Consider the following 46406-nt stretch of genomic DNA (forward strand, 5'->3'; position numbering starts at 1 on the left):
TCGTGGCCGCTTGCACTATGGCGGTTCATGCCCGAGCGATTTTCGTCCACAGGCTCATCGCCTCTGAACGCAGTTCGTGATGATGGCTGGAGGAGACGGCGTGGCGGGGGATTTGAAACAGATTGGCAATCGGATCGTGGATGGAAACGAAGCGTTGCAAATGGCGCTGTGACTTGAAGCGCTTCATGATCCGTTCCCGTCGCCGGACTGGCTGGTGGGAATTCTCCGCCCGATTATTCAAGCCTTTATAAAGCGATGGCGGCGGTAGAGCGGGTCTCGGTCTGTCATGGCCTGTCATCTCACATCGACGTCGATGCTTCGTTAAGTTGACGATGCGCTTTGGAGGGGTTGGCGCCGCCGACGCGATCGCCTTGGCGAAGGCCTCGAGTTCGCGGGCGGGCTGGTCGTCCGTCGAAACGCGGACATGTCCGATCAGCCTTTGCTGCAGGGGAGGGGACTGGAGTTCGCCACTTTCTCCATTGATTTTTCGACCCGTTTTAGTGGCGTTTGTACAGATAGGAATGCGTGAGAAAAGGGTCCTTTGTGAACATCTCTGGACGGGGCGGCCCCGCGAAACGCACACCTCATGTAACATCGTTGCGTGCTGAGGCTCTGATGACCTCCTCTCGCTGGTGGTTATTCCGTTCCATTAATCGCCAGCAGGTTCAGGGCATAGCGCGTGTGCCGCCGCTCGCCGCTGCGCGTGAGCGCACCTTTCTCCACTAAATCATGAAGATCGCGTGTGGCAGTCGCTCGCGAGGTCCGGCTGATCGAAATGTAATTCTCAGCGCTCAACCCGCCCTTAAAACTTGCTGGGCCTTCGCGGAACATGCGAGAAATGGCCTTCTCCTGGCGCTCGTTGAATTGCCCGCGGAACCGGTCATAAAATCGCGCCTTGCCGATATAGAAGGCCACACGTTTCAGGGTGGTCTGTTGTGCCTCAAGGATGGTTTCGGCAAAATAAACCAGCCAATCGGTGATATCGAGCGTGCGTTGATTCCGTTCGAGCTGGTCGTAGTAGACTTTGCGACCATGCTCGATTGTGTAGGCAAGCGCAATCAGGCTCGGTTGCCCAATATTCTGTGCAAGCGATTTTTCCGCAAGCGCTCTGCCAAGCCTGCCGTTCCCGTCTTCAAATGGATGGATGCTTTCGAAATACAAATGGCCTATGCCGGCCCGCGTCAGAGCTGGCAGGGGGATTGCACCCTTGGGCGCGGATCTGTTGAACCACTCCAGATAGACCGCCATCTCCGCCGGCACTTCTCTTGATGGTGGGGCTTCAAAATGGACGGTTGGATTATCGAGACGGCCGGACACGATTTGCATGGCATCGTCATGCGTCCGGTATCCGCCGATCGTTCCAATATGGTGGTTTCCCGTCATCAACATGCCGTGCCAGCGAAACAGGGTTGCGTGATCGAGGGGGCCCGACCAGGAATCGTACACATCGACCATCATTTCCGCGATTCCGCGCTCTTGCGGCTTTATCGGCCGATTGTCCGTATCGAGGCCGAACTGCCGGCGTAACGAAGATTGCACGCTCAATCTATCGAGCATTTCGCCTTCGATCTCGGAGGTTTTCACTGCCTCCTCGCTTAAGAGCTCGATACGCAGCAGATTACGTTCCTCATCACTGATATGATGGACGGCGCCGATCACTTCCCCCGACGAAAGAAGAAATCGGGTTTCGAGTGGTTTGAGCTGAGCATCGTCATATATGAATTGCGGCCAGCCTGTCTGTGTCCAATTCCATCTCATGAGTTATAGGCGTCCTCTCTATAACTCATTATAGCGGATTTTTGTGAGTGATAGCAATATATTCTATTGCTCGCGGGCAGCCAAAACCTGTCTTGTGGCTGTCACAGAAAATCTGTCCTCCGATTCGCGTGATCGGGCAGCAGCGACGGTGTGTTGACCATCAAGCTGCTCAAATAATTGATGATGAGCCACCGCCTCCTGCACAAGCAGCAATTGCGCGTGGTCTATTCCTGAATAGAAGCCGATGGCAATTTCTATCGCGGACCTTTAACCTGCGACGTTGGTGCGCGGATCGTTAATGGCGTTGGCTTAGGTGATCGGCGAACGCAATAACCGGTCTCTTGCACCTATGCCTTTCAAACACAATGCTTCCCGCCGTCATCATATCGGCAAGATGAAATTCAAGATTACGAACTGGTCGGAATATGAGGCAGGCCTTCGCCGGCGCGGGAGCCTGACGCTGTCGATGACAGAGGAAGCGCTGTCGTCGTGGCAGGCGCCGAAGCGGAAGACGCGTGGTGGCCAGCCGCGCTATTCCGACCTGGCGATCGAGACCGCCCTCACACTGGGCCTGGTGTTCGGCCTACGGCTGCGCCAAACGGAGGGCTTGCTGACATCGGCGCTGAGGTTGATGCGACTGGATCTCGCCGTGCCCGATCACACGACATTGAGCCGACGTGCACGGACATGGCAATCGGCTGGCAGGCGGGATAGCCGCAGCGCTTCGATAAAGGGACCTGTTCACGTCCTCATCGACAGCACCGGGCTCGAAGTCTACGGCGCCGGCCAGTGGATCGAGGAGAAGCACGGTGCCAAATCCCGTCGGGGCTGGCGCAAATTGCATCTGGCATTGGATGCTGATAGCGGCGACATCATCGCTCACGTCATGACCGGCCAAGACATGGGCGACAGTTCACAAGTGGGACCACTACTTGACCAAATCGACGGTCCGATTGGCAAGTTTACAGCCGACGGTGCCTATGACGGTGACCCGACCTATGACGCCGTCAGCCGGCACAGCACCGATGTCGCCGTCATCATTCCACCTCGGGCCAACGCGATCGACCGCTCGGATACAGGGATCGCCGGTTAGCGAGACCGGCACGTAGAGGCGATCAACACGGACGGGCGGATAAAGTGGCAAGCTGCAACCGGCTACGGCAAGCGGTCCTTGGTCGAGGCCGCGATCGGCCGCTACAAGTCGATGATCGGACACCGACTGCGAGCACGCTCATTCCGCGCGCAACAGACCGAAGTCGCCATCGGTTGCACCGTCCTCAATCGCATGCTGGCATGTGCACGCCCGAAGTCCGTCCGGTCCAAGACAACAACGGCATAGTCACAGCATCAAAGAGCAGAATCCATTCGTGCCGGGAGCGATGCACCAAAGCCCAGCAGGAGCGAAAGTCTTCCAGGAGCAGCTCCGCTATTAAATCGGGCCTTGTCATCAGTGTAGCTTTCCGGCTACACTGATACGATGGAAAGATATGAGATCAGGGTATTCGAGACAGAAAGCGGCGATGCGCCGTTTCAGGAGTGGATCGAAAATCTCAAGGATGCCAAAGCCAAAACCATTCTCTTCGCTCGAATTGCTAGGGCAGCTGGCGGCAACTTCGGAGACTGGAAAGCTATCGTCGGAGCCAGGGGCTTGTGCGAGATGCGCATTCAATACGCCCAAGGCTTTCGCATTTTCTACACAGTTGTTGGCTAGGAAATCGTCGTTTTGCTGGCCGGTTCAACAAAACAGGAGCAGGATAAAACCATAGCGAAAGCAAAGGAATATCTTGCTGACTACAACCGGAGGGTAAAAGCATGACCGCAGCAAGCCGACCATTTGATTTCAGCTTCCGGGATGAACTCCTACGCGATCCAGAAAACGCGGCCCTCTATCTGGCCGAGTTTCTTGAAACGGGCGATATGGAGCTGTTCCAGGAAGGCCTGCGCCATGTTGCAAAGGCGCAGGAGGGGGGTGTTCGCGCCGTGGCTGAGCAAGCTAACCTCAACCGAGAAAGCCTCTATCGATCGCTCTCGAAGAAGGGAAAGCCGCAAATGGAGACCGTTACCAAGATGCTGTCCGTTTTAGGACTCCGCCTTACTGTGACGGCTGTACACTAATCTCCGGTTAGGAAGCAAAATTGAAGCTCCGATCGGCCTCTTTCCGATTGGCGTCTCCACTACCTCTGCAACCCCAGCCCTTTGTTACGCGCCAACTCTTGCTTGATCGCATGATCACGAGAGAGCTCCGCCATACGCACCCGCTCGACGGTCCGTGCAACCTGTTTGATCAGTTCCGCCTGCGATCCAAGTGACGCATCGCGCTCAAGCTCAACGCTGAACTTGCGCGGATCCGAATGCCCAAACCGCTGACGGAGCGCATCACCGACCACCTTGGCCTCCGTAAGCGCCTGCGTACCCTCTGGCGTCGATCGCAACGTCTCGATCCAGCCATTTCGCTCGGCCACCGGAACCCGATCGACCTCCGCCAGGGTCTCGGCACTGCGCGATGTCAGCCCCGGAACCTCGATTACATCACGCTTCTCACGCTTCTCACGCTGCCACTGCTCGGCGCTGATCTCCTCGCCAAGGCGACGCCGCCATGTCACGACCGCTGAACCGACATGCGAGGCGACGAACTTCGAATTGCTACGAGCCTCCTTGCGTTCCTTGCTATCCCCAAACAAACCAGCTTTACCGAGCAAATCCCCAAACCGCTCCGGCTGATCAGCAATCGCCTTCTCCAACACCTTGTCATCAGCATTCTGATCAAGGATGGCGCTGCGCAACCTGAGTGTGAACGCATCGGCGTCCGCAAATGTCAGCTTGATGAGGGAACCCACCACCTCCCAGGCACGATCGAATGTTGGCATGGCTTTCTCACGGGCAACCGCCTCGACACTCCGATCATACCGGGTGATCGCCGGCACCAGCGGCGCCGGCCTGTCGATATCGACACCAGGCCGCAGCACCCCTTTTTCGGCACCAACCTCGATCTCACTGCGAACCCCGAACTGCTCGGCAATCCCCCGCCGCTCGACAAAATCGCTGACATAGTCGAGCGTCGTCTCCTTGAGACCGGCCCGACTGAGCCTCTCCTCCAACTGCCGGAAAGCGAGATCGTCTGCACGATGAAACCTTCCAGGCATTCCGCTCGACGACTTGCCCGTCAGGCAATCGCACCGTCTCCGATCCAACATGCTCAAGCCCGACCCTGTCACCGATCTCTGGCGCTGCCTCTGCCAAGGCTCGTTCGAGATCCACGCCCCAGACGGTGTGCTGCTTTCCGCCATCCGTCTCCACCGTCACATAATAACTGGCGAGGTGCTTCGGATCGTTCTCATATGCCCAGTCGGCCCGAAGCTGCGATTTTGGCCAACTCAAAGAACAGATTGCGAACCCGTGATCACATAGAATCTGACGGCGCGCCTTGACCTTCCAAGGCGCGGTACACAGTCATCCTGGAAATGTTCAAGTCGCGGGCAGCGGCGGCTTTGGTCGCGCCAGCAGCGATCCGCTGGCGGATTTCGGCGTCATAGACATTCCTTTTCCGCCCCTTGTAGATGCCTTCAGCTTTTGCCGCGTCAATGCCCGCTCGTTGCATGTCTTTGATGAACTTGAGTTCCATGTCAGCGACCATGCCGAGAACCCTTCGCAAAATTCCTGAGTTTTCACTTGAAACATCGCGAACTGAAATCGCGCTCAAAGTCGTGCCGCAAATGTCGCTAGCAAAAGTCCTCCTGAAGCGGGTGCGCCCCTGCACTCTTTGGCGCAAATGGAAAGGAGAGGGAGCAGCCTCGCCAAGGCGGGCGGACAACGTGTTCCAGTCGCGCGCACAGTTCTGCCGGGCGATGAGCACCAGCGCTTGGGCATGACCTACAATCGTACACTCGGCGGCAAGTACGTTTCTCAGAGATTTTGCGAGCGCCTTAGCTTCTGCAATGTGTCTGACTGTCATGACGGGTTCCCCACGGCCTTCAGCCCGATACCGGCGTCTCCCCGCGCCTTCAGGGCGTCGGCAAGCACAAGAGTTGCGACTATTGCGGCCACGCCATCGGCCAGCGGAAAGGCGAACCAGATTGCATCCGCGCCCAACGTTGCCGCAGCGGCCGCGACCAATACAGGCAAGAGTACAAAAGGCTTGACCATGGTCAGAAGAGCCGCGCGGGCAGGTTGGCCGATGGCTTGAAAATAAAGCCCAAGCACGAGAACTGGTCCGGAAAAAAGATAGATCGCAGCCATGGGCCGAAGCATTCGACCGACCTCGCCGATGACAGCTGGATCAGCGACAAAGGCTGCTCCGACGACTGCGCCCTCGCTCAGCAGCAAAACCTCAACAGCAAGACAGTAGAACAATGCTGTTGCTGCGGCGATCCGCAGGACCGCATCCGAGCGGATGTAAAGACGCGCACCAACATTGTTGCCGACGATGCTCTGCATAGCCATCGCGATAGCCATGATTGGCAGGAAGGCAAAGCCGAAAATGCGTGTCATGATCCCGTAGGCGGCAATGGTCTTGGCGTAATCGGTGCTGCCTACAAGCCGTAACGCGAGAACCACGCTGGCGGCTGAAAGCGCCATTCCGATAAAGCCCAGACTGACGGGTGCGCCTAGCGCAACAATGCGCCTCCAACTGCCGGTCCAGCGGTTCCGCCAGAGGCTGTTGAGCGGCATCATGCCCCCGATGAAACGGCGCGGCCCGGCCAGAAGCACCAGTCCCAGGAGCAGTTCGACCATTGCATCCGTGATCGCCGTTTCCCTTGCCATCAGATACACCGCATAAAGCGCAAGCTGGCAAGCCTCTGTGTGGCGGCGCATCTCCGATGCCTTTTCGCCGGAAACGCGGCGGACGACATGTTCAATCCACGCCGGGTTAATGTTCGAGAGAAAACTCCAGGGAAGAGCGAGCTTTCGGATAAACGCCAGCCGCTCGGTGACTTCCAGAATGTTGTCTAGCGTTGCCCGACCTGCATCGCCTTTCATCGCATTGAAGCCCGTCGGTCCTTCCGCGTCAGCCAGGGAGCTTTCCATCGCTGCAACAGTCTCAGGCGGAAGCGCGGCGCGCACCTCATGAAGCCAACCGTCCACATATTGCTGGCGTTGCGAGCGAACCAGCCGTTCCAGTTCCTTGGCCGAGGGACCATAGATATTGCGATCCCGACGCGAGAGGAACACCCCCTCAAGCATACCGCTGACGGGCTGTCCGGACGGACAAAGTTCGTCGATAATCCAGAAAGACAGCGTTTCCCGGTCCACCCGCGTCATGCGGCGAAATCCGAGATATTGTAAAATCTCGGCGCAATGCCGACGGGCAGTTCTCCCGCCGAAATCATAGCCGGACAGTTCATCGGCTTGGACGAAAAACCGCGAGCGCTGAAAAACTTCAACTGCGCGGCCAGACCAAGCTTTGTTACCGCCGGTTTGGAATTGATGAAATCTATGTCGGCGAAGCTCAGGCTCCATTGGCCGACAAAATCCGAACTCGAAATACCCGTACTCATTGCAACGCTCCTCAAATCGGAGCGCAATGTCACGAGCGGGCGCTTCTCAGGTCAATCCCGCAGACTATATTCCCACAACGTTCTTCGAGTTGGCCAAAATCACAGCTTCGGGCCGACTGGGGCTACAAGGCGGGACGCTCGATCTTCACGCCTAACGGCCCGAAATGCTTCATGTTCTCAGTGACGACGGTAAGCCCATAGGCTTCCGCGGTGGCCGCAATGATGACGTCCGCTTGCCCCGGACGACGGCCCTTGCCAATGGCCGCGTCCTCGATCGCGCCGGCGATCCGCGCAACGGTCGTATCGAACGACAGGATACGGTCATCGAACATCGTCACGATGCTCTCAAGCCACTGGTGGAGCCGTATGCTTCTGGCCGTGGCCCCCTTGCGGTGGAGCTGCCGCAAGCCCTTCTCCACCTCTGAAATCGTCATCGCGGACAGATAGAGTGCATCGCTTGCGCCTTGCTCGACCATCCATGTTTGGAGGGCCGCGCTCGGCATCGGCTTGTCGGGAGCGAATTTAGAAATCACATTCGTATCGAGAAGGAAGCCGCTCAAAGATCGACCTCACGCGAGGGCGACGGATTCCGCTCAAGCTCGACGCCGCCCGGAAAGGTCATGAGGAATTCGCCGAAGTTCGGGCGGGCCTTCTTCAAGACCTTCTTCGCGGCTTCGGCAGCCTCGACAGACACCAGCACGGCGGCGGGCTTGCCGTGGCGGGTGACGGTGACGAATTCGCCGTTAGCGGCTTCCTCGACATAGGCGGAGAAGCCCGCCTTGGCATCTTTCAGGCTCACAACTGACATTGCATGATCCTCCTGTTTGTGACTATATATGACTACTTTCATAGTTTGACGGATGCAGAAATCAAGGAAAAAGAAGCTATTCGCCTTGACTTTGTTGCATCGATCCCGGGATTGCCGATATCAGGCGGCTGTTTTTGTTCCCGGGACGTATTTGATGCCGCACAAGTTCAATGCCGACCGGCGTCACAAGATAGCCAAGCAGAAATTTAAGATCGTGAATTAGTCGGCCTATAATGAAAGCCTTCGTCAACGTTGTCATGCCCCACAGATGACCTGATTTTGCTATTAATTTCAAATCGTTGTCTGGATTTTCAACGGGGGCAGCGTTCCGAGCCAGTTTACAGTCACTCATTGACGTGGACATGCTTCACTACAATAAGTTCAAACCGAAAAATGTGGTAAGCGCCACCGAAACAACAACAGGAGTGTAATAGTGAGCGAGCCGACCGTAGCAGATGCAATCAACCGCATTTATGAATCGCTCCAGGCGGACAATGCCGACATCGACTTGCATATCGGGAATCTCAAGGCAGCCTTGACGCGGGCCGGTTTGAGGGAAGCCGTATTCGACCCGGCTAGGCTCGTGCATAACAATCGTTCTGGCAGAAAACTTATGCAGGCCTACTTTCGGCAGCGTGGAGTGACGGTGAAATTCAACGCCCCGTGACGCCTCTTCGACCGTGGTGCGCGAAGTCTATCCGCCACGGCACGAGTATCCACTCATTGTTGAACGAAATCCGTTCAATCGGGTTTGGACATTAACAGAGCAGTTTGAAAAATCTAATGCTCACCAAGTGAAACGAGGGCCGAAAGAGCCATAGGAACCCGGTGCCGACCCGCTTGGATCTAGCTGATTATCTCGTTCGACTCTCTCAGACCATCGCCGACGCTCGGCTGCTTTGTCTTTGGCGGGATCCGTCGATTTGCTCGCGGTTACCGGACGAGATTGACCGCCAGTTCCGCCGGCTGTCGAGCAGGAAACAAAGAAAACAGCGGGAAAAATTATCAGAATGGCTAAGGCAACTGCCCTCGTGAGCCCAGAATAGATCGGCTGCATAGACATCCCTAATGCTCTCTTTGGCCATCTGTAATAGAGAGAGATATGTTATTCGATTTCGCATCGAGGGGATATGCGAAAGATCGATTTGACCGAGTAACCGCCATGAGGGACATCGTTTGGAGACATGAACGTGCTTGATATCCGTCCAGCGAGATCGCCGGCGGCACGATGAGTGAAAACGGCCGCCGCGCTCGCGACGTTCTGCTTGGTCTGATGAAGACGCGCATGAAACTGGGCGTCTCGTTCTTCACTTATCTTGGAGATCGGCTTGGCCGATCCATGTCATGGCCTCGTATTCCGCCGCTCCCCCAGCTCGTGGTACGCCGGGGTTAAACGGCCCCTCAGATCGCTTTTGACAGATCCAGCGATGCGGGTGATCAAAACAGAAACGCATTTAGGAGACGAATTTTGGAAGGAAAACGGTGGGACCAATATGGCCTAAGGGAAGCGCGCCTGTCGGCGACGATGTTGAAAGACCCTGCGCGAACGGTGGGAGCCTGCATACTAAGGTCCGATGGGACGGTTGCCTCCAAAGGCTAGAATGGTTTCCCTCGTGGATGCAATGAGATCCAACGCTATATGAGGATCGGCGCCGGAAGCTTCTTCGAATTGTAATCTTGGACTGAGATCAAGCGCCTCGCTACACCAGCTTCGAAGGCCACGATCGGGTCCCGGATCGGTATTGCATCAGCATTGTGCCCGGAAATTTGCCCCGGTTACAATCGATTCAGGATCGGTAAGTGCGCGGAATTCCGGATCATGGATGTTACGGGGCTCTGTCGCAAATTTTTGCAAAATCTACAAAATGGGCTATCGCTCGACACACTTATGCGGCGAGCGCAGCGAATTGCTGAAATGCAAATTGGCCACTGGTTGAAAATTGCCGCTTGCGGATCATGTGAGCCACCTCGATGCCATCCAGTGTCGCTGACGCAGACTAAAAGGATTTGAAGCCTTTCAGGGGGTGAGTCAGCTTCTTGATAAACCGGTGATCTTGCTCGATCATGTTGTTGAGGTACTTGACCTGCAGGATCTCGACCAGCCAAAACCATCCATGCTGTAGCAGCAGCCAGTTGACGTTTTGCAATCCTGCCAGGTTCGCGCCGCTCTTGTCGATGACGACCTTTTCGGGCCAACCATTGTTCTCGATCGTGCGGGCGAAGAAGGCGCTGGCTGCAGCCTCATCGCGATGCTCAGACAGCATGAAATCAAGGGTTCTGCCGAATTTATCGACAGCGCGATAGAAATAGGTCCACTTGCCCTGGATATAGGTCTCGTCCATTCGCCAGGAACGGCTGGTCGTCGACTTGCGGCGCTGGGCTCGGCAGGCAATAAGCGGCGAATATTTTACGACCCATCTGTTCAGCGTCGCGTGGTCAACGGCGACGCCGCGCTCGGCCATAATCTCTTCCAGATCACGATAGGACACTGCATATCGGACGTAGAAAAACACCGCGTATAAAACCACGTCTTTGGGGTAGTGACTGCCTTTGAAATCGACCTTCATTTGGAACTAATCTTCAATCCAGATCTATGGCGAGATCAACCCGCTGGCAAACCCACGGAAAGTTTGCGACAGAACCTCGGGAAGAGCGAAGCCTCCGGAAGTAATGCCGCCAGCTGCTGGAAGGTGTCGGCGCTCATCGAATACGACCGCGTGTCGAGTCTGATGCGCGCCCTGGAATAACCGCGCGCTGCAACGCTCTCTGCAACACTGGCGATTGCGTCGTCGGCATCCTTGAAGCCGCAGATGTCGGAGATCCAGCTTTTCTCCCGTCAGGACGCTTCGTCGAGCGCCCGCAAGGTGAACCAGGCGTCGCCATCCCGGCGCGGGAAAGCCGCGCGATACATGGTCTCGGAGAGGGTGTAACCCGTCAGCCAGGCCAGAAGCTCGCCGCTGTCGACGAGCAGGAGATCGGCGGATGCGGCATCTATCGCCGTGCGCGCCAGGCCGATGCGCCGCGCGAATTCAGCCTTGGAAAACATCATCAGGCCTGCTCGCAGATGTCGAGGATGGTCAGCATGTAGACGCGGATCATGTCGAGATAGTCGACGATGTCAACCCGCTCGTCGGGCATGGTGTTGTAGCGGCCGCCCGGGCCGCAGATGATGCCTTCCATGCCGAGCTCGTGATAGAGATGGCCGGCATCCGTGCCGTAGAAGCGGGTCGGGGTAATGGCGCCGGTCGGCTGCTTCTCGCCGCGCACTGCTTCGTAAGCCGCATTGATCGACTTGACGATGCGCGAGTCCGGCGAGACCTCGAAGGGCGGCATCAGCGGGCGACCTTCGATCATCGCCGGCACCAGCTTCGCCTTCAGGCCGGGGAAGCGTTCCTCCAGCCCGCGCATCTCGCGGTCGAGATCGGCGAGCACGCCTTCCTGTGTCTGGCCCGGCGCATAGCGGCAGGAGCCGCGCAACCGCACGAAGTCGGCCACCTGCGGCGGCCGCCATTCTTCGAGATCGCGGCCGAGCGCGCCGTGCACGACGCCGACATGCCCGCGGTTGATCGAGCGATGGACCTCGCTTCGGGCGCCGCTGAAGGTCATGGCATTGATGCGTGGGATGATGTCGCAGGCGGCGGCGATGGCATCGACTGCTTCCTCGCGCTTCGACAGATGCCGGGTATCGCCGGTGAGCTCGATGACATAGCTCAGAGCCGCCGCATGCATCGTCACCGCGACAAGGTCGCTGGGCTCGCTGTTGATAAAATAGTCGGCGGTGACGCCGCTGCGGATGGCGGCGATCGTGCCTACGCCGCCCTGCAGTTCGCCGACGACGAAGGTCAGCACGACATCGCCTTTCAGCCGGACGCCGGCGTCGAGCAACGTCTTCACGGCGCAGAAATAGGCGGCGTCGCCGGCCTTCATGTTGGAGACGCCGATGCCGTAGATGAAATTCTCGTCGACGAGGCCGGCATAGGGATCGACGGTCCAGCCCTCGGTGACCGGATTGGTGTCGAGATGGCCGTTGAACAACAGGCTCTTGCCGCCGCCCACACCCTTCAGCCGGCCGATGGCGTTGTAGCGCCGGTCTTCGTCAAACGGCTGCAGCTCGGCCTCGACGCCGATCTTCCGCAATTGCTCGACCATGTAGCGCGCCAGCTGGCGCTCGCCTTCCGTCTCGGAGTGGCTTTTGTGCTGCACCATCTTCGAGAGAAAATCGAGGCAGGCTTTTTCGTCGATCCGGTCCAGCAGGGACTTCGGGTCCATTATCATGCTCCTTCAAACTGAAATTCTGGAGGCGCCGGCCGGCAGCGGCACGGCTGCGATCAGACGGCGCGTGTAGTCGGCGCGATTGGGGCTATCGATCTGCTCGGCCGGGGCGATCTCGACCAGATCGCCCCGGTACATCACGGCGATCCGGTGGGCGATCTGGCGGACAAGATTGAGATCGTGGGTGATGAACAGGTAGGCGGTGCCGTTGTCTTTCTGCAGATCGAGAAGCAGTTCGACGATCGACGCCTGAACGGAGACATCGAGCGCCGAGGTGATCTCGTCGCAGATGACGACGCGCGGCCTGGAAGCGAAGGCACGGGCGATGGCGACGCGCTGCTTTTCGCCGCCGGACAGCTGGTGCGGGTAGCGATCGGCATGGCTGCGCGGCAGCCGCACCTTCACCAGCAGGTCTTCGACCTGCCGCGCGATATCGCCACCATCGCCATACAGCTTCAGGGGTCGCGACAGGATTTCCGAAATCTTGTGGCGCGGATTGAGCGAGGCATCGGGATGCTGGAAGATGATCTGCACGTCCTTGCGATAGGCCGCCGACATGTCCTTGACGCTACGGATTTCGCGGCCGGCAAACCAGATCTTGCCTTCAAACGGATTGAGCCCGGTCATGGCCTTGGCAAGCGTCGACTTGCCAGAGCCGGATTCTCCGACAATACCGAGGATTTCGCCCGGATCGATCGTCAGCGATATGCTGTTGTTGCTCTTGACCTGCTGGAAGGCCTTGCCGGTTAGCGACGACAGGAAGGGTTTTCGCCCGTAATGCACGCTGACGTTTTCGACGCGCACCAGCGGTTCGGTGCTGACGTTGGCCGCCGCTCGCACCAGGCGCCGGGACGGATTCGGAACGGCGGCGATCAGGGCGCGTGTATATTCTTCGCGTGGGGCCAAAAAGATCGAGGCGACCGGGCCGTGCTCGACGATCTCGCCCTGCCTGATGACGGCAACGCGGCCGGCCGTTCGCGAGACGAGTGCCAGGTCGTGCGAGATATAGAGCGAGGCGACACCGGTCTCTGCCTGAAGCTCGACGAAGAGATCGAGGATCTGTTTCGACGTGATGACGTCGAGCGCCGTCGTCGGCTCGTCGAAGATGATGCATTCGGGGCTGCAGGCAAAGGCCGAGGCGATCACCACGCGTTGCTTCTCGCCGCCCGACGCTTCATGCGGCATGCGACGCATCATTTCGGCGGGCGCCTTCAGCCCGACGCGGGCAAGCAAGGCCTCGCCTTCCTTCCAGGCCTGCTGCTTCGTCAGCCGGCGATGGCGCACGAGCACTTCCGAAAGCTGCGTGCCGAGCGACAGCGTCGGGTTGAGCGATGTGCTGGGGTCCTGGAACACCATGCTGATGCGCTGTCCCCGCATCCTTTCGATGACCGCTTCCGATGTCTTCAACAGGCTTTCGCCGCCAAGAAGAATATCGCCGGAGACCTCACGGGCGTTCTTCGACAGGTAGCGCATGATCGACCAGGCAAGCGAGGTCTTGCCGGAGCCGGATTCACCGACCAAGCCGAGAATCTCGCCGCGGCCGATCTCGAGATTGACCGATTTCAGCGCGTGAAATGTGCCCTTGGGCGTCTGGTAGTCCAGGGAATAGTCCCGGACGGCAAGAACCGGTGTGTTGGTCATGGTCATCTCACGTACGGGGGTTGAGCGCATCACGCAGCCCGTCGCCGAGCAGGTTGAAGCCGATGGTGGTGATGGCGATCGCGACACTCGGCCAGATCAGGATGTAGGCGCTGAGGTGCATGTACTGCCGCGCCTCGGCGATCATCAGCCCCCATTCGGCCGCCGGCGGCTGGGCCCCGAGCCCGAGGAAGCTCAGTGTCGCGAACAGCATGACGGCGAAGGAGATGCGGATGGTCGTCTCGACTACGATCGGCGCGATGACGTTCGGCAGCATCTCACGCCGGATGATGAAGGCAGAGCTCTCGCCGCGGGCGATCGCGGCGCTGACGTAATCCTGCTTGCGAACCAGCAATGCGACGCTTCTGGTGATGCGGGCCATGCCGGGCGCAAAGGCGATCGCCACCGCGACCAGCGCATTGATCGTGCTCGAGCCGAGCAGCGTGACGACCAGGAGCGCGAACAGCAGGCTCGGGATCGACATGACAGCATCGACGGTGCGCATGATGAACTCGTCGACGCGGCCGCCGACAAAGGCCGATGCCGTGCCGACCAGTGCCCCGACCAGGGTGCCGGCGAGCGTTGCCAGGACGGCCATGACGACGGTAGCGCGCGAGCCTATCAGCAGCCGGCTGAAGATGTCGCGGCCATATTGGTCGGTGCCGAGCCAGTAGCTGGCGCTCGGTGGCTTATAGCGGGCAAGGATCGACATCTGTTCCGGATCGTGCGGCGCGACCATCGGACCGATGACCACGGCCAGGAAGACCAGCAGTACGATGACGAGGCCAAGGCCGCCCTGCGGCGTGCCGAGAAGGCGTTTCAAAAAATCAATCATACTGGATTCTCTTGTCGAGCCAGGCGTAGAGGATGTCGGCAACGAAATTGACGACGGAGTAGGTGGCGGCCATGATCAGCACGCCGGCCTGGATGGCGGGCAGATCACGAGCCTGGATCGCGACGATCAATTCCCGGCCGATGCCTGGGATGGCGAAGATCTCCTCGACGACGATCACGCCGCCGAGCAGGTAGCCGACATCGAGGGCGACGATGGTGATGGTCGGCAGCAAGGCGTTGCGCAGCGCGTGCCGCCAGAGCACGGTGCCGCGCGACAGGCCCTTCAGGCGGGCGGCGCGAATGTAGTCGGTGTGTAGCACGTCGACCAGTTCCGAGCGCACCATGCGCGAGACATGGGCGATGAGAATGACGGAGATGACGCAGACCGGCAGCACCAGATGCGCGACGGCGCCAAGAAAATCGTCGGTCGGCGGCACATAGCCGGTCGGCGGCAGCCATTTCAGCCAATCCGCCAGCACGAGCACGGCCACTGTCGCCGTGACGAATTCCGGCAAGGACACGCCAAGATAGGAAACGAGGCTCACCAGCATATCGGCGATGCGGCCGCGCCGGACGGCAGCGATGATGCCGAGCGGAATGGCAATGATCAGCATCAGCCCGATCGACAGGAAGGCGAGCAGCAGCGAACGCCCGAGCGCCGAGAACATCGTTGGGCCGACGGGCTGGCCGGTGCGCAGCGATGTGCCGAAATCACCGTGCAGCAGATGGCCGAGCCAGCTGGCATATTGCACATATACCGGCGCATCGAGGCCCATCGATCGGTGCAGGGCGCTCAGCGCCTCGGGCGTGGCATTCTCGCCCAGCATCATGACCGCCGCATCGGCGGGCAGGATCTGGGTGATGGCAAAGACGAGCAGCGAGACGACGATCAGCGTGTAGCCGATCATCAGCAGACGCTTGAGCAGGTAATTCGGGGACACTGGCCCAGTTCCTTGGGAATGAGGGGTCGGACGCGGCCCTGGTCGCATCCGACGGGGTTGATATCAGCCGCGTTTCGGCGCCGCGGCTGTCAGCGAGGCGTAGTCGAGGCGGAAGACCGAGGCGCGCGGATGCGCTTGGAAGCCTTCGACCCAGCTGCGCTTTGCGGCCAGGACGTCGAAGAAGGCGGGAATGATCGACGGCACTTCTTCGTTCATCAGCGCCTGCGCCTTGGTGTAGAGGTCGGTGCGTTTTTCCTTGTCGTCGGTTATGCGGGCCGCGGCGATCAGCGCATCGAAATCCTTGTTGTTCCAGCGCGTCTCGTTCCAGGCGGCGTCGGAGGTGTAGAGCAGCTTGAAGATGCCGTCAGGCGTCGGCTGCATGTTGTAAAAGCCAACGTAGAAGCTGCCCTTCTTCCAGACCTGGTCGAGATAGGTGGCATGCGGCATGGTCTGGACGTTGATGGTGATGCCCGCCTCCTTGGCCATTTCGCGCAGTGCGACGGCGAGCTGGGTGCGCACGGACGGCTTGTCGGAGGCAATCAGCGTTGCTTCCAGGCCGTTCGGATGACCCGCTTCGGCCAGCAGCTTTTTTGCCTCTCCGATGTTCTTCCTGCGGTCCGGGATCGCCTTGAAGAACTGGTAGGAGGCGTTGAGCGGCGTGTCGTTGCCCGGCGTGCCGAAGCCTTCGGTTACGAAATCGACCATCGCCTGGCGATCGACGGTCAAGGCAATCGCCCGGCGGACGCGGGCGTCGTTGAAGGGGGCGGTGTCGCAGCCGAAGTTGATGTTGCAGAACTGGCCGGACGGGACCCGCAGGACATTGACGCCGTCACTGTCCTTCATGCGCAGGAATTCGGTCGGCTGGACGCTCGACATGATGTCGATATCGCCGGAGATGAGAGCTGAGCCTTCGGCCGAAAGATCCGGATAAACCTGGATTTCGATACGATCGACATGGGGCCGGGCCGGATCGTAATAGGCCTCGTTGCGCTCGACGACGATCAGCCGGTCGGGCTCGTAGGAGACGAGCTTAAACGGGCCGGTTCCGACCGCCTTCGAGGCAAGGCTCTTGAAGTCGCCGGTCGCGATCGCCGCCGGGATGATGCGGGCGTTGGTGTAGGCAAGCGCTACCGGGAAGTCGGCATAGGCGCTGGTGAGCTTGAAACTGACCGTCTGCGGATCGACGGCCGTCACGGAGGCGATCGGGCCGACATTGTTGCGGCCGGGCGAGGCGTTGTTCGGATCGAGGATGGCCTTGAACGTCGCGACGACGTCGGCTGCGGTGAAGGCCGAACCGTCATGGAACTTGATGCCGGACCGAAGCTTGAAGGTCCATTCGGTCAGGTCGGGGTTGGAGATCCAGCTTTCAGCGAGATCCGGTTCGAGCGACATGTCGACCTTAAGGCGCGTCAGGTTGCTGTAGAGCAATTCGCTGACCAGGTATTCCGGGTTGACGCGCGTCAGCAGCGGATGGAGGACGCTGACGGCCTGGTCGATCGAGACCTTCAGCGTGCCGCCCTTGACCGGCGCGGCAGCAAAAGCTGGTCGCATCGCCGGCGCGGCAAGCAGCGCGGCGGTGCCGGCGAGGAAATGGCGTCGTTTCATCTTAAGCATGGATAGTCCCCTTCGTGGTATCGGTCTTCTGGAATGAGATCGGCGGCGAAATCGGCGGCAAGATAGGCGAGGATGCTTTTCGCCAGCGCGACGATGTCCTGCCGGGTCGTGTGCTCCTCCGGGCTGTGGATGCAGCTTTCCGGGCGGCCGAGGCCGCCAAGCAGCACTTCGGGGCCGAAGCCAGCCTTCTGGACGTAGCCGAAGTCGGAACAGGACGCGGCGCCCCATTTGTGAAATTCGTCAGGCCGGTAGCCGAAGCCGTCCGACAGCGCCTTCTCCCAGCGCGGCCAGTGCGGACCGTCTGGGTCGGCGGTGGGTATCAGGTGTCCGACAAGGTCGATGGAAAGGCCAAGATCCGATGTCTGGGCCACGGCTTGGCGAACGGCAGCTTCGATTTCGGCGCGAGCGTCCTCGTAGCGTTCCTCCGGCGCATAGCGGCGGCTGACCAGGATCTTGATTTCGGCGGGCACCTGGCCGCCGGCGGTGCCGCCCTGAACGGCAGACAGCGTCAGCTGCGGCCGCAGCGGACCGGTCGCATGCGGCGGCGGCGCCAGCGTCGATGCCCGTGCCGAAACGATCGGCTTCAGCGCCATCAGCGCGTTCATGACGGGCAGCGCGCCTTCGATGGCGTTGATGCCGACACCGGTGCGGTTGCCTTCGCCGGCATGCACGGCATGGCCGCGGATCGTCAGCTGCAGATTGAAGATGCCGAAACAGCCGGCCCAGATGCGCGGCGCCGCCGATCCGTTGAAGTTCAGGATATGGCCCTTCAGCATCTTCTGTTCGGCCAGATAGCGGATGCCGGGATAAAGGCCGCCTTCCTCGTCGGTGCAGAGCAGCAGCATCGGATCGTAGCGGAAATCGACGCCTTCCGCCGAAGCCGCCCGCAAGGCCAGCAGCGTGGCGGCGATGGTGCCCTTCATGTCGGCTGCGCCAAGGCCGTAGAGCTTGTCGCCCTCGACGGTGAGGCAAAGCGGATCCCGTTGCCAGCCGGGTGCGACCGGCACCGTATCGACGTGATAGTAGAGGCCGCAGACCGGCTTGCCGCTCTCGCGTTCGGCGACGAGATTTGTCCGGGCGCCGCTCGCCGGGCCGCCTTCCACCCGCCAGAGCTCTTCGGGAACCGTCTCGCGCCGGCAGGCGAAGTCCATGGGCGACAGCAGGTCTTCCATCAGATCGGCAAAGGCGTCGTAGCCAAGCCCCGGCGGGAACGACGTATCGACGGCGATCATCCGCGCGAGATCGCCGACGGCGGCATCGACGCCATGCTCGATCGCCTTCATCGCAGACCCCAGCCGATCCTGCGGCCTATCCGATCCGTTTTTCATTGCCGCTCCAGCTCGCGGGCAAGGACGCCGCCTTGCGCATTCCTATAAACTATATAGTAATAGTGAAAAGAATGCGCGAATGAGTCAACTCCAAAGAAAAGGCAATTAAGCGGTGGGTTTGCCTAATTCTTCATCAGAACAGAAGCGCGGCGCCGATCTTGCGCTGCCGTTGTACGAGGTTGTGAAGCGCCAAATCAGCGAGGGGATCATGCTGGGCCATTGGGAGCCCGGCACCGTCCTGCCGAGCGAAATCGCCTTGTCGCAGACCTATGGCGTGGCCGTTGGAACCATCCGCCGCGCCCTTCTGGATCTGACCAACGAAGGGCTTCTCAGCCGAAGACGCAAGACCGGCACGGTCGTGACCGGGCGCACCCCGCAGCATAGCCTTCGTTTCTTTTTCCAATATTTTCGTCTCCATGGCAAAGACGGCACCTTTCAGAGGTCGACGACGAAAATCACCTCGCTGGAGCGCGGCAAGGCGACGACCGCCGAGGCCGAGAAGCTGCAGATCGCGGACGAATCCGGAGTGATCCGTTTCCATCGCGTCCGCCGCGTCGCCGATCGGCCCGTCATGCACGAGACGCTCGTGCTGCCCCTGGGTCGCGTGCCGGATTTTCCGGAACGCGGCGAGGACATACCGCCACTGTTCTATCTGCATCTGCTGGATCGCTATGGCATCCGCATATCTGCCGTCCGCGAGCAGATATGGGCAGATATTTCCGGCGAGGAGGATGCTCGCTGGCTTGATCTCTCGACGCCGACGGCATTGCTCGTCATTGACGAAGTTTCCTACGATCAGTCGGCCGTTCCAGTTCTGATAGCTACTCACAGGGCGCTGACGAACGATCATCGCTACGTTAACGAAGTACAATGACGCCGCGACATTGCGAGCGAACAAGCTCAAGTTGACCATCAAGGTAACCCTTGGAACAGCAAATTCACGACCACTGATCTGTCCACCGGGTACCGCAAGCGCCTCGCGTTGATACAAGTCTATCTTGAAGACCCGGCGATTGTGCTGCTGGATGAATGGTCTGCGGAGCAGGATCCGACATTCCGCTGCTATTTCTACGCCGAGCTTTCGCCTGATATGAAATCACGAGACGAAACCGTAATCGTCATCTCGCCCGATGATCGCTATTTAGACGCGGCCGACCGTATCCTGCGCCTTGAACGTGGTCGCATCACGGAATTAGAACCTGACGATGGGGAAACCTGAGGCCGTTTTGGAAGAAAGTTCCATAATTTTAGCTTACCACTCGAGTTGATAATTCAGAGCAGATTCAGTGCAATACACCGATTTCACTTCTGGTATCTTGCTTCTTATCAATGGCTTACGATGGGGGCGTTTTCGCGAGCCGACCATTCGTATCTCATCAAGGCGACCAGTCTTCGAGAAGGGGTCCTAGCTAGGTGGGATTGAATAAGGTCTGCCACGATCATGCCCCCGCGGCGATTCAAATCGATGCCGTCGCTGTGAAATTTCCAGCTGTTTAGCCGTCCTACTTCGTCAGGAGACATGCGTAGAACCAGGGTTCGAAACGAGTCCCGATACATTGGGAGCAAGCGAAATTCTGTGAGGGCGCGGCCCGGATCGGCATTGATCGCGGCCTGAAACACTTCGAAGTTCGGCACGTAGGCGATGCCTTGCGCGTGCGCCAGCTGCTGGACGATGGCGCTGAGTTCTTGAATTGCGGCGTTGAGGGCGGCCTGGAAGGACCGCTCGGAAGCTGGCCTCTCCAATCGGGGCGAGAAAGCACAGGGCCACGCGTGCGCCAGCGGACCTCGTCCTGTGAACAATTGCGCTCAAGCTCTCCTGAAATTGCCTCTGCGACGAAATGCGGGGGCGAGTTTCATTATTCGAAACAGCCGCCGCGCTTGCGGCGACACCATCGCAAGCGCATCGTTTCCCCCAACCCAAACGATGATGCGGTGAGGGCGAATGGCGAGGACGGTTTCGACGCGGTTGAGAGCATCATAGGCCAAATCACCGCCGACGCCGAAGTTGCGGAAGCAGCGTCAGCCTTGCTGCTCTTCTAGAGGCCTCGGCACCACTATTTCTTACGATCAAGTATCTGGGGGCCGCTTATCTTGTCTATCTGGGCAGCTTAGCGTTACGCGAAGCTCTTTGGCCGGCGGAACAAGGTTCGGGGATCGCGGTGGAAAGCCACCCGCATAGCCGCGTAAGCCCTTGGATGGCCTTCAGGCAGGGGCTCATCAGCGATCTTGGCAATCCTAAGATGGCTGTTTTCTTCACCAGCCTGCTTCCCCAGTTCGCACCGATAGGTGGTTCGACATTTGCGACACTGCTCGCTCTTGGAATTGTTAGCTGCGGCATAAAATGTGAGCCAGAGGAAGGTCATACCTGCGCAAGCATTGATCATCATCCCCAGCGTCTACATAGTATTGGCGAGCTGAACCGATAGTTTGCTGTAACCTTAGGAGAACAAAATGGCCCGACTTTGGGATACCGTAGCGGTCGTTACGGGTGGCGGTAGAGGAATTGGACGGGAGATCGCCCTCCAACAAGCGCGGGAGGGCGCCAAGGTCGCTGTGCTTGCGCGAACAGCTACCGAGATCGAGGAAACAGTCTCGCTGATTCAAGGTGAGGGCGGACGAGCGATCGCTTTGCCGACCGACGTTACCGACCATAGCGCCGTGGAAAGGGCGTTTGCCCGTATCGCAACTGAGTTGGGTCCAATTGATACGTTGGTCAATAATCACGGCTCTTTCCAGGCTTACGGTCCCGTATGGGATTGTGATCCTCTTGTCTGGTGGCAGGATGTGGAGATCAATCTGCGAGGAACATTCCACACCTGCCGCGCGGCAACGCCGGCAATGTTAGCGCGCGGCAAGGGCCGGATTGTCAACCTCGTCGGAGGGGGAACAGGTAACAGCTTCCCACATGGCTCGGGCTATGCATCTAGTAAAGCAGCTATCATGCGTCTGACGGAGTGCCTAAACGACACAACAGTCGGACATGGAGTGCTCTCCTTTGCCGTCGATCCCGGGCTCGTACGGAGCGCGATGACCGAAACGCAGCTGTTCTCGGAGGCTGGGAAAATCTATTTGCCTGGCATCCAGCAGCTTTTCGAAGATGGTGCCGATATCGCTCCGTCATGCGCCGCGCTGGTTATCGCGGATATCGCTGCAGGCCGTTTCGATGTGCTTGCTGGCCGTCTTCTGCGTGGTGTCGATGATCGCGATGCCCTTGAGAAGGCAATGCATACCTTGGCTGCGGCCGATGGAAGGGCACTGCGCTTCAGCGCGATCGAGCAACAGAAGCTCTGAGATTGATTTTCTCATTCTCTCTGGAGGGGCTTGCCGCAAAGATTTTCGCGGGTCGCGATTATCCCCTAAACGGTGTGGATTTTATACTTTGTTAACCTTTTGCAGCCCGAAGGGGACGCAAGCAGATCGCTCTGGTCCTTGACAGTCCAGCCACCGGAAAATCCAAAGCCTTTCCTCAACCACAGCATCGCCTCGAAACCCGCGATCGTTCGCCGTGTGGTGTGGAAGGATTGGAAGCCGCCGTTCTTCGGTATGTTCTTCTTCACTCGGAAATGGTCGCTCTCAATGCCTTGGCGTAGATGCTTGGTGGCACAATGCACGGGATCGGGATGTAGAAGCCCGTCGTCAACCGACGTTTTGATTGCCGGTGGGAAGGTGTTGCTTAGTCGATTAATGCCGATTTAACATTTTGACCCCCGGAGCGTATGGGACATCGACGCGAGAACCCATGAGGGCTGGCAACAGGACTGCCGATGGCCGGCATCCTGTTCGACTGTGTCGGCGTCGCGCTCACCATCCTGCCGTTGATGCTCAATCATCTAATCCGGCTGACGGCGTTGGCGGTGCTGTCCCAGCACAGCGCGGCGATGGACGCGGTGGAATGAGCGTTTCGCTCGGGTTTCGGTAGGCGTGTCAGCGCTGTTGCTCGGCGGCCGTGGTCGCAACGTCTCGCAGACGCTGACGGCCGATGTGTCCGGATCCGTCCTGTATATCGGCGGTGATAGCTTCTTTCAGCGCCACGGCATCCTTTCGTCTGATCGCCTCGATGGCTTCGACGTGCCGGTCTACCTGGTAGCTCTCTTGGAGATGGGCGACCGCCTCGCGCATGAACGGCCCCATCCTGAGCCAGACGGATTCGATCAGTGGCAGCAGGACGAAAGACGGCCTGACCTCGTACATGCAGCGATGAAACGCGAAGTTGCGTTCGATGCCAAGTTCGATGTCGCCGGCCTGATAGGCCTGGTCGATCATATTGTCGAGTGCCACCAAACGGTCGATCCTGAGGAAGTCGATAAAATGCATTGCCCTTTCGGCGGCGACTGTCTCGAGCGCCACGCGGGCGGCGATCAGCTCGTCGAAGCGATCCGGCCCGATATCGGGAACGCGAACGCGCCTGTTGTCGAGATATTCCAAAGCTCCGTCTGCTATCAACTGGTCGAGTGCGCCGCGCACCGGCATGGTGCTGACGCCAAGGCTGTCCGACAGGCCGGAGATCGTCACTGGCAGGCCCGGCGGGAAGCGGCCGCTCATGATAGCGCGGCTGAGCGAGCGATAGACCCACTTCTTGGTGGACTCGCCCTTCAGCTTGGGGTCGCTAATGATCAAAATCTGCTTGGTGTCCGTCAACTGCACCTAATCCCCATACCCATCCCCACTGCCATCCGTCGCCTCGGAGACAATTTCGGAATAGCACAGCGAAAAGGCCTTTGCAGGCACTTTATGTGGTTTACAATGCTGATCATATAGGACATTAATATGATCATATTTGTGAGCAGGCCGATTAGGGTTTGCAGACAGGGGCTTTGATGCGCTGGTCCATGAAAGTCGATGAAGGACCGATTGTCGTCTCTTGAAGCATGCCCGCGCGACACGCGGCACGACACTCCGAGATACAGACAGCAATTTGAGGCTAGCCGGCCGGTGCGCCAAGCCGCCGCCGGTCAAAGCCCGATGGTGAATCATGATAGATGAACAGGACGCACGCGATTTCCTGGAGGCCAACCCCGATATCGAGGTGCTAGAAGCCTTCGTCATCGATGTGAACGGCGTGCCGCGCGGCAAATGGATTCCCCGCGAACGCGCAGTCGAGGTGCTGGTCAAGGGTATGGCGATGCCGCGCTCTGTCTATGCGCTCGACATCTGGGGCAGGGACGTCAATGCGGCTGGCCTTGCCGAAGGTACCGGCGATCCGGACGGGATCTGCAGCGCCGTTCCCGGGACGCTCGCGCGTGTCGGCTGGCTTAAGCGGCCAACGGCCCAGGTGATACTGAGCATGCTGGATGCCGCCGGCGAGCCCTTTTATGCCGATCCCCGCCAAGTGCTCAAAACGGTACTTGCCCGCTTCGAGCGCAAGAAGCTGAGGCCTGTGGTGGCGACCGAACTCGAATTCTACCTTATCGATCCGGTCCGTTCGGCACTGGATCCGGTGCGGCCGCCCAACACCCGCGAAGGCCGCTGGCACACTGGCCAGACCCAGGTGCTGTCGATTGCTGAATTGCAAGACTTCGAAGATGTGTTCAGCGAAATCGCCGCCGTCTGCCGCCAGCAGTTCGTGCCGGCCGACACCACTCTGCGTGAAAATGGTCCGGGACAATATGAGATCAACTTGAACCATGTACCCGACGCGCTACGTGCCGCCGATAATGCGGTGCTGCTCAAGCGCATTGTCAAAGGGGTTGCCCGCAAGAACCACTTCGACGCTACCTTCATGGCAAAACCTTATGGCACGCAAGCTGGGAGCGGAATGCATGTGCATTTCTCGATGATCGACGACAAAGGCGACAATATCTATGCGGACGAGAACGGCCCGTCGGCAGCACTGATGCACTCCGTCGGTGGGCTGCTGAGTTATATGCAGGACAGCACCGCAATCTTTGCGCCGCATGCCAATTCATTCCGCCGGCTCACGCCCAGCGAACACGCGCCGACCTATGCCTCGTGGGGCATAGACAATCGCTCGGCTGCTGTGCGTGTCATCACCGCCGGCCGGTCGGCGACCCGCATCGAACACCGTGTGGCCGGGGCTGATACCAACCCCTACCTCGTGCTCGCTATGATCTTGCAGGCCGCCTACATGGGCATGATTGAACGGAGTGATCCCGGCGGTGCCGTGACCGGTGACGATCATGCCCCTGATATCGAGCCGCTTCAGCGTAGCTGGCACTCGGCAGTCGAGGCCTTCTCGAGTTCCGGCTTTGCCTTCGCCGCCATTGGTCCTGAATTCCGAAAGCTCTACTCTGCCACCAAACGGCAGGAACTGCAGGAGTTCGCCGTTAGAGTGACAGACGTCGAATATGACGCCTATATCAGGACGACTTGAAAATGAACGCTCTAGCAACTCAGGAAAATCCCGGCCACATCGCGTCATGGTATGCCGCTACCGCCAATGACAAGACGGTCCGTCCGAGTCTAGACGAGGCCATCGAGGCCGACGTGTGCATCATCGGCGCCGGTTTCACCGGTATCTCGGCTGCACTCGAACTTGCCGAGAAGGGCATGAGCGTCGTTGTGCTGGAAAGCGAGCGCATCGGTTTCGGCGCCTCCGGGCGCAATGGCGGCCAGATCGTCAATGGCTACAGCCGCGATTTCGACACGCTCGAGCGCCGCTTCGGCCCCGACACCGCCCGCAAGCTTGCGCTGATGTCCCGTGAGGGTGGCGATATTATCCGTTCGCGAGTGGCAAAATATAGCATCGAATGCGACCTTCGTTACGGCGGCTTTTTTGCAGCCTTCACGACCAGGCAACTGCGCGAGCTCGATACCATCAAGAAAAGCTGCGAGAGTTATGATATCGACGGCTTGGAAATGGTCGGCAAGGCAGATATTGGCCGCTATGTCAGCAGCCACCGCTATGTCGGGGGCATGATCGACACGCGCGGCGGTCATATCCATCCGCTCAATCTCGTGCTCGGCGAGGCCCGCGCGGCGGAGGCGTTCGGCGTGCGCATCTTTGAAAATTCCCGCGCGCTGAGCATTGATCTCAGCGGCAAGCTGCCCGTGGTCAGCACAGCTGGTGGCCGTGTAGAATCGCGCTACTTGCTGGTTTGCGGCAACGCCTATCTCGGCAAACTACTGCCCAAGATCACAGAGCGCATGATGCCGGTGTCCAGCCAGGTGATGGTGACCGAAGTGCTAGACCCGGCACTGCTCGACCGGATGCTGCCGGCGAATTATTGCGTCGAAGACGCCAATTACGTGCTGGATTATTACAGGCGCACCAGCGACAACCGCCTACTCTATGGCGGCGGCATCGGCTACGGCGGCCAAGACCCCGCAAACCTCACCTGTATCATCCGCCCCAACATGATCAAGACGTTTCCCGAGTTGGCCAAGACCCGCATCGAGTACGCCTGGAGCGGTAATTTCGCGCTGACGCTGACTCGAATTCCACATGTCGGCAAGCTGTCAGATACGGTCTATTTCTCGCATGGCGACAGCGGGCATGGCGTGACCACGACCCATCTTCTCGGCAAAATCCTGGGTGAGGCGGTGGCTGGCCAGGCAGATCGCTTCGATATCTGGGCGTCACTGCCGAGCCTGCCTTTCCCCGGTGGCCGCGCGTTTCGCGTTCCGCTCACCGCGCTAGGCGCCTGGTGGTACGGACTTCGCGACCGGTTGGGGGTTTGAAGAATGCGTTTGGGCATACTCCAGACAGGCCATGCGCCTGACGACCTTCGCCGGGATTTCGGCGATTACGACTACTTGTTCCGGCGGTTACTGGGAGAGGAAGCATTCGACTACGTCACCTATCCGGTGGTCGACGATATCTTCCCGGGCAGCGTCGAAGACACCGATGGCTGGCTGATCACCGGCTCCCGCTATTCAGTCAATGACGCCGATCCATGGATGGGCAAGCTGATCGCGTTCATCAGCCAGATCAAGGCATCGGGCAGACCAATGGTCGGCATCTGCTTCGGCCATCAGGCCATCGCCAAGGCGCTTGGTGGGGAGGTGGGAGAGAACCCCGGCGGCTGGATTGCCGGCGAGTCCGACTACATGACACCAGAGGGGGCACACGATCGCACGCTGCATGCCTGGCACCAAGAGCAGATCCTGACGCTCCCGAGCACAGCACAGGTCGTGTCGGGGTCGTCGGCTTGCCCCTATGCTGTGCTGCGTTACGGCGTTGGGGCGCTGAGCTACCAGGCCCATCCCGAATTCACCGCGGACTTCATTCGCGGGCTCGTTGCCACGCGCGGACAGAGCTTGCCGGATGGGATCAAGAGCGGAGCGAATAATGCCGATGAGGCCGAAATCGCGCGCGCGCGGACAAGTGTGGAAATAGTTACATTTTTGAATCCGCGCTGATTTTAGCGGCGTTCTTTGAACAGCATCCGGCGTAGCTGGCCATCCATGAATCCTATCATTGACAAGGAGCCCGCGCACGATCACCCCCACGTCAAGCTTTTCATTGATGGCGAATGGCGGGATGCGCCGGCGGGCGAAATCCGCAACGCAAGAGGCAATTGGCAGGAGCCCATGCCACCCAGTTCAACATCGTCATTCTGAGGGAAGGCCACAATCTGGCTACCTCTTAGAGGGGCCGGCCCATCCTGGTGCTTGCTGCAGGCCGGGAGGTTCGCATCCTAGGTCGCGGCTGCCCGCCAATGCTATAACGTGTCGTTTCCAAGGGTCTGTTTCAACAGGTGAATGGCGTCAAGGATATCCGCTTTGATCGCCACGCCCAAAGCCTCGGCATCCCCTCGGCGAATGGCTTCCAACGTCATCTGGTGCTTATCGACAATGCTTGTCGTTTCGCTCATCTCATAAACGCTGCGCATGAACGGACCAAACTGCATCCAAACGCTTTCCAGCAATGCGACCAGGACTTCAGACCCTCCGGCTCGGTACAATTCGAAGTGAAATTGATAATTTTCCCGCATGTAGGCGTCTGCGTCCATGGCTCCGTAGCTTTGGTTCATGCGCAAGTCGCAGGCCTCCATCACCCCGATAGTCTCGGACGTCACATAGGGTAGCGCCCGGCATGCGCAAAGAGGCTCGAGCTGCAGCCGCGCTTGCATAAGCTCCTCGAAACGTCGGCGTGTGAGCTCAGGAATGCAGACCCGGCCGTTACGGCGGACTTCAAGCGCGCGCTCGCCGCCGAGCCGAGTAATCGCTTCACGCACAGGCATGAGTCCGACGCCCATACTCTTGCTTAGTCCCCGTAGGCTGACGCTCGTCCCCGGAGAAAAGCGGCCGGAAATAAGCTGCTCGCGAAGCACCTGATAAACTTGTTGCTGTTGCGTCGATAGTTCTCGCATTATTTCATACGCCTTGGTACCCCGTCGCCAGCCGGCCCGCCGCAATAACGTCAAGCCTTGCCTCTAGTCTTGGACGCAAGTCGGTTGGCTGCTGATTTAATTGCCACGCCATAACACAAACCAGTGCTCGACAGCCAGTGTCGCCGATGCTGCAGACATTGCGAAATGGCCAGTTCAGACGCTTCTGGTGTCAATCGCCTGTTCGCAAGATTTGGACTTAGGACCTTCAGCCCGGAACGCCGCTGACGGCCCTCACCTCCATGAAGTCCTGAATGCCGAATTGGCCGCCCTCTCGTGCTGGTCCAGCAAGCAATGGAGCCATAATGGGCGCGTTCGGCGGTCAGCCCCATTCCACACGCCGACAGCACAGCTTTGTTGACGTTCTCAGCCGATCCAAGTGAAATTATGGGGAAACCTTCCGTCGGTAACATTGATCACATGTAGTCATTGACTCGGTCTGGCGCGACCCAATAGCCGTTGATATATAAGTCGGTCTTGCGAAACATGTTGTCTCGCGACGTGGTTGGAGTTCAGCCTAGCTGGGCCTTGCGCTCCTGCAGCACATTGCCACCGTCCACGACCAGCATAGCGCCGTTGACATAGCTCGCTTCGGCAGAAGCCAGAAAGGCGGCTGCGGCAGCGACTTCATTGGGAGTCCCAGCGCGGCCCGGAGGCGTGTGCCGCGCAGCGATCCGCTCCTCCTCGGTGGAGGACCCAGTCTCGATCCAGCCGGGAGCGACTGCATTCACAGTCACCCCGCAAGACGCAACTTCGAGCGCCAGAGCATGGGTGAGCCCCACCATCCCCGCCTTTGCCGCCGAATAGGCAGCCTCTCCCGGATTGGAAACCAGCGGGCCGGTAACAGAGGCGATGTTCACTATGCGTCCACGCCGCCTTTCAACCATGGCTTCCAGAAAAGCGCGAGTGACCAGAAATGCAGTCTTAAGGGTAACGTCAATTCCGATGTCCCAATCGGCTTCGCTCAGTGCCAGGAATTCGCGTTGCACGGCTGGCACCGCCGCCGATCCCATGCCTGCATTGTTAATGAGGACATCAACCGGCCCCACCAGTTTCCGCAACCGCACCACCTCCTCTGCCTTCGTGAGATCTGCGACATGCGATGTTACGTCGTAGCCCTGTGCCCGCAGTTCTTTAGCGCGCAGATGGACCCGATCACTGGCGCCGGTAATGAAAACGGCAAGACCTTTCTGCGCAAGCTTCCGGGCGATCGCAAAGCCTATTCCATCGGCGCCTCCCGCTCCAGTAACCAGAGCAGTGCGAAAGTCGCCTTCGCGCGCCCGAGGCTCGCCATGGCCTTGGGAAGTGACAAGGTCGTTGTCGATATCAGATACGGTCATTGTCGGGTATCCTGGTAATCCGCTGTGACGCTAAACTGATCGGAACCGCGATAATCGGTCCGCCTCGAATTAATAGAGATCGTGTACAAGCCTGCAGCCTCCTAAGCCCGGATGGAGTGACCCTGATTAACGGGCGGACAATGTAAAAAGGAGTCTTGCAAGACAACCGCGGTGATCATTGCCGCTCCAACCGCGGCCTGTTTCCTCGATCATTTGTGCTGCCAGGGACGCGGAAACCCGTCGGTGACACGCCGCCGCCGATATTAGCGACATGCCGCGTCGTCTGAGCCGTCATATGACATCGCCATAATAGGCAAACTCTTCGTCCGTTACCTCGGTGGAAAAGAAACGGAGTTCCGCACGCTTCAGCGCAACAAAGACCGATGCCATGCGGGCACCGAGGGCGTCCTTCAAGAAATCTGATCCGGCAGCCTGGTCGATCGCCGCTCGCCAGTCACATGGGAGCGTCTTTTCGGTGTCATTGCTGTAGGTGGAAGACTCTGCGTCCGGCTCGATATGGTTTTCGATCCCCTCGTGCATTCCGGCAAGGACCGTCGCAGCAACCAGATATGGGTTTGCGTCGACACCGGGCGAACGATGTTCAAGGTGGCGGTTGGCTGGGTTGCCTGCTGGCACCCTGATGGCTACGCTTCGGTTGTTGCGCCCCCAAGTCGGAGCCGTCGGTGCATAGCTGTTGCGAGAAAAACGACGCCAGGAATTCAGATTGGGTGCAAACATCAGCATCGAATCCGCCATAGTCCGCTGCAAGCCACCGATGGCGTAGCGCAGCATCGGCGCGAGATCATTTTGCACGTCGGCGAAGAGATTGCTACCCAACTGGTCCGCAAGACTGGCGTGAAGATGCATGCCGGAGCCGGACTGATGGGCGAAGGGCTTGGCCATGAAGTTGGCTCGCATGCCGTGTCGGAGCGCGAGCCCTCGAACGAGACGCTTAAGCATCACCAGGTCGTCTGCCGCCCGCAGACCTTGGGCTTGGTGACGCAGAGTGAGTTCATACTGGCCAGGAGCGTATTCGGAGATGATTGTTTCAACAGGCAGGTTCTGGACTGCAGCGGCGCGGTAAAGCGCATTGATAAACGGCTCGAACTGATCCAGCACGGCAACGCTGTAGACGTGGTTCCCCTTTGACGCTGTTCCCGAGAGAGGCAGACGTGCTGCCTTAGACTTTCCAACAATGTCATTTTCCGCGTCGAGGAGATAGAATTCCAGCTCGAAAGCCAGCACCGGGAACAGGTTCTTCGCTTCAAATCGCTCGATTTGGCGCACCAGAGCCTGTCGGGGATCGGCGCCCATGGCAGATCCGTCGAGTTCGTACAGCATAACGCGGACTTCGCCGCGTTCAGGTGACGTCCAGGGCAATGTGACAAGTGAACCGGCGATCGGCCAGGCAATCCTGTCGGCGTCTCCATCGTCCCAGGTCAAACCGGTCTCATCGACATCGGCGCCGGTGACATCCAGGCCCATAATGGAGCCGGGCAAATGCCGGCCGGAACGGAAGAGCGTCAAGAGCTCATGGCGGCGGATAATCTTGCCGCGCGCAACCCCGTTCGGATCGATAAGCACCAAGTCGAAAGCTGCGATGTCCCGGTGTTGCTCCAGGAAAGACTCGGCCTCGTCGATAGGCGCCGCGTTGAGTGGACGTGTTCCGGTCATTTATCCAGCCTTCGTCAGTCGATATAGGATTTTCTCAAAGCTGGCGACAAGGCCGGCTACGTGATCTTCGCTTGTGGTTGGCGCCACAAGAACCATATTGTGAAATGGGGTCATCAGATATCCCAGATTCAGGAATGCCGTATGCAACGCCTTTTGGATCGTCGGATTGGCTGCGGCGTGAGCCTCACCGGCGTTCCGCAGGGGATCGGCCGCGAATACGACTTCGAGCCGAGCGCCGACGCGGCCGACGTGCCACGGCAACTCGTATTGTTCGATGGCCGCGGAGAAGCCCCTCTCAACCGTATCGGCAAGATGGTTCATTTTGTCATGCGCCTCGGCTGTCATGACCTCTTCGAGGCAAGCTCTGAGGCAGGCAAGTTGCAAGGCGCTGCCCGAGAGCGTCGTGCCTATGCCTGAGTGGCCCGTCCCCGTATTGGCCGCGCGTACGGCTTCAAACCGGCTCGCCACATCGTCCGTCATGCCCCATACCGCGACGGGAATACCGCCGCCGACGGGCTTTCCGACGACAAAAATATCTGGCTCGAGACCATGCACTTTCGTGTATCCGCCAAATCCGGTCGAAACGGTATGCGTTTCATCGATGTGAAGCAGCGTCCCAGTAGAGCGCGTCAAATCCCGCAGGGCTCTATGAAACCCGGGAAGCGGAAGAATCATACCGCAATTGGTCATAACAGGCTCCGCCACGACGCAAGCGATGTCGCCACCTTTCAGCGCCGCCTCGAGAGCGGGAACATCGTTGAAAGGAATACAGACCGTCGTCTCGGCCAGATTCACCGCCTGGCCAAGTAGACCATTGCGAGCGACCGTCCGCCCGTCCACGAGGTCCACCAACGTTTCGTCGGCCGCGCCATGATAGCAACCATCGAACACCAGGATCTTTTTGCGACCAGTCACCGCACGCGCCACCCGAAAGGCAAAGCGGTTGGCGTCACTTGCGGTTGTCGTTACCTGCCACATTGACATGCCGAATGTGCTGCGCAAGAGGCGGCCAACGGCATCCAGATCTTTAGAGGGCAACATAGTCGTAAGGCCCAGGATACCGGCGCCGGCCAGTGCATTCAGGATCGGCTGCGGTCCGTGCCCGAACATCGCACCACTGTCTCCCAGGCAGAAGTCGGTCGCGCGATTGCCATCAATGTCCCAAACCTCGCTCCCTGCAGCTTTGGATATTACAATTGGAAACGGCATTGGCCAGTCCCGCATCCAGTACTGGGGGACCTGATTGAGGAATCCCGACGATGCTGCGGCGAAAATATCTCTGCTGTTCGGCCGCCGGCTCGTGTAGATCGCCGTTTCTTCGGCAAGAATTCGCCTCGCGGCGGTGACAATGGAAGCGGAGTCTAGTGGTCCGTTGGGTAAGATGCTCGGCACTTGTCAGACCCTTTCGATGTGGCTATCGTGATCACATTTAGGGGCGAGGGCATTGTTGTGTCAATGACGCATTCATGAAATAGCCCATGATTTCGCTGCGCGGAAAGCGCATTGGTTGGCGGAGCGTTTCCTAGGGGCATTCCAAGTGATCACGTTGCGCCTACGACAGCCTTGTCGGAAATGATGGGCAAAGAAAATTTGCTACAAGCCAAATACCCCTTGACGGTCTTCAAACTCGGTGTTTGGATAAGTGGATACAAACATCCAGCGAGGGGCGATGGCGATTTCACCTGCATCCACCACACATGTCGCCTCAACGGCCGAGGAGGAGGCGTACACGTATCTCCATCAGGCCCTGCGCCTCGGCCACTATAAACCGGGCGATCGCCTGATAGCCGAAGAGATCGCGGCCGAAATCGGAATGAGCCGCATGCCGGTTCGTGAGGCCTTTCGACGCCTGTCGGCTGATGGTCTCGTGACGCTGCGGCCCAATCGGGGCTGCGTGGTGGCGGGCCTGACGCTCGACGAGCTCAACGAGACTTTCGAGATCCGCTCTGTACTTGAGGGTCTTGCAGTCCGCATCGTCATGCCGCGTCTGACGCTGGAAAGCTTTGAGGATCTGGACCGGCTCCTCCTGCGCATGGAACGCGCGGGCGAGACCGGGAGCAGCGACTGGGTGCTGCGCCACCAGGAATTTCACGCCTATCTATACGGGATGAGCGAGCGACCGAAGCTCATCCGCCAGATTGCCGCGCTTCACGTCGCCATCGAGCCCTACATGCGTATCTGGTTCGATTATATCGACAAGCCGCTTTCGGCGCGCGAGGAGCATCAGAACCTCATCGATGCGCTGAAGTCGGGCGATTGCGCCGAGGCCGAAAAAGTCATGCAGGACCACGTTCTCTGCACGGCGGCTCTGCTTGCCGATTTCGCAAGTCCCAGCCGGCGCTGATTGCCGGTTGGTCAAATTGTCCGAAGCCGGAGGGACATCCGGCAAGGACGGGGAACGCCGCTAATGCGGCATAACAACAAGGGAAAAAGCCATGACATTTCGTCGTATGGCCGCGATTGCGGCTGCCTTCATGACAATCATATCCGCGCCGCTTGCAATGGCGGCGGATGCACCGAAAGCCATCACGATCGCCACCGAAGGGGCCTATGCGCCGTGGAACTTTACCACCGCCGACGGGAAGCTCGACGGGCTTGAGATCGACCTCGCCAACGACCTCTGCGCTCGCATGAAGATCAAGTGCACCATCATCGCGCAGAACTGGGACGGCCTCATCCCCTCGCTGACGGTGGGCAAGTTCGACGTGATCATGGCCAGCATGTTCATCACGCCGAAGCGCCTGGAAACCATTGACTTCACCCAGCCCTATGCGGTGGACCCCTCGGGCTTTGCAATCGCCAAGAACAGTGACCTCGGTAAGCTCGGCATCTCCAAAGAGAAGTTCAAGCTGGAGGACGAGGCCGCCGCAATGGCAGCGATTGAGAAGTTGAAGCCGTTGCTCAAGGGCAAGGTCGTCGGCGTGCAGTCTGGCACGACTAACCTCGAATTCCTGAAGAAGTATTTCGGCGATACCGTCCAAATTCGCGAATACAAGACGACGGAACAGCACGATCTTGATTTGGCTGCCGGCCGCGTCGATGCCATTTTCGCTCAGCAGACGGCGCTCGCCGCCACGCTCGCTAAGCCGGAATTTGCCGACTACACGATCGCCGGTCCCGGCTTTGTCGGCGGCATCTTCGGCCTTGGAACCGGCGCAGGGCTGCGCAAGGAAGACAAGGCGCTGAAGGATATGTTCAATACGGCTATCGATGCCGCAATTGCCGACGGCACGACCAAGCGCATCTCCGAAAAGTGGGTCCATACCGACGTCACGCCGGTGAAGTAAGCCACGCAGGCAGTCCGGGATCGGGTGGCTGAAGTCATTCGATCCCGCCCCACCTTTCACAACGCGATCTCGCGGCGCCTCCGTGGTGCCCAGCCGTGTTACAGGTTTTGAGCCCTCATGTTCGATAAATTCAATCTGCTCGGTTTTGGAACCGGAGGCTGGGGTTCGGCGCTGCTTGAGGCCGCCGCCATCACCCTACTCCTTTCCGTGGCAGGTTTTGCGCTCGGGATCGTCTTCGGCGGGATGGCAGCAGCCGGCCGGCTCTCCGCCACGCGTCTTCCGCGGGCTATCGCGTCTGCGTACGGGATCGTGTTCCGCGGCGTGCCGGATCTCCTGACCATCTATCTCTTCTACTATGGCGGCAGCGTCGCGCTAACAGCGCTCGGTCGTTTCTTCGGCGCGAAGGGCTTTACGGGGCTGCCGACGCTTGCCACCGGGATCGTGACGATCGGCTTCATTTCGGGGGCCTATCAGGCTGAGGTCTATCGAGGCGCGTATCTCGCGGTCGAGCGAGGCCAATTCGACGCCGCCAAAGCGCTGGCTCTGACGCGCATTCAGATGCTCCGCTTCGTGATCGTGCCGCAACTGATGCGGCACGCGATTCCTGGCCTTGGCAATGTCTGGCAACTCGTTTTGAAGGATTCAGCTCTGATTTCCGTGATCGGACTTGTCGAACTGATGCGCCAGTCGCAAATCGGCGCGGGCTCCACCCGCGAACCATTCCTGTTCTATTGCGCCGCCGCCGCGCTTTATTTCGCCATTGCCGGCCTCACCGGTCTTGTCTTTGGGCGGGCTGAAGTCAACGCTTCGCGCGGGGTCGTCCACTGATGATCGACCCTGGCTTCTTACTCGAGATCATCCCGACACTCCTTTCGGGCCTGCCGTTGACGCTGGAACTCGCCGGCTCATCGGTCCTGCTCGGCTTCGTCCTCGCTCTTCTTCTCGCGCTGGCCCAGCAGACTAAAAGGCCGGTCGTCGTCTGGCCGATCCGGACCTTCGTCGCTATCTTTCGCGGTACGCCGCTCCTGGTGCAAATATTCCTTATTTATTATGGACTCGGCCAGTTCCGCCTGACCCTGCAGTCGGTCGGGCTCTGGTCACTGTTTCGCGAGCCCTATTGGTGCGCAATCCTGGCGCTGACGCTGAACACCGCTGCCTATGGCAGCGAGATCTTGCGTGGCGCGATCCGCAATGTGCCTCGCGGGCTTTCGGAAGCGGCCTCGGCGTTGGGTCTGTCGCGAATGCTGGCGCTGCGGCTGGTGATACTGCCGCTGGCGCTGCGCCAGGCGCTGCCTGCCTACAGTAACGAGATCATCCTGATGGTGAAGGGAACCTCGCTTGCATCCATCATCACGCTGACGGAAGTGACCGGCATAGCGCAGGAGCTGATTTCCCAGACCTATCGCGCCATGGAGGTGTTCATCGCCGCTGGCGCAATCTACCTCATCCTAAACTTCCTCATCGTGTGGGCGCTTTCGCTTCTCGAGACAAGGCTCACGCATTACCGCGTGCGCGCCTGAACCACCCCGCCATGACCGCATACTACGGAGACTGAAAGGCAATGCGCAATTTTGAGAACCCGACGCGATCGGTGGCCGTGTCCGCCCGGGCCATGGCCGCGACATCGCACCCGTCCGCAACGCTGACGGCGATCAACATCCTGCAGGCAGGCGGCAATGCCATGGACGCTGCCATAGCCGCCTGCGCCGTCCAATGCGTCGTCGAGCCAGGATCGACCGGCATTGGTGGCGATTGTTTCGCGCTTTACGCACCGAAGGGCGGAGCCGACGTCATCGGCTATAATGGTTCTGGACGCACACCGGCAGCCTTGACGGTCGACTGGTTCGAGGAGCGCGGCCTGACCGAAGTACCTCGCCAGTCGCCTTCCTCCGTGACTGTTCCCGGCGCCATCGACGCCTGGACGCGACTTCACGCGGATCATGGCCGTCTTCCCCTTGCCGAGCTTCTGGCGCCCGCCATCACCTTTGCCGAGAACGGCTATGCCATTTCGCCGCGTGTGCATCATGACTGGGCGAAGGAGGAGCGGGTGCTAGCTGCCGACGAGGCAGCAGCGCGCATCTTCCTGCCGCAAGGCCGCGCGCCGCGCATCGGCGAGGTACATCGCCAGCCGGAATTGGCCGCAACCTTCCGTAAGATCGCTACCGAAGGCCGCGACGGCTTTTATCGCGGGCCGGTTGCCGAAGATATGGTGGAGCGGCTGCGCGCGCTTGGCGGCCTTCATACACTCGACGACTTTGCTGCCGCCAGGGGCGAGTACGTGACGCCCGTCACCACGACATTCCGAGACTATACGATTCATGAATGCCCGCCCAACGGACAAGGCATCATCGCGCTCATGATCCTAAACATCCTGTCGCGCTTTGAGGCCGCAGGCGCGCCGGACGCGATCGACCGCATCCATATCGAAATCGAGGCGACGCGACTTGCCTATGCGGCCCGCGACGCCTGGCTCGCGGACCCCGCCAAGGCCGATGTACCGGTCGAGGAAATGCTGTCCGACGAGTTGGCCAGCCGGCTCGCAAGCATGATCGACCTGAAGCAGGCCATTGCCGACCTGCCGCCGTTCGAACTGCCGCGCCACCGCGACACGGTGTATATCTCCGTGGTCGATTCAGAGCGGAATTCGGTGAGCTTCATCAACTCGATCTTCGACAGTTTTGGCGCTGGCATCGTCGCGCCAAAATCGGGCGTCATGCTGCACAACCGTGGCCAGAGTTTCTCGCTGAAGCGCGGCCACCTGAACATGATCGCACCGGAAAAGCGTCCGCTGCACACGATCATCCCTGGCATGGTGACGCGCAACGGTCGAACCGAAATGTCCTTTGGCGTCATGGGCGGGTACTACCAGGCCATGGGTCACGCGCATCTGATTTCCAAGGTTCTCGACTATGGCATGGACATGCAGGACGCCATCGACCTGCCGCGCCTGGTGCCGGCAAGCGGGCTCGCGCCCAAGATCGAGGCGGAGCAGACCGTTCCGGCCGCGACCATCGCCGAACTTCGCGCGCGCGGCTTCGAGATCGTGCCGACGGAGGACCCCATCGGCGGCGCGCAGGTAATCCGCATCGACTGGGAAAACGGCACGCTGACCGGCGCGTCGGAGTCACGCAAGGACGGGGTTGCACTTGGCCTTTGATAGGAGAGAAAAGCCGCCTGAGAACGGGCGGCGGCTGCAGTTCGCCTTTTGGCATTTCAATTTGCCAATGCTGAAGATTTCTCCGGGAGCCAACGCGGCGACATAGGCTTGGTGTCAGAGGCGGTAATACGCAGCCAAAACAAAGGCATAGAAATTACTCTCGAGGAAAGGCGGACTCTAAATGTGCATCTCCGCAACAAGCCAATTAATATGATCAAATAATGTTGCAATATGATCAAACGATGAATATCGTCAGCCATAACGACATTTCATACCTCTAAGGGAGTTCTTGATGAAACAGTTCGGCCGGTTTTACATCGACGGCGCCTGGGTCGATCCGATCAACCCGCAGGGTTTGCTTGAGGTCATCGACCCATCCACTGAAGAGGCTTTTGCGACGATTGCGCTGGGGGGCCAGGGTGATGTCGATCGCGCTGTCGCGGCTGCCTCGCACGCCTTCGAAGACTTCTATCTGACGAGCCCTGCAGAGCGTCTGGACCTGCTGAAATCGGTTCTCTCCGTTTATCAAAAGCGCTCGCAAGATCTCGCCTGGGCGATTTCGCGCGAAATGGGCGCGCCGCAGAAGATGGCGTTGGAAAATCAGGTCACCAGCGGCGAAGCCCATATCCGCACCATGATCGACGTCATGAAGGACTACCGGTTCGAGCGCATGGTCGGCAAGACGATGGTGACCAAGGAAGCGGTCGGCGTCGTCGCAATGATCACGCCGTGGAACTGGCCGCTCAACCAGATCACCTGCAAGGTCGCCCCGGCGCTCGGCGCGGGCTGCACGATGATCCTGAAGCCGTCCGAAGTCGCCCCCGTCAGCGGGCTGGTCTTCGCGGAAATCATGCATGAGGCGGGTGTTCCCGCCGGCGTGTTCAACCTCGTCAACGGCGATGGCCCGACGGTGGGCGAGGCGATGGCCTCCCATCCCGACGTCCACATGATTTCCATTACTGGATCGAACCGCGCCGGTATCGCCGTGGCGAAAGCGGCAGCGGCGACCATCAAGCGGGTGCACCAGGAACTGGGCGGCAAATCCGCCAACATCATCCTCGACGATGCCGACTTCGTGGCGGCCGTGCGCCAGGGTACGCTCGACTGCTTCGACAATTCGGGCCAGTCCTGCAACGCACCGACCCGCATGCTGGTGCCGGAAGGACGCATGCAATCGGCATCGGCCATCGCTGCAGACGCGGCCGGTTCGCTGGTTGTCGGTCCGGCGGAGCGGGAAGGCGTCGATCTCGGCCCTGTCGTGAGCCAGGCGCAGTACGACAAGATTCAGGGCATGATCGCCGCAGGCATCGCAGAAGGCGCGACGCTGGTTGCCGGCGGCGAAGGCCACCCGGACGGCCTCAATCGCGGCTATTTTGTACGTCCGACCGTCTTTGCCGATGTCAGGCCCGGCATGCGCATCGAGCGCGAGGAGATCTTCGGGCCGGTGCTCTCGCTCATCGGCTACAAGGACGAGGACGACGCGATCCGCATCGCCAACGACAGCATCTACGGTCTTGCGGCCTATGTATCCTCGTCGGACAGGGACCGCGCCAGACGCGTCGCCCGCAGGCTGCGCGCCGGCAATGTCCACATCAACTCTCCCGCCTGGGACACCTACGCCCCGTTCGGCGGCATGAAACAATCCGGAAACGGGCGCGAATACGGGGAATTTGGTCTTGACGATTTCCTGGAGATCAAGGGCATCAATGGATATGCCGAATAAAATGGCGAGACGCGTCCCGTCAGGCGTTTTCGAAGATCAGGTCCAGAAGGTGCCTGATCTCCGGAAGAATCCGCGCCAGATGCGTCTCCAGCGTCATCGTTTCGACCTTCAGGCAGGCCTGATAATGGCTGAGCCAGTGATTGTAGATAATAGAGGCGAGGGCATCGGCGTCAAAACCACCGCCACGCCGCGTCCTGCAGGCATGTGCGACCAGCATCTCCCTGATCGTCCTGATCAGTGTCGCGTCGATCTGGCTGTAGCGTTGCACGAATTCGGACTGAGGGTAGCGGATCGCGGTCGATTCCGCATAGAGCCAGACGGATTTGCTGAAAATTTCCAGGGAGCCCTTGGTCAGGTCGCTCAGAAGTTCGCACAGATCGTCCGCGAGGCTGTCGGATTGGCGCTGGATGTGCGTGCGATAATGGTCGATTGCTTCCTGGTGCCCCTGGAGGATGATCGCCAGCAGCAGTTCGTCGCGGCTGCCGAAATAGTTGAAGACCGTGGGCGTGGAAACGCCGGCCGCCGCGGCAATCGTGGCCATGGAACTGTCCTCGACGCCCCGGCACTCGAACAGCGTGCGCGCGCTTTCCATGATGGCGTCGCGTCGCTGCTGTTTCTGCCTCTCGCGCAGGCCTGCCGTCACATTCTGAATCAATGTCTCGCTACCTCCCAATAAAATCTTTTACGCCGTAAAATATTTTATTGACACAATTTGTTGACGCCATACAGTACGTGGCATCCACTAATAAAAAACAAGCGTGGGAACAACATAAATTTCGCCGGGCGGCTCCGGTCTGGGGAACACAAGAAAAGACTGCGCACAGGAACGCGAGCGAGAGTTTCGCTCGGATCGTTTGTCTTCTGCGAGGTCAACGTACTCAATTTATACTGTCATTGGCTGCGAAGATATACTTCGCGGTACTGAGTACCTGTAACATTTTCGCATTGACCCCAACACGGAAACTTGAAGCTGGGAGACTGATGATGACTTTTCGGACAAGTTCAAACTGGGTGGCTCTTTAGGATATGAGCAATATGACGCCCTTACGGGCCGCCAAGGGCGGCGCTGTCTCGATCCTCAGTGTTCTAAAGGATTTCGGCAATTTCCGCGCCGTCGACGACGTGTCGATAGAAATCCGTCCAAACGAGTTCTTCACCCTCCTGGGGCCTTCCGGCTGCGGCAAGACCACGCTGCTTCGAATGCTGGCTGGCTTCGAGGCGCCCACCGACGGCAAGATCCTGCTGGACGGAACAGACATTTCGATGCTGCCGCCGAACAAACGCCCGATCAACACGGTGTTCCAGAACTACGCGCTCTTCCCGCACATGACGGTCGCCGAAAACATCGGTTTTGGCCTCAAAATGCTCGGCAAGAGTGCTGCCGAAATATCCTCGTCAATCGAGGAAATGCTTCGTCTGGTCCGGTTGGAGAATGCCGGCAATCGCTCCGTCACTCAGCTTTCCGGCGGCCAACAGCAGCGCATTGCGCTGGCCCGCGCGCTCGCCCCGAAACCGAAGCTTTTGCTTCTCGACGAGCCGCTTTCGGCCCTTGACCTGAAGCTTCGCAAATCCATGCAGATCGAGTTGAAGCGCCTGCAGCAGGAAACCGAGATAACCTTCATCTTCGTTACCCACGACCAGGAGGAAGCCCTGACCATGTCGGACCGCATCGCGGTCATGAATGGCGGCAAGGTCCTGCAGATCGGTTCGGCGCATGACATCTACGAACATCCGGCCGACCGCTTTGTCGCCGGCTTCATCGGGGAGACGAACTTCCTCGAGGGCGACCTGACGTCGAGTGCCGACGGCGTCGGCGCGGTGGCGCTGCGTTGCGGTCCGGTCGTCGAGGCGTTGACCGCCAAGTCAGTGGCCAGTTCGGGGGCCGTCACCATCGTCGTGCGCCCAGAGCATCTGGAACTGGTCGCGCCCGGCTCGCCGCAGGCGGTAGACGCGACCGTCGAACAAATCGTCTATTTCGGCACGGACACCCATGTCCACGCCCGCCTGAGCGACGGTACGGCGCTGACCATCCGGCAGCAGAACCGCCCCGGCCCGAAAGAAGGCATTGCCGTCGGCCGGACGATCGGGGTAACCATTCCGCCCCGCGTCGCCCAGATCCTGAAGGACTGAGGCCATGTCGCAGATCGCCACCCCTCAGGACAAACAGGACGCCAGGCGTCATCTGCTGCTCGCGTCACCGGCCATCGTCATCATGATCCTTCTGGGCTTCATCCCCCTGATGATCGTGGTCGCATACTCCTTCATGGCGCCTGGCGACTACGGCGGCGTCGTGCCGAAATTCACGTTCGAGGCCTATGTCTCTCTGATTTTCCAGCGCGACATGTTCGACGACACCCTCATATTCTCGCCGGCCTATCTGGAGATCTACATTCGCACCGCCGTCTTTGGCGTGGCGACGACGGTCTTCTGCGTGCTGATCGGCTTCCCAACCGCCTATTTCATGGCGACGCGCCCAGCGAAACAGCGCAATCTCTGGGTTCTGCTGCTGACGATCCCCTTCTGGTCGAACCTCCTGGTGCGCACGATCGCGGTCATGTTCATTATCCGCGACGAGGGGCTCATCAACACGGTGCTGATGCAGCTCGGCCTTATCGATCATCCAATCACGCTGCTCTATACGAACTTCGCCATCCTGCTGGGCCTCGTCTACAGCTTCCTGCCCTTCATGGTGCTGCCGATCTATGCCTCATTGGAAAAATTCGACTTCCGCCTCGCTGAGGCGGGCTTCGATCTCTATGCGAGCCGCTTCCAGGTGCTGACGCAGATCATCATTCCGCTGGCCAAGCCCGGGATTGTAACCGGCAGCATCCTCGTCTTCGTGCCGGCTTTCGGCGCCTATGTCACGCCGCTTCTGCTCGGTGGCGGCAGCCACCTAATGATCGGCGACCTGATCGCGCTGCAATTCGGCTCGTCGCGCAACTGGCCGCTGGGCTCGGCCTTCTCGATCGTGCTCATGGTCTTCGTTTTGCTTGCGCTTCTCTTCCAGATCCGTCGCTCGGGGCAGGTGAAACATGGCTAGCTTCGCGTCCACAGGAAAGATCGACATCAAGCGCCAAACGGGGTTCGGCTTCCTCGCTGTCACCTGCCTGGTCAGCCTTTATCTGCCGATCCTCGTTGTCCTCATCTTCTCATTCAACAATGCCATGAGCATCGGCGCGTCCTGGCAGGGCTTCTCCATGCGCTGGTACGTGGCGCTGATGCGGAACGAGGTGTTCTTCAATTCAGCCATGCTGTCGGTGGCGATCGCCATTGCGGCAACGATCATGTCGACGATCATTGGCACGATGGCGGCGCTGGCCACCACGCGGGTCAAGCGCTGGCGGGGGCAGTCTGCTACCATTCTCGCCATCACCTCGCCGCTGATCATCCCGGAAATCGTCAGCGCCGTGTCGCTGCTCGCCTTCTTCTCCTTCATCGCGCAGACCTTCGGCATCAGCTTTGGCATTCTGAAGATCGTCCTGGCGCACACGTCCTTCTGCATCCCCTTCGTATACCTGCCGATTAAGGCGCGGCTCGAGGGCATGGACGTGACGCTGGAAAATGCGGCGGCTGATCTTTACGCTGATCGCTGGAAAACGTTTCGTTATGTCACGCTGCCGCTGCTGTTGCCTGGCATTTCTTCTGGCGCAGCGCTCGCCTTCATCGTCTCCTTCGACGATTTCACCATCACGCAGCTGATTGCCGGTCCCGGCGAGACAACGCTGCCACTCTTTATCTGGTCTCGCATCCGCAACATCGTCACGCCCGAGCTCAACGCCATGTGCACGGCGCTGCTCGTCGTCTCCATCGCTTTCATCATTCTCTCTTTCATCCTGACAAGGATGAAAGAGAACTAAAACCAAAAACCAACCAGAAGGGTACAACAGAAATGAAGAAATTGTCATCTCTCGCTATCGCGGGTCTTCTGCTCACAACCAGCACCTCTTTCGCCGCCGGCGAACTTCACATCTACAACTTCGGCAACTACACCAGCGCCGACCTGATCAAGAAGTTCGAGAAGCAGTTTGACGTAAAGGTTACGCTCGACACCTATGACACCAACGAATCGATGATGGCGAAGATCAAGGCTGGCGGCTCCGGTTACGACATCGTCATACCGTCCGACTACGCCGTCGACATCATGAAGAAGGAAGGACTTCTTGAGGCCACCGAGCCCGACAAGATGGAAAACTTCAAGAACATTAAGCCGGAAATTGTGAACCTCTATTACGACGAAGGCCGCCACTACACCGTTCCGTGGCAGATCGGCGTCACCAGCCTGCAAGCCGACACGGCAGTTTACAAGGGCGATCTCGACACCTGGAGTGTGCTCTTCAATCCGCCGGCTGAATTGAAAGGCCGTATCAACGTCCTCGACGACATGATAAGCGTCATCCACGCGGCTGAGCACTACAAGGGCTTCAGGCTCTGCGCCTCCGACAAGTCTGAGCTCAAGCAGATCAACGAACTGCTGCTCGCCGCTAAGCCTTCCTGGCGTACGTTTAGCTACGATGCACCGACGCTGCTGCAATCCGGGGATGTTGATGCGTCCATGATCTGGGATGGCGCCGCCTACCGCGCTCACGCAAGCCGCCAGACCCTGAAATTCGGCTTCCCCAAGGAAGGCGTTGAGGGCTTCGTTGACAACGTCGCCGTGCTGAAGGGCGCTAAGAACATAGAAAACGCCAAGCTCTTTCAGAACTTCATCATGGACCCGGAAAACGCCGCGATGATCTCCAACTTCGCGACCTATAGCAACGGCATCGTCGGCTCAGAGAAGTTCCTCGATAAGGATCTGAGCAACGCACCGGAACTCCAGCGCCCGGCAAACTTCAAAGTCTCTTTCTCGCCGCCCTGCAGCCCCGAAGTCATCGAGCTCTACAACAAGATCTGGACCAACCTGCGCAAGTAACGCGGGGTCTGGATCCATTTCCGCCATCAATGGACATCAGCGCGCCGGCCTGACCGGCGCGCTAAAGAACAAATTTGCTTAAAAGGGAAGAACGCTATGGGTCAGTCTGCGAACATCGTCATCAGGAACGGCAAGGCCATCACCATGGACGACGCCGCGCCGCGCGCTCAAGCCGTCGCCATTATCGGCAACCGGATCGTCAAGGTCGGCTCGGATGCCGAAGCCATGGAGCTTGCAGGCCCATTCACGCACGTGATCGATGCGGGCGGCGGGACGATCGTGCCCGGTTTCAACGAATCTCACATGCATATTTTTGGCGGCTCCCTCAGCCTCATCCAACTGCCGCTGATGGGCGTTCGCGGCGAAGCGGCGCTCACAAACGCCATTGCGGCCTATGCTGCGCAAAACCCGAACCTGCCGCTTCTCGTCGGCAACGGTGCCGACTATCTCATCTTCGGCGATACGCCAGCCGATCGCCACAAGCTCGACGCGATCATGCCCGACCGGCCGCTGCTTCTCATCTCCCCCGACTATCATACGGCCTGGGCCAACTCCGCTGCACTCCAGGCCGCCGGTATTCTCGAAGGTGCGAAACTGAGCATCGGCAACGAGATCGTCATGGGAGCGGACGGCCTTGCCGCCGGCGAATTGCGCGAGAGCGAAGCTATGGGACCCGTGCTGGAGCTCGGATCGACCGGCGGGCGCGAACGCTTCGGCATCGCCACCGGCGGCAACCCGGATTTGGTCACCGACGCTCAACGCGCCAGCGATATTGCCCTCCTCAAGAAGGGGCTCGCCTATTGCGCCTCGCTCGGCATCACCTCGTTTCAGAACATGGATGGCAACCTCTACCAGCTTGAGCTTCTCGACGAGATCGAGAAGACGGACGGCCTGCCGGTCCGCGTTCGCATGCCATACCACATGAAGAATTTCATGCCGCTCAGCGTCATCGAGGAAAAGGCGGTCGTCTGGCGCGAGCGCTACAATACGGACCGTTTGCGCTGTGACTTCGTCAAGATGTTCGCTGACGGCGTGATAGAGTCCGGAACGGCCGTCATGGTCGGCGGCTACGGCGACCACCCGGAGGAGAACGGCGACCTCTTATTCCCGGTCGAACAGTTCAATGCGGTCGCCGTCGAGGCCGATCGCCTCGGCTTCCAGATGGCCGTTCACGCGATCGGCACCGGCGCAGTCCGTGAGGTGCTGGACGGCTATGAGCATGCGCGCACGCTCAATGGTGCACGCGACAACCGCCACCGCATCGAACATATCGAGACCATCGAGCCGGATGACGTGCCGCGTCTGTCGGCGCTCGGTGTCGTCGGCTCGATGCAGCCGACCCATCCGCCGGGAACGGGCGACCTGCCGCTGCAGCCTTATCTCGGTCGTATCGGCGAAAAGCGCTGGCCGCTCGCCTTCGCATGGCGAACCATCAAGGATTCCGGCGTCACCCTCGTCCTTGGCACCGACTGGCCGGTCACACCGCTCGACCCGCTCGCCTGCATCGGAGGTGCGCTGGTCCGCCAGCCGTGGCGCGATGATCTCAAGGATCAACGGCTTTCCTTGGCGGAACTGCTGGAGGGCTACACGAAGAACTGCGCCTGGGTGGAGTTCATGGAAGACCGAAAGGGCGTGCTGAGGTCCGGCTATCTCGCCGACGTCGTCGTGCTGTCAGGGGATATCGAAGCGACCGCGCCAGAGGCGATGTCCCGCCTCAAGGCCGCCGTAACGATCTGCGACGGGCGGGTCACGCACACCCTTTTCTGAAGCGCGTCAGCGTTTCCGCCTCGCTAGGGCATTGGTGCGTGGATCATTAATCGAACTGGCGTAGGCGAGCCGCGACCCCAATAATCGAGGTGTCACCATGCCCTTCAAGCACAACACCTGGCCAATGCCACCTTGACGCTCGTAAAAGCGTATCGCATCCAGATTCCAGACTGGCGTTTGCCATTCAATCCGTTCCGCCCCGGCCTCCCCCACCAGTCGACAGGCCCGTTCGAAGAGATGTTTTCCAATTCCCTGTCCGCGTGCGATCTCACACACGAACAAGCAGTCGACGTGAGCAAACCGGCAGGCAGTCCACAGCGCATAGTCGAAGGTGAGACCTGCATAGCCGATCAGGCTTTTCTCATCCTCAGCCACGAGAAGCAACCGGCGCCGATGATGACCCCACCGGCACCATCAATCGATCAGCATTATCAGGCGCTTAATGCCGAATCCACCGAGGGGTCAGTGTTCGCTGCCGATTCACATACAGCTTTGCCGGCTTGAAGGCCTATGACGCGCTCAGCAGCCGAAACCAGGCATGGCCAGAAATATAGCATCCCGTCCCCAA

At 59.4% G+C, this 46406-nt stretch carries 40 protein-coding genes and 6 pseudogenes; 22 read left to right on the forward strand and 24 right to left on the reverse strand.

Annotation, left to right across the window (positions count from 1 at the left end; all coding sequences use genetic code 11):
* Positions 1-25: 25 nt before the first annotated feature.
* Both AB4Z52_RS30330 and AB4Z52_RS30335 read right to left on the reverse strand, forming a co-directional pair.
* Positions 26-250: pseudogene (locus tag AB4Z52_RS30330) on the reverse strand (DDE-type integrase/transposase/recombinase); the annotation flags it as partial.
* Between the two features lie 386 nt (positions 251-636).
* A complete protein-coding gene (locus tag AB4Z52_RS30335) occupies positions 637-1758 on the reverse strand; it encodes a Fic family protein (RefSeq protein ID WP_442221581.1) in 1122 nt (373 codons plus the stop codon).
* Positions 1759-2107: 349 nt separating this feature from the next.
* Between AB4Z52_RS30335 and AB4Z52_RS30340 the strand changes: the two are divergent.
* Positions 2108-3097 (forward strand): annotated as a pseudogene (locus AB4Z52_RS30340) (IS5 family transposase).
* A 473-nt stretch (positions 3098-3570) separates the two neighbouring features.
* Positions 3571-3873, forward strand: coding sequence for an addiction module antidote protein (locus tag AB4Z52_RS30345; protein WP_442221582.1), 303 nt, complete (start codon positions 3571-3573; stop codon positions 3871-3873).
* 59 nt (positions 3874-3932) lie between these two features.
* Here AB4Z52_RS30345 and AB4Z52_RS30350 read toward each other — a convergent pair whose 3' ends face one another.
* The 6 genes and pseudogenes from AB4Z52_RS30350 to AB4Z52_RS30375 form a co-directional block, all read right to left on the reverse strand.
* Positions 3933-4952, reverse strand: coding sequence for a BID domain-containing protein (locus tag AB4Z52_RS30350; protein WP_442221583.1), 1020 nt, complete (start codon positions 4950-4952; stop codon positions 3933-3935).
* A gap of 206 nt (positions 4953-5158) precedes the next feature.
* The gene (locus AB4Z52_RS30355) at positions 5159-5710 is read right to left on the reverse strand and encodes a glyoxalase superfamily protein (RefSeq protein ID WP_442221584.1); all 552 of its coding nucleotides are present in this window, start codon (positions 5708-5710) and stop codon (positions 5159-5161) included.
* Entirely contained in the window at positions 5707-6429 is a 723-nt protein-coding gene (locus AB4Z52_RS30360) for an MATE family efflux transporter (protein ID WP_442221617.1), read from the reverse strand. Before AB4Z52_RS30360 ends, AB4Z52_RS30355 begins: the two co-directional genes overlap by 4 nt.
* A gap of 15 nt (positions 6430-6444) precedes the next feature.
* A pseudogene (locus tag AB4Z52_RS30365) lies at positions 6445-7253 on the reverse strand (Tn3 family transposase); the annotation flags it as partial.
* A 122-nt stretch (positions 7254-7375) separates the two neighbouring features.
* Complete coding sequence (locus tag AB4Z52_RS30370; RefSeq protein WP_442221585.1) at positions 7376-7813, reverse strand: type II toxin-antitoxin system VapC family toxin; 438 nt, start codon at positions 7811-7813, stop codon at positions 7376-7378.
* Positions 7810-8061, reverse strand: coding sequence for a type II toxin-antitoxin system Phd/YefM family antitoxin (locus tag AB4Z52_RS30375; RefSeq protein WP_279853260.1), 252 nt, complete (start codon positions 8059-8061; stop codon positions 7810-7812). Before AB4Z52_RS30375 ends, AB4Z52_RS30370 begins: the two co-directional genes overlap by 4 nt.
* A gap of 430 nt (positions 8062-8491) precedes the next feature.
* On the opposite strand from AB4Z52_RS30375, the gene AB4Z52_RS30380 reads away from it, so the two are divergent.
* Positions 8492-8728: a hypothetical protein gene (locus tag AB4Z52_RS30380; protein ID WP_442221618.1), complete on the forward strand. Its 237-nt coding sequence runs from the start codon at positions 8492-8494 to the stop codon at positions 8726-8728.
* Between the two features lie 1219 nt (positions 8729-9947).
* Here the strand turns inward: AB4Z52_RS30380 and AB4Z52_RS30385 are convergent.
* The 8 genes and pseudogenes from AB4Z52_RS30385 to AB4Z52_RS30420 all read right to left on the reverse strand — a co-directional run bounded on the left by AB4Z52_RS30385 (position 9948) and on the right by AB4Z52_RS30420 (position 18688).
* Positions 9948-10628: pseudogene (locus AB4Z52_RS30385) on the reverse strand (IS6 family transposase).
* Between the two features lie 269 nt (positions 10629-10897).
* Positions 10898-11110, reverse strand: a complete 213-nt coding sequence (locus AB4Z52_RS30390; protein WP_442221586.1) for a hypothetical protein — start codon at positions 11108-11110, stop codon at positions 10898-10900.
* Positions 11110-12330: a M20 family metallopeptidase gene (locus tag AB4Z52_RS30395; RefSeq protein ID WP_442221587.1), complete on the reverse strand. Its 1221-nt coding sequence runs from the start codon at positions 12328-12330 to the stop codon at positions 11110-11112. Before AB4Z52_RS30395 ends, AB4Z52_RS30390 begins: the two co-directional genes overlap by 1 nt.
* Positions 12331-12342: 12 nt before the next feature.
* The gene (locus tag AB4Z52_RS30400) at positions 12343-13980 is read right to left on the reverse strand and encodes a dipeptide ABC transporter ATP-binding protein (protein WP_442221619.1); all 1638 of its coding nucleotides are present in this window, start codon (positions 13978-13980) and stop codon (positions 12343-12345) included.
* 1 nt (position 13981) lies between these two features.
* The gene (locus AB4Z52_RS30405) at positions 13982-14806 is read right to left on the reverse strand and encodes an ABC transporter permease (protein WP_442221588.1); all 825 of its coding nucleotides are present in this window, start codon (positions 14804-14806) and stop codon (positions 13982-13984) included.
* Positions 14799-15746: an ABC transporter permease gene (locus AB4Z52_RS30410; protein ID WP_442221589.1), complete on the reverse strand. Its 948-nt coding sequence runs from the start codon at positions 15744-15746 to the stop codon at positions 14799-14801. The genes AB4Z52_RS30405 and AB4Z52_RS30410 overlap by 8 nt, the downstream gene beginning before the upstream one ends.
* Before the next feature lie 63 nt (positions 15747-15809).
* On the reverse strand, positions 15810-17360 hold the full coding sequence (locus tag AB4Z52_RS30415; protein ID WP_442221590.1) for an ABC transporter substrate-binding protein: 1551 nt from the start codon (positions 17358-17360) through the stop codon (positions 15810-15812).
* Positions 17348-18688, reverse strand: a complete 1341-nt coding sequence (locus AB4Z52_RS30420; RefSeq protein WP_442221591.1) for a M20 family metallopeptidase — start codon at positions 18686-18688, stop codon at positions 17348-17350. The genes AB4Z52_RS30415 and AB4Z52_RS30420 overlap by 13 nt, the downstream gene beginning before the upstream one ends.
* 112 nt (positions 18689-18800) lie before the next feature.
* On the opposite strand from AB4Z52_RS30420, the gene AB4Z52_RS30425 reads away from it, so the two are divergent.
* The 4 genes and pseudogenes from AB4Z52_RS30425 to AB4Z52_RS30440 all read left to right on the forward strand — a co-directional run bounded on the left by AB4Z52_RS30425 (position 18801) and on the right by AB4Z52_RS30440 (position 21979).
* The gene (locus AB4Z52_RS30425) at positions 18801-19562 is read left to right on the forward strand and encodes a GntR family transcriptional regulator (RefSeq protein WP_442221592.1); all 762 of its coding nucleotides are present in this window, start codon (positions 18801-18803) and stop codon (positions 19560-19562) included.
* A 141-nt stretch (positions 19563-19703) separates the two neighbouring features.
* Entirely contained in the window at positions 19704-19907 is a 204-nt protein-coding gene (locus tag AB4Z52_RS30430) for a hypothetical protein (RefSeq protein WP_442221593.1), read from the forward strand.
* Positions 19908-20724: 817 nt separating this feature from the next.
* Positions 20725-21114 (forward strand): annotated as a pseudogene (locus AB4Z52_RS30435) (LysE family translocator); the annotation flags it as partial.
* Positions 21115-21139: 25 nt separating this feature from the next.
* The gene (locus AB4Z52_RS30440; protein WP_442221594.1) at positions 21140-21979 is read left to right on the forward strand and encodes an SDR family NAD(P)-dependent oxidoreductase; all 840 of its coding nucleotides are present in this window, start codon (positions 21140-21142) and stop codon (positions 21977-21979) included.
* 81 nt (positions 21980-22060) lie between these two features.
* Here AB4Z52_RS30440 and AB4Z52_RS30445 read toward each other — a convergent pair.
* A pseudogene (locus AB4Z52_RS30445) lies at positions 22061-22362 on the reverse strand (DDE-type integrase/transposase/recombinase); the annotation flags it as partial.
* Between the two features lie 90 nt (positions 22363-22452).
* Here AB4Z52_RS30445 and AB4Z52_RS30450 point away from each other — a divergent pair.
* Positions 22453-22584, forward strand: a complete 132-nt coding sequence (locus tag AB4Z52_RS30450) for a hypothetical protein (RefSeq protein WP_442221595.1) — start codon at positions 22453-22455, stop codon at positions 22582-22584.
* Positions 22585-22612: 28 nt separating this feature from the next.
* On the opposite strand, the gene AB4Z52_RS30455 is transcribed toward AB4Z52_RS30450, so the two are convergent.
* Positions 22613-23332 (reverse strand): GntR family transcriptional regulator, encoded by a 720-nt coding sequence (locus tag AB4Z52_RS30455; RefSeq protein ID WP_442221596.1) that lies wholly within the window; start codon positions 23330-23332, stop codon positions 22613-22615.
* A 328-nt stretch (positions 23333-23660) separates the two neighbouring features.
* Between AB4Z52_RS30455 and AB4Z52_RS30460 the strand changes: the two genes are divergently transcribed.
* Genes AB4Z52_RS30460 through AB4Z52_RS30470 form a run of 3 tightly spaced genes read left to right on the forward strand, consistent with a single transcriptional unit; the run spans position 23661 to position 27007 of the window.
* A complete protein-coding gene (locus tag AB4Z52_RS30460; protein WP_442221597.1) occupies positions 23661-25019 on the forward strand; it encodes a glutamine synthetase family protein in 1359 nt (452 codons plus the stop codon).
* A gap of 2 nt (positions 25020-25021) precedes the next feature.
* Positions 25022-26326 carry an NAD(P)/FAD-dependent oxidoreductase gene (locus AB4Z52_RS30465; RefSeq protein WP_442221598.1) on the forward strand — a complete coding sequence of 435 codons (1305 nt, stop codon included), beginning with the start codon at positions 25022-25024 and terminating at the stop codon, positions 26324-26326.
* A 3-nt stretch (positions 26327-26329) separates the two neighbouring features.
* The gene (locus AB4Z52_RS30470; protein WP_442221599.1) at positions 26330-27007 is read left to right on the forward strand and encodes a type 1 glutamine amidotransferase; all 678 of its coding nucleotides are present in this window, start codon (positions 26330-26332) and stop codon (positions 27005-27007) included.
* Between the two features lie 302 nt (positions 27008-27309).
* On the opposite strand, the gene AB4Z52_RS30475 is transcribed toward AB4Z52_RS30470, so the two are convergent.
* The 4 genes from AB4Z52_RS30475 to AB4Z52_RS30490 all read right to left on the reverse strand — a co-directional run bounded on the left by AB4Z52_RS30475 (position 27310) and on the right by AB4Z52_RS30490 (position 32384).
* Positions 27310-28014, reverse strand: coding sequence for a GntR family transcriptional regulator (locus AB4Z52_RS30475; protein WP_442221600.1), 705 nt, complete (start codon positions 28012-28014; stop codon positions 27310-27312).
* A 476-nt stretch (positions 28015-28490) separates the two neighbouring features.
* Complete coding sequence (locus AB4Z52_RS30480) at positions 28491-29318, reverse strand: SDR family NAD(P)-dependent oxidoreductase (RefSeq protein WP_442221601.1); 828 nt, start codon at positions 29316-29318, stop codon at positions 28491-28493.
* A gap of 291 nt (positions 29319-29609) precedes the next feature.
* A complete protein-coding gene (locus AB4Z52_RS30485) occupies positions 29610-30992 on the reverse strand; it encodes a glutamine synthetase family protein (protein WP_442221602.1) in 1383 nt (460 codons plus the stop codon).
* Positions 30993-32384, reverse strand: a complete 1392-nt coding sequence (locus AB4Z52_RS30490) for a transaminase (RefSeq protein ID WP_442221603.1) — start codon at positions 32382-32384, stop codon at positions 30993-30995.
* 277 nt (positions 32385-32661) lie between these two features.
* On the opposite strand from AB4Z52_RS30490, the gene AB4Z52_RS30495 reads away from it, so the two are divergent.
* From AB4Z52_RS30495 to AB4Z52_RS30520, 6 genes are all read left to right on the forward strand, one after another.
* Entirely contained in the window at positions 32662-33336 is a 675-nt protein-coding gene (locus AB4Z52_RS30495; RefSeq protein ID WP_442221604.1) for a GntR family transcriptional regulator, read from the forward strand.
* A 91-nt stretch (positions 33337-33427) separates the two neighbouring features.
* Complete coding sequence (locus AB4Z52_RS30500; RefSeq protein WP_442221605.1) at positions 33428-34279, forward strand: lysine/arginine/ornithine ABC transporter substrate-binding protein; 852 nt, start codon at positions 33428-33430, stop codon at positions 34277-34279.
* A 117-nt stretch (positions 34280-34396) separates the two neighbouring features.
* Positions 34397-35107 (forward strand): ABC transporter permease, encoded by a 711-nt coding sequence (locus AB4Z52_RS30505; protein WP_442221606.1) that lies wholly within the window; start codon positions 34397-34399, stop codon positions 35105-35107.
* Complete coding sequence (locus AB4Z52_RS30510) at positions 35107-35799, forward strand: ABC transporter permease (protein ID WP_442221607.1); 693 nt, start codon at positions 35107-35109, stop codon at positions 35797-35799. Before AB4Z52_RS30505 ends, AB4Z52_RS30510 begins: the two co-directional genes overlap by 1 nt.
* Positions 35800-35840: 41 nt before the next feature.
* A complete protein-coding gene (gene ggt / locus AB4Z52_RS30515) occupies positions 35841-37436 on the forward strand; it encodes a gamma-glutamyltransferase (protein ID WP_442221608.1) in 1596 nt (531 codons plus the stop codon).
* Positions 37437-37728: 292 nt separating this feature from the next.
* On the forward strand, positions 37729-39159 hold the full coding sequence (locus AB4Z52_RS30520; protein WP_442221609.1) for an aldehyde dehydrogenase family protein: 1431 nt from the start codon (positions 37729-37731) through the stop codon (positions 39157-39159).
* A 19-nt stretch (positions 39160-39178) separates the two neighbouring features.
* Here AB4Z52_RS30520 and AB4Z52_RS30525 read toward each other — a convergent pair whose 3' ends face one another.
* On the reverse strand, positions 39179-39814 hold the full coding sequence (locus tag AB4Z52_RS30525) for a TetR/AcrR family transcriptional regulator (RefSeq protein WP_442221610.1): 636 nt from the start codon (positions 39812-39814) through the stop codon (positions 39179-39181).
* Between the two features lie 380 nt (positions 39815-40194).
* On the opposite strand from AB4Z52_RS30525, the gene AB4Z52_RS30530 reads away from it, so the two are divergent.
* The 5 genes from AB4Z52_RS30530 to AB4Z52_RS30550 all read left to right on the forward strand — a co-directional run bounded on the left by AB4Z52_RS30530 (position 40195) and on the right by AB4Z52_RS30550 (position 45838).
* On the forward strand, positions 40195-41289 hold the full coding sequence (locus tag AB4Z52_RS30530; protein WP_442221611.1) for an ABC transporter ATP-binding protein: 1095 nt from the start codon (positions 40195-40197) through the stop codon (positions 41287-41289).
* A 4-nt stretch (positions 41290-41293) separates the two neighbouring features.
* Positions 41294-42199, forward strand: a complete 906-nt coding sequence (locus AB4Z52_RS30535) for an ABC transporter permease (RefSeq protein ID WP_442221612.1) — start codon at positions 41294-41296, stop codon at positions 42197-42199.
* The gene (locus AB4Z52_RS30540; protein ID WP_442221613.1) at positions 42192-43016 is read left to right on the forward strand and encodes an ABC transporter permease; all 825 of its coding nucleotides are present in this window, start codon (positions 42192-42194) and stop codon (positions 43014-43016) included. The genes AB4Z52_RS30535 and AB4Z52_RS30540 overlap by 8 nt, the downstream gene beginning before the upstream one ends.
* A gap of 32 nt (positions 43017-43048) precedes the next feature.
* Positions 43049-44071, forward strand: a complete 1023-nt coding sequence (locus tag AB4Z52_RS30545) for an extracellular solute-binding protein (RefSeq protein WP_442221614.1) — start codon at positions 43049-43051, stop codon at positions 44069-44071.
* Positions 44072-44167: 96 nt separating this feature from the next.
* Positions 44168-45838: an amidohydrolase gene (locus AB4Z52_RS30550; RefSeq protein WP_442221615.1), complete on the forward strand. Its 1671-nt coding sequence runs from the start codon at positions 44168-44170 to the stop codon at positions 45836-45838.
* A gap of 6 nt (positions 45839-45844) precedes the next feature.
* On the opposite strand, the gene AB4Z52_RS30555 is transcribed toward AB4Z52_RS30550, so the two are convergent.
* A complete protein-coding gene (locus tag AB4Z52_RS30555; RefSeq protein WP_442221616.1) occupies positions 45845-46213 on the reverse strand; it encodes a GNAT family N-acetyltransferase in 369 nt (122 codons plus the stop codon).
* Positions 46214-46406 lie beyond the last annotated feature (193 nt).

Origin of the sequence: Rhizobium sp. 2YAF20 (genome assembly GCF_052114685.1) — a bacterium.
GTDB lineage: Bacteria > Pseudomonadota > Alphaproteobacteria > Rhizobiales > Rhizobiaceae > Rhizobium.

Bases quoted from the DNA above. Each gene is read 5' to 3' on its own strand.
- AB4Z52_RS30335 (WP_442221581.1), bottom strand. From the start codon at position 1,758: ATGAGATGGAATTGGACACAGACAGGCTGGCCGCAATTCATATATGAC.
- AB4Z52_RS30345 (WP_442221582.1), top strand. From the start codon at position 3,571: ATGACCGCAGCAAGCCGACCATTTGATTTCAGCTTCCGGGATGAACTC.
- AB4Z52_RS30350 (WP_442221583.1), bottom strand. From the start codon at position 4,952: ATGTTGGATCGGAGACGGTGCGATTGCCTGACGGGCAAGTCGTCGAGC.
- AB4Z52_RS30355 (WP_442221584.1), bottom strand. From the start codon at position 5,710: ATGACAGTCAGACACATTGCAGAAGCTAAGGCGCTCGCAAAATCTCTG.
- AB4Z52_RS30360 (WP_442221617.1), bottom strand. From the start codon at position 6,429: ATGATGCCGCTCAACAGCCTCTGGCGGAACCGCTGGACCGGCAGTTGG.
- AB4Z52_RS30375 (WP_279853260.1), bottom strand. From the start codon at position 8,061: ATGTCAGTTGTGAGCCTGAAAGATGCCAAGGCGGGCTTCTCCGCCTAT.
- AB4Z52_RS30390 (WP_442221586.1), bottom strand. From the start codon at position 11,110: ATGATGTTTTCCAAGGCTGAATTCGCGCGGCGCATCGGCCTGGCGCGC.
- AB4Z52_RS30395 (WP_442221587.1), bottom strand. From the start codon at position 12,330: ATGGACCCGAAGTCCCTGCTGGACCGGATCGACGAAAAAGCCTGCCTC.
- AB4Z52_RS30400 (WP_442221619.1), bottom strand. From the start codon at position 13,980: ATGACCATGACCAACACACCGGTTCTTGCCGTCCGGGACTATTCCCTG.
- AB4Z52_RS30405 (WP_442221588.1), bottom strand. From the start codon at position 14,806: ATGATTGATTTTTTGAAACGCCTTCTCGGCACGCCGCAGGGCGGCCTT.
- AB4Z52_RS30415 (WP_442221590.1), bottom strand. From the start codon at position 17,360: ATGCTTAAGATGAAACGACGCCATTTCCTCGCCGGCACCGCCGCGCTG.
- AB4Z52_RS30420 (WP_442221591.1), bottom strand. From the start codon at position 18,688: ATGAAAAACGGATCGGATAGGCCGCAGGATCGGCTGGGGTCTGCGATG.
- AB4Z52_RS30440 (WP_442221594.1), top strand. From the start codon at position 21,140: ATGGCCCGACTTTGGGATACCGTAGCGGTCGTTACGGGTGGCGGTAGA.
- AB4Z52_RS30450 (WP_442221595.1), top strand. From the start codon at position 22,453: ATGGCCGGCATCCTGTTCGACTGTGTCGGCGTCGCGCTCACCATCCTG.
- AB4Z52_RS30460 (WP_442221597.1), top strand. From the start codon at position 23,661: ATGATAGATGAACAGGACGCACGCGATTTCCTGGAGGCCAACCCCGAT.
- AB4Z52_RS30465 (WP_442221598.1), top strand. From the start codon at position 25,022: ATGAACGCTCTAGCAACTCAGGAAAATCCCGGCCACATCGCGTCATGG.
- AB4Z52_RS30470 (WP_442221599.1), top strand. From the start codon at position 26,330: ATGCGTTTGGGCATACTCCAGACAGGCCATGCGCCTGACGACCTTCGC.
- AB4Z52_RS30480 (WP_442221601.1), bottom strand. From the start codon at position 29,318: ATGACCGTATCTGATATCGACAACGACCTTGTCACTTCCCAAGGCCAT.
- AB4Z52_RS30485 (WP_442221602.1), bottom strand. From the start codon at position 30,992: ATGACCGGAACACGTCCACTCAACGCGGCGCCTATCGACGAGGCCGAG.
- AB4Z52_RS30495 (WP_442221604.1), top strand. From the start codon at position 32,662: ATGGCGATTTCACCTGCATCCACCACACATGTCGCCTCAACGGCCGAG.
- AB4Z52_RS30500 (WP_442221605.1), top strand. From the start codon at position 33,428: ATGACATTTCGTCGTATGGCCGCGATTGCGGCTGCCTTCATGACAATC.
- AB4Z52_RS30505 (WP_442221606.1), top strand. From the start codon at position 34,397: ATGTTCGATAAATTCAATCTGCTCGGTTTTGGAACCGGAGGCTGGGGT.
- AB4Z52_RS30510 (WP_442221607.1), top strand. From the start codon at position 35,107: ATGATCGACCCTGGCTTCTTACTCGAGATCATCCCGACACTCCTTTCG.
- ggt (WP_442221608.1), top strand. From the start codon at position 35,841: ATGCGCAATTTTGAGAACCCGACGCGATCGGTGGCCGTGTCCGCCCGG.
- AB4Z52_RS30520 (WP_442221609.1), top strand. From the start codon at position 37,729: ATGAAACAGTTCGGCCGGTTTTACATCGACGGCGCCTGGGTCGATCCG.
- AB4Z52_RS30530 (WP_442221611.1), top strand. From the start codon at position 40,195: ATGACGCCCTTACGGGCCGCCAAGGGCGGCGCTGTCTCGATCCTCAGT.
- AB4Z52_RS30535 (WP_442221612.1), top strand. From the start codon at position 41,294: ATGTCGCAGATCGCCACCCCTCAGGACAAACAGGACGCCAGGCGTCAT.
- AB4Z52_RS30540 (WP_442221613.1), top strand. From the start codon at position 42,192: ATGGCTAGCTTCGCGTCCACAGGAAAGATCGACATCAAGCGCCAAACG.
- AB4Z52_RS30545 (WP_442221614.1), top strand. From the start codon at position 43,049: ATGAAGAAATTGTCATCTCTCGCTATCGCGGGTCTTCTGCTCACAACC.
- AB4Z52_RS30550 (WP_442221615.1), top strand. From the start codon at position 44,168: ATGGGTCAGTCTGCGAACATCGTCATCAGGAACGGCAAGGCCATCACC.